Annotated in this window: 41 protein-coding genes, 1 other RNA gene and 1 pseudogene (2 of these 43 only partly in view); 17 read left to right on the forward strand and 26 right to left on the reverse strand. The window is 56.4% G+C overall.

The features are described 5' to 3' along the window. On the forward strand, positions 1-1,117 hold the 3' portion of the coding sequence (locus IF189_RS03800) for a DUF1329 domain-containing protein (RefSeq protein WP_134825434.1). It extends 257 nt beyond the left edge of the window; 1,117 of the gene's 1,374 nt are visible here — the last part of the coding sequence; its start codon lies beyond the left edge, outside the window; its stop codon occupies positions 1,115-1,117. 92 nt (positions 1,118-1,209) lie between these two features. Next, complete coding sequence (locus IF189_RS03805) at positions 1,210-1,437, forward strand: FitA-like ribbon-helix-helix domain-containing protein (protein WP_134825435.1); 228 nt, start codon at positions 1,210-1,212, stop codon at positions 1,435-1,437. Between the two features lie 109 nt (positions 1,438-1,546). On the opposite strand, the gene IF189_RS03810 is transcribed toward IF189_RS03805, so the two are convergent. The 3 genes and pseudogenes from IF189_RS03810 to IF189_RS29090 form a co-directional block, all read right to left on the reverse strand. Then, positions 1,547-1,930 (reverse strand): DUF6124 family protein, encoded by a 384-nt coding sequence (locus tag IF189_RS03810; RefSeq protein ID WP_134825436.1) that lies wholly within the window; start codon positions 1,928-1,930, stop codon positions 1,547-1,549. 467 nt (positions 1,931-2,397) lie between these two features. After that, the gene (locus IF189_RS29085) at positions 2,398-3,261 is read right to left on the reverse strand and encodes a methyl-accepting chemotaxis protein (protein ID WP_371321019.1); all 864 of its coding nucleotides are present in this window, start codon (positions 3,259-3,261) and stop codon (positions 2,398-2,400) included. Positions 3,262-3,303: 42 nt separating this feature from the next. Continuing rightward, positions 3,304-4,317: pseudogene (locus tag IF189_RS29090) on the reverse strand (methyl-accepting chemotaxis protein); the annotation flags it as partial. Positions 4,318-4,571: 254 nt separating this feature from the next. On the opposite strand from IF189_RS29090, the gene IF189_RS03820 reads away from it, so the two are divergent. Then, positions 4,572-5,243, forward strand: coding sequence for a histidine phosphatase family protein (locus tag IF189_RS03820; protein WP_192552847.1), 672 nt, complete (start codon positions 4,572-4,574; stop codon positions 5,241-5,243). Beyond that, the gene (locus IF189_RS03825) at positions 5,240-6,061 is read left to right on the forward strand and encodes a phosphatase PAP2 family protein (protein WP_192552848.1); all 822 of its coding nucleotides are present in this window, start codon (positions 5,240-5,242) and stop codon (positions 6,059-6,061) included. The genes IF189_RS03820 and IF189_RS03825 overlap by 4 nt, the downstream gene beginning before the upstream one ends. 64 nt (positions 6,062-6,125) lie before the next feature. Here IF189_RS03825 and IF189_RS03830 read toward each other — a convergent pair whose 3' ends face one another. The 4 genes from IF189_RS03830 to IF189_RS03845 all read right to left on the reverse strand — a co-directional run bounded on the left by IF189_RS03830 (position 6,126) and on the right by IF189_RS03845 (position 11,418). Further along, positions 6,126-7,562, reverse strand: a complete 1,437-nt coding sequence (locus IF189_RS03830) for an ArnT family glycosyltransferase (RefSeq protein ID WP_192552849.1) — start codon at positions 7,560-7,562, stop codon at positions 6,126-6,128. Between the two features lie 69 nt (positions 7,563-7,631). Then, entirely contained in the window at positions 7,632-8,219 is a 588-nt protein-coding gene (gene rimJ / locus IF189_RS03835) for a ribosomal protein S5-alanine N-acetyltransferase (protein WP_192552850.1), read from the reverse strand. A gap of 236 nt (positions 8,220-8,455) precedes the next feature. Continuing rightward, positions 8,456-8,821 carry a DUF6124 family protein gene (locus tag IF189_RS03840; RefSeq protein WP_192552851.1) on the reverse strand — a complete coding sequence of 122 codons (366 nt, stop codon included), beginning with the start codon at positions 8,819-8,821 and terminating at the stop codon, positions 8,456-8,458. A gap of 911 nt (positions 8,822-9,732) precedes the next feature. After that, positions 9,733-11,418, reverse strand: coding sequence for a YfjI family protein (locus IF189_RS03845; RefSeq protein WP_192552852.1), 1,686 nt, complete (start codon positions 11,416-11,418; stop codon positions 9,733-9,735). Positions 11,419-11,611: 193 nt separating this feature from the next. Between IF189_RS03845 and IF189_RS03850 the strand changes: the two genes are divergently transcribed. Beyond that, the gene (locus tag IF189_RS03850; RefSeq protein ID WP_143979032.1) at positions 11,612-11,842 is read left to right on the forward strand and encodes a helix-turn-helix transcriptional regulator; all 231 of its coding nucleotides are present in this window, start codon (positions 11,612-11,614) and stop codon (positions 11,840-11,842) included. Positions 11,843-12,214: 372 nt separating this feature from the next. Further along, positions 12,215-12,883 (forward strand): inovirus Gp2 family protein, encoded by a 669-nt coding sequence (locus tag IF189_RS03855; protein WP_143979031.1) that lies wholly within the window; start codon positions 12,215-12,217, stop codon positions 12,881-12,883. A gap of 516 nt (positions 12,884-13,399) precedes the next feature. Here IF189_RS03855 and IF189_RS03860 read toward each other — a convergent pair. Continuing rightward, entirely contained in the window at positions 13,400-16,063 is a 2,664-nt protein-coding gene (locus tag IF189_RS03860) for an ATP-binding domain-containing protein (protein ID WP_192552853.1), read from the reverse strand. Positions 16,064-16,930: 867 nt separating this feature from the next. On the opposite strand from IF189_RS03860, the gene IF189_RS03865 reads away from it, so the two are divergent. From IF189_RS03865 to IF189_RS03880, 4 genes are read left to right on the forward strand one after another with little or no spacing between them, the layout of a single operon-like run. Further along, on the forward strand, positions 16,931-19,006 hold the full coding sequence (locus IF189_RS03865) for a hypothetical protein (protein ID WP_192552854.1): 2,076 nt from the start codon (positions 16,931-16,933) through the stop codon (positions 19,004-19,006). Continuing rightward, on the forward strand, positions 19,003-20,556 hold the full coding sequence (locus IF189_RS03870) for a hypothetical protein (protein WP_192552855.1): 1,554 nt from the start codon (positions 19,003-19,005) through the stop codon (positions 20,554-20,556). The genes IF189_RS03865 and IF189_RS03870 overlap by 4 nt, the downstream gene beginning before the upstream one ends. Next, on the forward strand, positions 20,550-25,961 hold the full coding sequence (locus IF189_RS03875) for an FtsK/SpoIIIE domain-containing protein (protein WP_192552856.1): 5,412 nt from the start codon (positions 20,550-20,552) through the stop codon (positions 25,959-25,961). The genes IF189_RS03870 and IF189_RS03875 overlap by 7 nt, the downstream gene beginning before the upstream one ends. Before the next feature lie 15 nt (positions 25,962-25,976). Then, positions 25,977-28,331 (forward strand): DUF262 domain-containing protein, encoded by a 2,355-nt coding sequence (locus IF189_RS03880; RefSeq protein ID WP_192552857.1) that lies wholly within the window; start codon positions 25,977-25,979, stop codon positions 28,329-28,331. Positions 28,332-28,366: 35 nt separating this feature from the next. Here the strand turns inward: IF189_RS03880 and IF189_RS03885 are convergent, their stop codons facing one another. The 10 genes from IF189_RS03885 to IF189_RS28805 all read right to left on the reverse strand — a co-directional run bounded on the left by IF189_RS03885 (position 28,367) and on the right by IF189_RS28805 (position 38,474). Next, on the reverse strand, positions 28,367-29,341 hold the full coding sequence (locus tag IF189_RS03885; protein ID WP_192552858.1) for a hypothetical protein: 975 nt from the start codon (positions 29,339-29,341) through the stop codon (positions 28,367-28,369). A gap of 4 nt (positions 29,342-29,345) precedes the next feature. Beyond that, the gene (locus IF189_RS03890; RefSeq protein WP_024657948.1) at positions 29,346-30,188 is read right to left on the reverse strand and encodes a phosphoadenosine phosphosulfate reductase family protein; all 843 of its coding nucleotides are present in this window, start codon (positions 30,186-30,188) and stop codon (positions 29,346-29,348) included. Beyond that, positions 30,181-33,543 carry an ATP-binding protein gene (locus tag IF189_RS03895; protein WP_225739942.1) on the reverse strand — a complete coding sequence of 1,121 codons (3,363 nt, stop codon included), beginning with the start codon at positions 33,541-33,543 and terminating at the stop codon, positions 30,181-30,183. The genes IF189_RS03890 and IF189_RS03895 overlap by 8 nt, the downstream gene beginning before the upstream one ends. After that, entirely contained in the window at positions 33,503-34,426 is a 924-nt protein-coding gene (locus tag IF189_RS03900; protein ID WP_192552859.1) for a DUF4007 family protein, read from the reverse strand. Before IF189_RS03900 ends, IF189_RS03895 begins: the two co-directional genes overlap by 41 nt. 293 nt (positions 34,427-34,719) lie before the next feature. Then, a complete protein-coding gene (locus IF189_RS03905; protein WP_192552860.1) occupies positions 34,720-34,914 on the reverse strand; it encodes a hypothetical protein in 195 nt (64 codons plus the stop codon). Beyond that, complete coding sequence (locus IF189_RS28955) at positions 34,911-35,036, reverse strand: hypothetical protein (RefSeq protein ID WP_263974438.1); 126 nt, start codon at positions 35,034-35,036, stop codon at positions 34,911-34,913. Before IF189_RS28955 ends, IF189_RS03905 begins: the two co-directional genes overlap by 4 nt. Positions 35,037-35,056: 20 nt before the next feature. Beyond that, a complete protein-coding gene (locus IF189_RS03910) occupies positions 35,057-35,965 on the reverse strand; it encodes a hydrolase or metal-binding protein (protein ID WP_192552861.1) in 909 nt (302 codons plus the stop codon). Positions 35,966-36,055: 90 nt separating this feature from the next. Beyond that, entirely contained in the window at positions 36,056-37,057 is a 1,002-nt protein-coding gene (locus IF189_RS03915; RefSeq protein WP_192552862.1) for a YqaJ viral recombinase family protein, read from the reverse strand. Positions 37,058-37,136: 79 nt separating this feature from the next. Further along, positions 37,137-38,105 carry a DUF932 domain-containing protein gene (locus tag IF189_RS03920; RefSeq protein WP_192552863.1) on the reverse strand — a complete coding sequence of 323 codons (969 nt, stop codon included), beginning with the start codon at positions 38,103-38,105 and terminating at the stop codon, positions 37,137-37,139. 96 nt (positions 38,106-38,201) lie between these two features. Further along, entirely contained in the window at positions 38,202-38,474 is a 273-nt protein-coding gene (locus IF189_RS28805; RefSeq protein ID WP_225739969.1) for a hypothetical protein, read from the reverse strand. Positions 38,475-39,321: 847 nt separating this feature from the next. Between IF189_RS28805 and IF189_RS03925 the strand changes: the two genes are divergently transcribed. The 7 genes from IF189_RS03925 to IF189_RS03955 all read left to right on the forward strand — a co-directional run bounded on the left by IF189_RS03925 (position 39,322) and on the right by IF189_RS03955 (position 48,884). After that, complete coding sequence (locus IF189_RS03925; RefSeq protein WP_192552864.1) at positions 39,322-40,344, forward strand: helix-turn-helix transcriptional regulator; 1,023 nt, start codon at positions 39,322-39,324, stop codon at positions 40,342-40,344. Between the two features lie 96 nt (positions 40,345-40,440). Continuing rightward, entirely contained in the window at positions 40,441-41,451 is a 1,011-nt protein-coding gene (locus IF189_RS03930) for a dynamin family protein (RefSeq protein ID WP_225739943.1), read from the forward strand. Continuing rightward, positions 41,448-43,703 (forward strand): dynamin family protein, encoded by a 2,256-nt coding sequence (locus IF189_RS03935; RefSeq protein WP_192552865.1) that lies wholly within the window; start codon positions 41,448-41,450, stop codon positions 43,701-43,703. The genes IF189_RS03930 and IF189_RS03935 overlap by 4 nt, the downstream gene beginning before the upstream one ends. Positions 43,704-43,716: 13 nt before the next feature. Further along, the gene (locus IF189_RS03940) at positions 43,717-44,607 is read left to right on the forward strand and encodes a hypothetical protein (RefSeq protein WP_122500324.1); all 891 of its coding nucleotides are present in this window, start codon (positions 43,717-43,719) and stop codon (positions 44,605-44,607) included. Then, on the forward strand, positions 44,588-47,881 hold the full coding sequence (locus IF189_RS03945) for an ATP-binding protein (RefSeq protein WP_225739944.1): 3,294 nt from the start codon (positions 44,588-44,590) through the stop codon (positions 47,879-47,881). The genes IF189_RS03940 and IF189_RS03945 overlap by 20 nt, the downstream gene beginning before the upstream one ends. Then, on the forward strand, positions 47,878-48,465 hold the full coding sequence (locus tag IF189_RS03950) for an HNH/ENDO VII family nuclease (protein WP_057406260.1): 588 nt from the start codon (positions 47,878-47,880) through the stop codon (positions 48,463-48,465). The genes IF189_RS03945 and IF189_RS03950 overlap by 4 nt, the downstream gene beginning before the upstream one ends. An 11-nt stretch (positions 48,466-48,476) precedes the next feature. Then, positions 48,477-48,884, forward strand: a complete 408-nt coding sequence (locus IF189_RS03955) for an SMI1/KNR4 family protein (protein WP_192552866.1) — start codon at positions 48,477-48,479, stop codon at positions 48,882-48,884. A gap of 208 nt (positions 48,885-49,092) precedes the next feature. Here IF189_RS03955 and IF189_RS03960 read toward each other — a convergent pair whose 3' ends face one another. The 8 genes from IF189_RS03960 to IF189_RS03995 all read right to left on the reverse strand — a co-directional run. Further along, positions 49,093-50,349: an integrase domain-containing protein gene (locus IF189_RS03960; protein ID WP_143979014.1), complete on the reverse strand. Its 1,257-nt coding sequence runs from the start codon at positions 50,347-50,349 to the stop codon at positions 49,093-49,095. 183 nt (positions 50,350-50,532) lie between these two features. Further along, positions 50,533-50,922: a transfer-messenger RNA gene (gene ssrA, locus IF189_RS03965) on the reverse strand. A gap of 95 nt (positions 50,923-51,017) precedes the next feature. After that, entirely contained in the window at positions 51,018-51,296 is a 279-nt protein-coding gene (locus IF189_RS03970) for a hypothetical protein (protein ID WP_192552867.1), read from the reverse strand. 130 nt (positions 51,297-51,426) lie between these two features. Next, entirely contained in the window at positions 51,427-54,249 is a 2,823-nt protein-coding gene (locus IF189_RS03975; protein ID WP_192552868.1) for an FAD-binding and (Fe-S)-binding domain-containing protein, read from the reverse strand. Next, a complete protein-coding gene (locus tag IF189_RS03980; protein ID WP_192552869.1) occupies positions 54,246-54,917 on the reverse strand; it encodes a LutC/YkgG family protein in 672 nt (223 codons plus the stop codon). Before IF189_RS03980 ends, IF189_RS03975 begins: the two co-directional genes overlap by 4 nt. After that, the gene (locus IF189_RS03985) at positions 54,917-56,371 is read right to left on the reverse strand and encodes a LutB/LldF family L-lactate oxidation iron-sulfur protein (protein WP_192552870.1); all 1,455 of its coding nucleotides are present in this window, start codon (positions 56,369-56,371) and stop codon (positions 54,917-54,919) included. Before IF189_RS03985 ends, IF189_RS03980 begins: the two co-directional genes overlap by 1 nt. Then, positions 56,368-57,192, reverse strand: coding sequence for a (Fe-S)-binding protein (locus IF189_RS03990; protein WP_192552871.1), 825 nt, complete (start codon positions 57,190-57,192; stop codon positions 56,368-56,370). The genes IF189_RS03985 and IF189_RS03990 overlap by 4 nt, the downstream gene beginning before the upstream one ends. Before the next feature lie 161 nt (positions 57,193-57,353). Then, a protein-coding gene (locus IF189_RS03995) for a lactate permease LctP family transporter (RefSeq protein WP_085729534.1) crosses the window boundary here: on the reverse strand, positions 57,354-57,671 show its 3' end. The gene runs 1,377 nt beyond the window's last position; the window shows 318 of its 1,695 coding nt (coding positions 1,378-1,695); the start codon falls outside the window, past its right edge; its stop codon occupies positions 57,354-57,356.

Below are 57,671 nucleotides of genomic sequence, written 5' to 3' on the forward strand. Positions count from 1 at the left end.
CATCACCAAGGCCAACCTCGACCAATACAAAGCGCACCTCAGCCCCGGCCAGATCGCCCTGTTCAACAGCTACCCCGACACCTTCCAGATGCCGGTCTATCCCTCGCGTCGATCCGGCTCCGCACCGCAATGGCTGTATGACAACACCCTGAAAAATGCGACCTCGGCCAAGTTGCTGGAGGGCGGCAGCGGGTTCGCCGATGCCTATGGCGGCGTGCCGTTCCCGGTGCCCAAGGACGGGGTCGAAGTGCTGTGGAACCACATCACTCGCTATCGCGGTATCTACGTGGTCCGTCGTGCCTCCGAAGCACCGGTGCAGCGCAACGGCAGCTTCGCGCTGGTGACCTCGCAGCAGGAAGGCTTCTTCAACTACTACCGCCCGGGCGGCCAGTTCGCCGACCTGAAAAACATCCTGTTCTACTACCTCGCCTTCGTGAAAAGCCCGGCGCGCCTCGCTGGTGGTGCCGCACTGGTGCACGAGACGCTGGACCAACTCAAGGACCCGCGCCAGGCCTGGATCTACGACGCCGGCCAACGCCGCGTGCGCCGCGCACCGAACCTCGCCTACGACACGCCGATCGCTTCCTCCGATGGCCTGCGCACCGCAGACGACACCGACCTGTTCAACGGCTCCCCCGACCGCTTCGACTGGAAGCTCAAGGGCAAGCAGGAAATCTACATCCCCTACAACAACTACAAAGTCGGCAGCCCCGACGTGAAATACGCCCAGCTGCTCACCCCCGGCCACCTCAACCCGCAATACACCCGCTACGAGCTGCACCGCGTCTGGGTGGTCGAAGGCACACTCAAGCCGGGCGCGCGGCATGTCTATTCCAAGCGAGTGCTGTTCCTCGACGAAGACAGCTGGGGCGCCGCGCTGGTGGACCAGTACGACGGGCGAGGGGAGCTGTGGCGCGTGTCGATGGCCTACCTGAAAAACTTCTACGACCTGCCCACCACCTGGAGCGCACTGGACGTTTTCCACGACTTGCAGGCCCGTCGGTACTACGTGCAGAACCTGGATAACGAAGAAGCCTCCACCGTCGACTTCTCGCAACCGGTGCCGGAGGATTCGTACTTCATGCCGTCGGCGTTGCGGCAGCGGGGGACTCGGTAAGCTGTAATCCGTTTCTTCTCAAGAGCAGGCAGAGGTTTTCGAGTTGGTTTGTTAGTCTGCGATCACTCATTTCACGGATTGAAGGACGCCTTATGAACAGCATCACTATTCGACTCGATGAACGGACGACTGAGCAACTGCGAATCGCTGCTGCCCAAAACGGCCATTCCATGGAAGACGAAGCGCGGCAGATTCTGGAGAACGCGTTGGCTTCCGTTGATCGAGCCGGCGGGTTAGGTACTCGGATACACAATCGATTTGGGGCCATGGGTGGTGTCGAACTCGATCTGCCATCACGTTCAGAAAACCTCAGCGGCTGATAAAAACCGCTCACAAAAAAGCCCGCCGCCACACTAAAACCAGTGTGGTGGCGGGCTTTTTACAGGATGCAGAAAAATGGCGAGTGCACCGCACTCGCCACATCCCGCATCAATCAGTCGGCACGACCTTGTCCAGCGCACGGTTAACGGCCATTTCGGCGATCATCACGATCTGGGCGATGCCTTGCAGGGTCTTGCGGTGGCTGCCCTCGACCAGCGCAACATGATTGTTGAGCATGACGGTGGCGGAACCGAGGGATTCGCTGGCGTCCACCAGCAGGGATTCGGTGTCGGCTTCGGGGTGGGCCTGATAGAGGGTGTTGGGTTTGTAGGGCGCAGCCATGATGTGGGCGCTGAGTGGGCCGAGGTGATAATCGAGGGCGCGTTCGGCGGCTTCGTTGAATTTCTTTGAACCGGGGCATTCGTAGGGAGACGCCGGATCCGGGAGGGTTGTGGGTTCGGTGAGCGGTGGGTTTGGCGTTACCTTGAACATAGATGCTTACCTCTGATGAGGCTGCGCCCATTTCGCCGCTGAGCAAAAGGGAGGCAGCTGTGCGCAAGTTAGCGGCCCGGTAAGCATCACAACCCGGCGCATCCGAAGATGCCATGCGCACAGCCACCATCAAGTGCAGGCGAATGCCTGACTGGATCGGACGTGTACAACCGTGAACGCATGCCGAACCGCTAAGTTCGATCACTGGAAATCAGTGACGCAATCAAATTACGCAGCCAGTCCAAGGCGCACAAGCCGGCGGATTCTGGCGTAGCCGTAGGCAACGGCGCAAGGTTTTGTGGGCTTCGGGACGTATCACCGCGTGTCCTTAAACACCCCCTGACCAACCGTGTGTAATTGCGATTCAGAACCCGTCATCCAATTCCTGAACATGGCAATTTCAGAACAAAAAAGAAGGGCAGCTTTTCAGCTGCCCTTCTTTGTACATCGGCTTTCGTGTGCAGGATTTACACGCGGAAGTGGCTCACCATCTGCTGCAACTGCCCACCCAACCGCGCCAGTTCAACGCTGGACTTGGCCGTCTCATCACTCGCCGCCGCCGTCTGCTCCGAAACGTCGCGGACGTTGATGATGCTGCGGCTGATTTCTTCGGCCACGGCGCTTTGCTGTTCGGCGGCTGCGGCGATCTGCTGGTTCATCGACTGGATGTTCGACACCGTGCGGGTGATGTTTTCCAGGGAGTCGCCGGCCTTGCGGGTCAGGGCCACGCTGCTGTCAGTCAGGGCGCGGCTGTTGTTCATCACGGCGGAAACCTGTTGCGTGCCGTTCTGCAGGCCGGCCACCAGGCCTTCGATTTCCTCGGTGGATTTCTGGGTGCGCTGGGCCAGACCACGGACTTCGTCGGCGACCACGGCGAAACCGCGACCGGCTTCACCGGCACGGGCGGCTTCGATGGCGGCGTTGAGGGCCAGCAGGTTGGTCTGCTCGGCCACGGCCTTGATCACGTCCATGACGCTGCCGATCTTGTCGCTTTCCTGTTGCAGCACGCTCATGGCTTCGGTGGAACGCACCACTTCGCTGGCCAGACGCTCGATCTGGGCGATGGCTTCGTTCACCACCTTGTCGCCTTCGCGGGCTTCGCCGTCAGCGGCGGCTGCGGCTTGCGAGGCTTCTTCGGCGTTGCGCGCGACTTCCTGCACGGTGGCAGTCATTTCGTGCATGGCGGTGGCCACCTGATCGGTCTCGACCTTCTGGCTGTTCACGCCGGCGCTGGTCTGTTCGGTGACGGCCGACAGCTCTTCGGCGGCGCTGGCGATCTGGGTCACGCCGTCGCGGATGCCACTGATCAGGTCGCGCAGGGTCACGCCCATGCGCGCTATGCCTTGTTGCAGCACGCCGAGTTCGTCGCGGCGGGTGACGATCACGTTGTGGCTCAGGTCGCCGCTGGCGATGCGGTCGACCACGGCCATGGTTTCCTGCAGCGGACGGGTGATCTGGCGGGTGATGATGAAGGCGGCGATGACGCCCACCAACAACGCCAGCAGAGTGCTGATCAGTTGCAGGGTGCGGGCTTGAGCGCTTTCCATGTCACGACGATCGAGCTGGATCTGATACATCTGCTCGCTCAGGGTCACGATGGTGGCGCCCTGATCGGTCATTTCCTTGCGTGCCTGCACCGCTTCGCTGTTGGCGTTCTTGAACGCCTGCAGGGCGCTGCGGTAGTTGGTCAGCGCGGTTTCCAGCTGACGCAGGGTGTCTTGCTGGGTGCTGAAGAAATGCACGCTCAGCTGTTTCAGGCTGGCGATGGCCACATCCAGTTGACCGACGGCTTTCTGCTCGGTGTCGGCATTGGCGGTGGCGGTGTAGCCGCGCACTTCATAGCGCGCCAGGATGAACGCTTCCTTGGCTTCGGTGATGGCCTGGAACTGTTCGAAACGTGTATCGCTCAGCGGCATTTGCTGCACGCGGTTGCTGATCGACTCGATCAGGTTGTACGCGGTCTCGGCATTGGCGGCCATGGTGTCGCGCGCCGTGTTACCGGTGCGGTAGGCGTTGCGCATCTTGTTCAGGGACGTCTGGTACTCGGCGATGGTCGCCGCCTGCTCCTTGAGCAGCTTGACGTTCTCCGGGCTCTTGAACTTGCCGATCAGCGCTTGTTGCTGTGCAGCGAAACCGTCGAGGGTGGTCTGCACGTTTTGTGCGGCGGTTTCATCGCCGTTGGTCAGCATGTATTGCAGGCGCACCACGCGCAGCTTGGTCAGGCCGGCGTTCAGCTGGGTGATGTCGCTCATCCAGTTGCTGCGGTCAATCAGGCCGCCGAGGCTGGTCCAGCCGGTCAGGGCGAGGATGCAGGTCAGGGCCAGGACGAGACCGAAACCCAGCCCCAGTTTGAGGTTCACGCTGATGTTGCCGAACCAGCTATTCATCACAATTCCTCCAGAAAACGTTGTGCGTCTTGATCGTCGGTCAGGCTGGAAGATTGTTGTTTTTTTGAGCCAGCAAGGGTGTTAGCAGGACTGTATCGGCCGCAAATCCGAGAGCTGAAAGGATTTTGTCCGACGGAATTTGTAACAAGGGATCCCAAGACTTTTTTCACATGACTTTCACTGGCTGCCCACGGGGGCGTCTGTACCTTCGCCGGATCAAATGACAGTGATATACGCTGGCGAGGCGAATTTTTGTGGAATTGAGACTGAGTCTGTTCGGCGTCAAACGCTCAATCGACCTGAGCGGTTTGGCCCGTTTTCGGAACGCCGGGGTTGTCCTGGCGACCTTGGCGCTGGTGGTGCCATTGACCCTGTGGCTGCTTGCCCCGGCGGCGGTGCCCGATCTGGCCCACGGCAATGTGGCCGGCGCGCAGGCGTTGGCGGCCGGTTGGGCCAAGGGCGATATGATCGTGCTGGTACGTCATGTCGAGCGCTGCGATCACTCCCCGGCGCCGTGCCTGAGCGGCAATGACGGCATCACCGACCGTTCGCGCAGTGTCGCGGTCGCCGTCGGCGCGCAGTTCGAACACCTGGGCCTGAACCATGCCGACATCTACAACAGCCCGATGACCCGCACCGTGCAGACCGCCGGTTACATGTTCAACCACGCGACGACCGGCGAAGACTGGCTGATCAGCTGCAAGGGTCGCATGTTGCAGGATGCGCTCGCGCACAAGGTTCCGGGGCGAAACCTGATCCTGGTCACCCACAGCGAATGCATGGCGCAGCTGGAAAAAGACCTCAAGGTGCCGACCTCGACCCTCGGTTATGGTTCTTCGCTGTTCGTTTCCGCTGCAAACCTCGCGGCTCCGAAAATGCTTGGCTTCATCGAGGCCTCCGACTGGCGCACGGTGTCCACCCGATGAGTGCTCGCTTTTACGCCTACAACTTCGGTATCCCGCTGTTTTGTGCTGCTGTGGTGTTTCTGATGTTCGACATGACGAACATCGACATTGCCTTCAGTAATCTGCTGTTCGATCCGCTGACCAATACCTTCCCCCTCGACAAGATTCACTTCTTTGAAAAGCTGACCCACAAGTGGGCGCGGATCATCCCGAACTGGACTGCTGAAATCGCCCTGATCGGCGGGATGCTGTCGGTGGTCTGGCCGCTGGTCAATCCGCAGAAGCGCCCGGGCCTCGCCGGGTTTCTCGAGCGCAGCAAAGTGGCGCCTGTGCTGCGCTTTGCCGCTGACCATCGCCGGGACTTTCTGTTTGTGGTGGTGGCGTTCGCGGTGTGTACCGGCGTGATTCACTTCCTCAAGGCCCACACCAGCGTTTACTGCCCGATCGAGACGACGCTCTACGGCGGCAAGATGGCCCACATCGAGTGGTACAACAATTTTCAGCTGTTCCATGAAGCCGGTGACGGCCGTTGCTGGCCGGGCGGACATGCCTCCGGCGGGTTCACCATGCTGGCGTTGTATTTTGTCGCGCGGCGTTATCAGTGGCGCTTCTCCAGCGCCTTGTTGTGGGGCTCGCTGCTGCTCGGTTTCGTCTACGGCACCACACGTGTCCTGCAGGGCTGGCACTACATGTCCCACACGTTCTGGGCCGGGATCTTCGTCTGGCTGGCGTGTTTGCTGACGGCGCTGGCGTTTTATGGACGGGCTCGTCTGGAGTTGCCGGTGTTGAGCAAGCGCGAGCGACAGGTGTTCAGTGCGCAGCCTGAGGCTGCTCTCTGAAGCATTGCGATTGAAATGAAAAACCCGCCATCACCGGCGGGTTTTTTGTTGGTGCATCGCTGTATCAATAGCCTACGAAGTAGTACGCCTGGCGCCCGACCATCATGGTCTTGAGGACTTTCAGCGGGGCGGCGGGCTCGCTGTCGCCTGACATCACCGCGATGTTCGAAGGCGAGGCACTGAGGAAGTCTTTCAGCTGCGCATCGGTATCCAGGCCCTTGAGGACGCTCTGGGTGTAGAACACGCTGGCACCGCCGACCCGTTCGTTGGCCTGGAACAGCGCGACCTGATGGCCGCTGGCTTGCAGGCTCTGGATATGTTCGGTCAGTGGCAGGAACGACAATTCCTTGTCCGCCTTCGGCAGTGCCCATTGCGCGGCACCGAGGTAGCTGGCGATCACCACGGTCAGGATACCGGCCGCCAATGCCTGACGATGACGGGCGATCCATCCGACAAACCCGCTGTTACGGTCCTTCAACCGCTCGAACAGTACACCCGCATATTCCGCCGCAATCACTGCCGCTGCCGGCGTCATCGACATCAGGTACACCGTGCGCTTGCTCGACGCCAGAGTCAGCATGATGAACTGCGCAACGATCCACAGGCTGAAAAACAGCAGGTAACGATTGGCCTTCAATTGTTTGCGGAAGTGCCACAGCCCCAGGTACACCAGAATGTTCCAGGGCAGGAACGCTTCAGGCAGTTTGGCGATGTAGTAGTAGAACGGCTCATAGTGCCCGGCTTCGACGAAGGAACCGCTGAAACGTCCGACGCTGTTGGTCAGCAAGACTTCTTTGACGGCCTGGGCGCCGCTGTGCTGATAGAGCACCGCGAGCCAGATCAGCAGCGGAATCAGCCCGAGCGCGGTCAACAAACCGGGCCGCAGCCACTCGGTCAGTTTGAAGCGCTTGTCCATCAGGTTGTCGGTCAGCAGGTAAGCGAAAATCACCACCCCCGGCATCGCCAGACCGAGCACGCCTTTGCTCAGGGTGGCGATCGCGATCCCGACCACAAACAGCAACGAGTTGCCGAGGGTCGATGCTCGTTGCGCCTGGAAAAACGCCAGCAGCGCCGTGGTCACGCCGAGTGCGAGCAACGCATCTTCGCCGACCCCGCGCACGTTGCTCCAGTAACTGGCCATGGTCGCCAGCAGAATCCCCGCCGTCCACGCAATCGCTTTCGGCCGTCCGAAGCGCCGCAGCATGCCGTACAGAATCATCACGCTGAGCAGACCGGCCACCGCCGACGCCAGCCGCACCGCCCACGGCGAAACACCGAACACGCGCATGGCACCGGCGTCCAGCCACAGACTCAGTGGCGGTTTCTCCAGAAACGGTTCGCCGAACAGACGGGGCGTCACCCAGTCATCGTCCAGATGCATCTCCATGGCGATGCCGGCGACGCGGGCCTCGGTGGAACCTTGCAATTGATGGTTACCCAACGCGAAGAAAAACAGCAGGGCGGCAAGCAGGAACAGGGAAGTGACGGCACGCGACGACATAGGTTTCAGTTAACCGGAAGGGGCGAGAGGCGAGAGCATACTTCGTCAATGCTTAACAAATTGTGAAACTCACGCGAGTCGTCGCGACCAGCGCTGATCCGGCGCCTCAAACCCCGGATTGACCAGCGCCGTCAGCACATGGTCCTGCCAGCGCCCGGCAATGTTCAGATACGCCTTGGCGTAGCCTTCTTTCTCGAACCCAAGGCGCTCAAGCAGCCGCGCACTACGCTCGTTGCCGGGAATGTAGTTGGCCATGATCCGGTGCAGGTTCTGGGTCCCGAACATGTAGACGATGGCGGACTCCAGTGCCTCCTGCATCAGACCCTGACCCTGATGGGCCGCATCGATGTGATAACCCAGATAACAGGCCTGGAACGCGCCACGAATGATCCCGCTGAAATTGCAGGCGCCGATCATTTGCTGACCGTCGGGAGTCAGCAACGCCATGTGCACCGCCAACCCGGCTTCGAAGGCGCTGGCCTGGACTTCAAGGCGTCGGCGGATCTGTTCGGTGGAGAAGTAATCGGTGGTGCGGATCGGTGACCACGGAGCGAGATGGCGCTGGTTGCGTTGATAGAAATCACTTTCCAGAGGCGCTTGGTCCGGGGAGAGCACCGCGAGCGTCAGGCGTTGGCAGGGGAGGGTCAACAGCGGCATTGGGGGCTCCGGGGATCGGGGGGGATCGCCAGAATTGCGCGGTGGGCGGGAAAACACAAACGCGTGGCCAAAACCCGGGCAAAAAAAAGCCCGCAGGAGAGCGGGCGAACCGTAGTTTCTTGAATGAGCGAGCGGACTTTACAGCTTTGGCGGAAGCAGGGCAGTGAAGAAAAATTCATCTCGCTGCACCTTCGCTCGAGACGCCAAGTCGCCTGATTTCGGCTCTTTCAAGAGGGTCAGTGGCAGATAATCGGCTTCGAATCGGCCGCTTGCTGCAATGGATCAAGCTTGCTCAGGGCGCTGCTGACCAGCATCTCCGCCAACCCGGCCAACTGATGCATCGCAACGATCCGCGCCCGTTGCACCTCATCCGGTCGATGGACGAGATCATGCGCCATCATATTGAGCGCCGCGAGATTCTGGCTGGCGTGGGTCAACAGAGTGACCAGGTCGACGTCGGGACGCACGCTAAAGATCTGATCGACCGGAAGAAGCCGGGAATTGCGCCTGCGGGAAACAGTAATGGGGCGCTCGGAAGTCGAGATCGTCCTGGACTCGGTAACCGGGGAAATTTCGGATGGATCGGGGGTGTCTTTTTTCATGACCGGACTCCATGTGAGGGGTGATCCTTGCGCTTCGGCGGGGTAGTGCCGTTCACCTGTTTGTTGCGAGGGGTGGAAGGTAACCGGATGGGGTGAGGGGGGCTAGTTCATGGAAGTCGACGCGGGTTGAGGGAAATTTCCTAGGATGCTGGTAGGGGGGACGAAACAGCATTCGCATATTTTGGGGTGCAAGTTGAGAAGGGATCACCGGAAACTAATCCTTAGATGCAACAAGGCCCGAGCTTGGCGGGCCTTGTTGTTGAGAGTTGGTGGGCCGGGGTAATCTGAACAGGTAGAGTAAGTTGTTGATATTGAAATAAAATGACGGTTTTGTTTTTTGCCTGGAATGCCATTTGGAATGCCAATGACATTTGCTTGGTACCCTGGGGCGTCTTGATAGGGTGCGATTGCTATACCGCCTCTCTGCTACTTATCAGGCTTTAGCTGGTAAGTGAAGCGCTGAGGCTGAGCAGGAAGGTCGCCCTCCGAGATTGTGTCATTTTCATTTCTCGGTGACTTGCAGCGGTATCCCTTCCAGTCATACCGCTGAGGGCTGAATGGACTAGATAGACGTTTCTTCTCACGTAAATATCTTCCTCAGGGTGAACGGCTTCCGCTGAGGTCGGTGCTTTCTTTTTCCGCCGCTCGAGTCGGACCTGTTAGCCATTTATCATGGGGGCGGCTCCTATTTGATGCAAAGGCTATCTGGAGGTCAGATCCGTTTTCGCCAAGCCTCTCATTGATACATGTTATAACGTAACCTTTAGCTCTAATTTTTTAATCTCGTGCATAACCGTGACAATCGCGCGCGATTCCCCATTGCTGTGCCGGCTTGCGCATGGAGCTCCCAGTCTGTGTTCTGGTTCTCTTTAGCTCAGCGAGGGGGATGTTTTCCAGCTACAGCTTACCCGCTAATCGCGGATTTTGATGAAGTAGCTCGGCTGAGCCCCAAACCCGCTCCTTACCTCAGGCTTCCAATACTCTTGTTCGCTGAACAGAGGAAGCTCCTTGATAGTGAGCGTTTCGCCGTTCTTCAGTTCAGGTTCTCCTCTTTTGAGCAGGATCGATTCTTGGAACCGGTAGCGGCCTCCTTCCTTGGCGATATGTCCCAGCTTGGTCAGCAGTTCAATGGCTGCCTCCAAACGCTCAGTATTGGCCCGTCCCCTGAGACTACTGGGGCCGTACTGTTTTACCTGGGTTAGTGTGAAAGTGGTTCGTTGCCCTGTCATCAGATCGTTAGGTGGCGTCGATGAGAGGCGCGTGTTGGGTGAGGGGTCGTTTCTGTTCCTGTTTGTAGGTCTGTCTGCGAGAGGGCTTTCTTTGTGGGCGGTTTTCAGTAGGTAGTGTGCCAGTTGGTTCGCATCCGTCACGAGCTGCGGCTCGTTGGCCAAGTGCTCGATGAAGTGCTTTGAGCAGTTCTGAGCGAACTTCCAGCAGAACTCCAGGGTAAGGTAGTCGATCTCGATATCGCTGTCTGAGGTGCGCTCGAACGTATGTAGGATGGCCGCCAGACGGCTCGTGTTTTCCAGCAACTTGGAAGCGTGATCCTTAGCGTAGTGGTATAGGCCGTTTTCCTGCATTTGTTGTTCGAGTTGCCGACTGTACTGATACCAGAGATTTGCGGCCGGCTCCGAGAAACGTAGTACTTGGCGATCAGGCGAAACGGAGGGGGCCAAGCATTCGCGGATGCGGGCATTGAAGGCCTGTAGGCGAGGCAGTTCAGATAGTTTTTGATCGGTACGTTGGCCAGCCATTGAGCGGGGCTTGGCGACCAGGAAGCGGGCGAGAAAGCCTGTGCCGCGAGCCTCCTCCCCGCGCCTGCCCATGAAGCGCGCGATCACGCTAGGTTGTGCCATTAGTGACAAGGTGAGGCGGGCATTTTGGAGAATGAAGCCTTCTCTGGAAATGCGATCGACGATAACGCTGCTGCCATCCCAGAGAGTATTGAGTTTGTCGAGCTCACCCAAGGCCTTGCCGCTGAAAATACTGTTGGCTTCGCTAGTCAGCAGGCAGCCATTGGGCGTGTTTTCGTAAAGCATCTGCACAAGGGCCTGCGGGGTGGTGTCTTCATAAAGGAACTTGCCCGAGCGGGCGGATTGCGGTTCAGCTCTTACATGCTCAGCGACAGTCTCCAGGGCTGCGCGCGTGGCGGCGTCGTCCTCCTGGGCTGCGTATTTGCTGTACATACGCTCCAGGTGTCTCTTGCGCGTGCTCCATAGCTGCTGTTCGACCCGATGCTCCACTAAGGCGACCTCGTAGGCTCGATGCGCTACATCATTCAGGTCGTTAATCGCCTCGAAAAAATTGTTCTGTGTGGTGGTCTTGCGTTCACCGGAGTCCGCGATGGTCAGCAGCATCAGTGAGGTTGGCACTTGGTGTCCGGTTGGCATTCGTATATCGATACGTTTCTGGCAGGCGGTGGCCATGGCCCCGAAGGCGCACATCATTGCCATTTCTCGGGAAACCTGCAGCTCTCGGGCAGCCTCAGTTACAGCGGCCTCTACCAAGCTGTGCTCGCGGAAACAGGGCCAGCCGTTCTGGTAGGTAATTGGTTCACTGCCAATGGCTTCAAGTTCTTCATCATATGTTTTGATCATTTTTACCCGCTATTTCCGCTAGCCCATAGCGAAAATAGCAGACTATTTGAATTACTTCCTTATCTGGTTTTAACGAGCATGAGATGGGGCATGTATTTCCCCCAGCTCGATTGGGACGCGGATTGAATCGCGGCTCTGCGCGGTTTTTTTATACGTCCCCTGCACATCCTCTGAGCCACAGAGGAGCCTGCTCATGCGAATCATCCGTCTGAAGGAAGTCATCGACTCGACAGGTCTTGCCCGGTCGACCATCTACAAATACATCGCGGAAGGCACCTTCCCGAAACCGGTATCTCTGGGCGACCGCTGCGTCGGCTGGGTCGAGAGCGAGGTGCACGATTGGATCTTGGCAAGGATTGAGGAGCGTGATCTGACCGAGAGCTCCGCAGTGAGGTCTACAGGTCACCTGAGCATGGCCCGTTAAAAGCCAGCATAACCGCCATGACCAGTTATGGCTGGTCATGGCGATTATGCTAGGTAGGCTGAAGTCCCACGTCGGACGCCCCAGTAGGCCGAGCAAAGCGATGGTTTATTTCCGGAGTAGATACCCTGAAGAAATTCACGGAGTGGCCGTGAAAAGGCATTCCGCGATCACGGTGCAGTCGAGAGCATCATCTGCGGCACGAGTATTATGCTTTTACTAGCTATTCCCACCGGTAGGGTGCACCGCGTTGCTGATGCGGGTTGCAGGCACTGACCACTGCATATCCAGCGAGGGATCAAGAGCACTAGGAGATAACGGTTAAAAATTCCACATGATGAAGATCGGTATGAAACTCACCCAGGAGTCATACCCATGCTTCGTCATCCAGGTAACACAAACCTCCACCTGTACCGCCAACCGACCTACCGTGGTCTGTCCTTGATGGTCGGCAAGGGGCCATTTGTAGAAGAGTACCTATTTCGTCTCCTGCGTGTTATCGAGCTGGCACTGGCCCAGTATCCGAGGGTCATGGCATTCAGGGTGGACCTAAACCTGCCGAAGGATATCGATCTGTCCAACTACGCAGATACCAACAAGGTCATCAGCAGATTCATCGAGTCCTTTGGCTCCAAGATCGAACACCACCGAAGTCAGCTGCGTGAGCAAAAGAAGGACACTCGTAGTTGCAGGGTCCGTTATGCCTGGGCAAGGGAGGTTGGAATGAAGGGAAGGCCGCACTACCACCTGGTATTCCTGCTGAATCATGATGCTTATCACAGGCCGGGGCGGCTGCAATCTACGAGGCGAAATCTCGTTGCGCGCCTGCAGGAGGCTTGGGCCAGCGCTTTGCGGCTATCGGTCGATCAAGTCGGTGGGCTGGTGAATATCACCGACGATGCCACGTATAGAATCTACCGGGACGTCCCCGACGGCAAGATGGATGAGCTACCGGAGTTGTTTCTGCGGTCCAGCTACCTATGCAAGGGAGCTACGAAGTCCTACGGGGATAATCATCATGGGTTCGGAAGCAGCAGGGGCTAATTGCCCACCCGTGAGGTCTGGCTCCATTGTATCAACACGTTACGGGAGGCTGCCTGCTAGTTACGGCGCTAGTAGGTTGCGGTACTACGAGCGCTGATGGCTGATCAAAGTAAGCGTCCGCCCAACTCACCTTGCGTAAGTCAGGCCGGCATCCACTGATGCGGTAGCAACTGCCCGATTTCACTGGCCCGCTGTGTCGGCAGTCGGTGAGGGATAACATCTAGCTCGACGTCAATGGAGGACTGAAATGGCAAGCGGGACTCGACCGATGCGAAAGCAGCTATGCAGGCTGACATTGCATGGGGCGAGCTGATGATCGAGTGGATGGAGAAGCAGGAAAGCCTGGTTGAAACGTGAGAGGCAACCCAAGGATCGTGAGCCGATGGGCTGCGGCATTACGATGCGCCGGGCCCATGAGCGATGACCGTCTTGTTTTGATGCCCAGCTCCATCTCTTAAGGTTAATGCGACCTCTCAGCCCACCTGCAGGAAATGGGCTGCCAGGCTTAACCCACGATCACCACCAGTGCGTGGCTACGAATGGACGGATATTTTCCAGTCTTGCCGGCAGCTCCCCATGGCATACCATGCCCAGGTAAGTGGCGGCCCGGGTAGCCCCGACATACAAGAAGCGTTCGAACAACCTCGGGTTAGCCTCAGCGAGGCCATCGACTCCGACGAAGAACACAGCTTCAAATTCGAGGCCCTTGATGTGCTGGACGTCGAATACCCGGATGTCTGACTGATTGCCCAAAGATTGGCCGTCCGCGCATGGAGTGGCTCGCAGGCTGATCTGTTCCAGCTTCTTGGTAAGCGTATCCGCCATCGGCCGGACGTGATCTTCTGAGGTGACCAGTACCGCGATGGTCGGAATGTTCTCACCTTTGGAGCGCATCCGCGCATCGATCTCGATGATGCGATCCGCGACCCAAGTGGACGCGTCGTCTTCACTCAGGTGCTCACCTAGCACGGGCTGGACGCCTTCGTGGTTAGAGTGCTCTGGCAGGGTGCCTACAGCTTCTGTATCTCCCTGCATGAGATCGAGAAGTTTGATAGCAAAGGTGTTCAGCAGCCGACTTTGACGGTAGACAGTGTTGATTCGCCGAGGCTTGAGGCGCGGGGAAATCCACTCAAGCTGGTCAATGCGTTTCAGGCCATGTCCGGTGATTCGCTGGTTGAAGTCACCACACGCGAAGAACGATTCGGTCGACAGGTCAGTCAGGCTTTCCATACAGGCAAGCTGAAGGGTAGAGAAGTCAGTCGCTTCATCGACCAGCACTTGGTGCAGGAACTGGTCAGAAATCTTGGCTAGCTCTGTGAAGCGCGGATCATCAAGGTATCGTCTCACGAACTCCTGCCGAATGAGTTCGCGCGCTGACCGGAGCATCAGGAGCAGGATAGCGTCCAGCTCGGTCTCGTCGATGTGCGCGGGGGTGTCAGGCTTCTGGTAGTCATAGAGTTCAAGTGCGAGGCACTCTCGGCGGAACGCGCGATAGCTCGTAGGGACTTCCAGAACGTAACGTTTCCACGCATTCCTGAACCGCCGCAGAGCGTTCTGGAAGCACATTTCGCGACCCAGCGTTTTCAGCCATTCAGCTGGCGGAACCCTATCTCCGAGCCAGTCACGAATCCGGGCTGCCCGACTCGACTTCCCAAGGCTGCCGTTTCGATACAGGGTGCGCGCGTGGCTCTGCAGGAACTGCTGATACGCCTGAAACGCCCTGCGCTCCGCAGTGTGGTTAGGTGTGCTCGTGCCATCGGTGCCAGTGTCGTCGTCGAACTCTTCACCTTCTTCGATTTCATCCTCGCTTTGCCCCAGGCTTTCGAGGATGGTAGCGAGCTCCACGAAAACAGATTTATTCCTGTTGTAGAGCAGGCTACCTTGCTGCTGGATAAGCTTGTCGGTCGTCTTGCGGCTGGTTTTGAGCAGCGGCTCGATCCTCGCCTCGATTCTGTTCCAGATCGCGTATGCACCGAGCAACCCCTCGGGACTCAGTTCATCTACCGTGGTGAGCAGCTCTTCCACGACTGGATCCGAGAGGTTCGGCGCCGAATCTTTCAGGAGGCCAGCGCCCTCCCTGAGTGAGCTGAGCAGACGGTTTTGGTGATACGCCTTAAAGTCGGCAAACCATTGACGAGGATCATCACTGACCGAAAAGCTGGAGTAGCGGCGATCCTCCTTGAGAATGCAGCTACCGCTATTGCCGGTTCTCAGAATGCCAAATGTTGACCTGGCCAGATCATGCCGACGCTTGTTCCAGGTTTTGATGTGATCGTCAGACGCGGGAACATTCTCCCGGTTGAATGCCTCTTTGACGTAGTGCTTCAACAGGTCGGAGGGTGTGAACATCATCCAGCGTTGGCGGTTTGTCGATGAACCAAGCAGCCGTTGCTCTTCTGGGCTTAATGCCTGCACGTCGAGTTTCTGCCCAAGGCGTTTGATCAATGTTGTGGTTTTGCCGGTACCTGGAGGGCCGAGAATGATCAGCTGATGATCAATCGACAGCCGGAAAATTTCGTCCTGGATTTTGTCGAGAATGGCCTGGTCTCGCAAAGCCATGGCTCTGCGTATTTCATGGACTACACCCTCCCGGATTTTCTCTTCCTCAGATGCGCCGTCCAGCATCGCAAGGAATGCATTGTCGTCGACGGGCTGAACGAGCTTTCGAAGGGAAGCGATTGTCTGTGGAGTTGCACGCTGGCGGCGCCAAATGCTATCGATGGCATCCCAAACGTCGTCTCTCTTTAGAGGCTTCAGCTCCAGCTTTTCGAGAATACGATAGCCTTTCTGCTTCCCAGCAACCTCAAGCTCGACACTTTCTCCAACATCGAAGACGGCCAGGCGGCCGATAGGTGTACGGTAGCCCGCCAGCATTGTCCCTTTGACCGTGATGTTGGTCGTGCGGCAGATATAGTAGGTGACCACCTCGCCTTCGTCAGTCTCGGCAACCACACGTGAGACTGCAGGTTCGCGGACGAGACTGAGCAACGATTTGGTTGTGGCGTCACTAATAGATGCGATTTTGGCTACAGCTGCAGTGTTGGTGAACGTGTTGATCACTGCCAGGGCGTCGGACGCCTCACCGCTACGTGCCGCTAGAAGTCGCGCTGCACCATCCTCAATCTTGTGAAAGGTTTCCAGTGCCTCAGTCGCAACGTCGTGGGCATCACTGAAACTCATTGAGGCTCTCCTTGTTTCAATTGGGCATCGCCTGGCCGGCCAGGCGTGTCACAGTCCGTGTCCTGTGCTCAGGGTGGTGATGTTCTTTGGCTGAGCCAGATGCTAAATCCTGGCGGCTTGAGTTGCCAGCAGATTGCCATGATAACCAACGAATTATCGGTGAGAAGAAGGTTTGGATTTGGCGTATGAGCCATGAAAACGCGCTATGCAATCACAATCCGGTGCGCAGTGCTGAATTCAGCACGGGCCACTCCAGCCCAGCGGTTAACGTTCTGCCCTACGCGTGCTAAATCTGAATGGCATACGTGGCAAGTCCCATCCATGACGTTTCCTGGCCGACTTGAAACCTCAACATGGTTTGGCAAGTGCGGAGCGGAACGATCACCCTTTCCAAGGCTATTGATGGTCAGCAGCATGGCTGCTGATCATCGTGCGCGTGAGCCTAATGTCGTACCCGTGCTAGCAGGCGATGTCCCAGGCTGAAGAGTCCTAACCAGGCCAAGGTTGGGCCGCCGTTCAAGGAGGAGGGAAGGCCTGTTAATCCATGGGCCTGATCGCGTCCGTGCTTGACGCTAGCCGAACGCGAGGCAACGGCCTCCGTTGCGTTAACGCTACACTAGGCATCTTATTACTCCTACATGCCGACGGCCTGAGTATGTTGCCAAAAAAACCGAGCATGTCTTTACCCGTGCTTGGTCAGTAGATAAGGTAACGAACATCGCAAATGGAAGGTCGCGGTACAGCAGGGATGGTTTTCAATATGTGCTGCTGTCGCAGCCTTACAGTACACCTCCCCTCTGATCCCCGACAGTCTTTGATTGATTTTGATGGTACCTGTCAAGACTGGTACCAGAGGGGGTTTGGTGCATGAATGAGTTGGTTGAGGCCTTGCTGGCCGCCGTTCCCTCCGATGGCTCCAGTATTGGAAACCAGTCGTTGCTAGAGCACCTCAGGATTCAGTTTCCACAGCTAAGAGATGAGTTTTATTGGCAGACGCGTGACGCCCTGATAGGACAGGGGGTGTTGCAGGCCGGTAAAGGTCGTGGCGGCTCTGTACGGCGTACTGACATTGAGGTTCCACCGGCAAGTGATTGGGTTCAATTCCTACGTAGCTATGGGCCGTCATCGAGCAATCTGGCGATGTTCGACGAGTACGTTTCGAGGGCGTTGGCACAGGCAGGAGTAAAGCCGATTAGCCTGTCGACACCTCTATTAGAGGACATGGTGGGGCACATTGAATCCAAGGCGCCAGGATCTATTTTGATAGCTGGAACAGCTGGTGATGGTAAGACGTACCATTGCCGTGCCCTGTGGGAGCGCATTGGGGGGGACCCCAAGGCTTGGGCCGCCAAGGGCAACGTGAAAGAGTTACATCTGGCGGATGGTCGCTTGGCTGTCTTTATCAAGGATCTTTCCGAGCTCAATGGCGACGAGAGCGATCTGCCATTGCGGCGACTGGAAAGATCGGTGCTAGAAGGCGATGATTCTGAGGTAGTGATTCTTGCCGCAAACCATGGCCAAATTCTTGATCGTCTACGTGATCTAGGCCGTCGCCAGGAGCGTGATCACCCACTTCGCAAGCCGCTGCAAGAGCGCTTCTTACAGGCCGGGCCAGCTCCTGAGCGCCTGGCTGTGTTCGATCTTAGTCGCTCGACTAGCCGCAAAACGTTAGATGAGGTGGCTATGGCTGTGGCGGGGCATCCCGAGTGGGACAACTGCAAACGCTGTGCACTTCAGGCCGACGGTAAAGTTTGTCCCATCGACGAGAATCGCCGCAGGCTTTTGGGTGAGGCGGATGGTGGACAGCTCTCTCGTCGCTTGGGCGATTTGGTTGAAATCGCCAGGCACAATGGGCTGCATCTACCTATACGCGACTTACTTGCGCTTTGTTCAAATATGATCCTCGGTTGCTCCGATGCCAAGCAGGCCAAGGACAACCTGCTGACCTGTGCCGATGTCGCGAAGATTCAGGAAGGAGGCACTCTTGGGGCGGCTAGTGTCTATGCCAACGCCTTCGGAGCCAATCTCCTTAAGCGAAGGACCTCTGACCGCCCCATCTTCAAGGCGATGTCCAGCTTTGGCGTGGGCGATGAGTCCACCAATGCTGCTGATGGGTTGCTGGTTTATGGGAAGGACGATTTGCGGCTGCAAGCCGACTTCGAGCGTTTGGTCGCGATCGATCCCATCTATGGGGCCACGACTGCCTTCCGCGCTGCCCAAAATTCCTATTTGGAAGGGTATGAGGGGGCACGCTTGGAAGGAGAGGCGGCCGAGTTCCTTACGATGCTTCAAGACCAGCGACGCAGGCTCTTCTTCACACTTCCGGATGGGGAAAGAGGTTATCCGCATTGGTCGATGACAGCATTCTGCTTTGCTGGGGACTACTTGGAAATCATCGAAGCGCTCAAGGCGCAGAAGCCCGTTAGCGAGATAGTCCGCGGGCGCCTTGCTAAGGGCCTTAACCGCGTATTAACAGGTCTCCTTCTCGAAAACGAAGATCGCATCTTCATCGCTAGTTCGGGCGGTTTCACTCAAAGCCGAGTCAGCGTGCTTTGTGACCACGAGACGTTCTCCCGCAGGCAGGGCGGCGTAGGTATGGCGATCAAGCTTGTCGAGGATACGGGCCGCCCTCGACTCGACGTTTCGCTCGCTGCGGGCCCGGGCCATTCGGTTGCTTTCGACTTGACCCCTATCCGTCATGAGTTTCTCTCGCGTGTGGCTGAGGGGGCTTTGCCAGCGAGCTTCTCCAATGAGTGCCTCGAAGATCTGCTGGCTTTCAAGGCGAAGCTCTTACGGAAGGCAGAGATCGTCAAGAAAGCCAGCGTAGCAGGAGATGATGATGAAGTAGGTAGTGAGACCGCCATGCTGACACTCAACTTCATCGATATTGAGCCAGGTGGTCGCGGCTTTTCACGTCCTGTGACGGTGAGGATCTCGGAATGAGTGGAATAATCAAGAGGCCTGAGATTAAAAGCGTCGATTTTTGCGTCGACGAGAACATTTGGGGTCATCGCCTTTATGACGAGCAGCTTCCTCACCTGACTGTTCTAGAGTTCTTGGGCGTACTCGGCTCGAATTTGGATCAGCCGCTCAGGCCTCACCAGGATCAGGGCGGCTCAGTCATGTTCAAGCCGCAGCGGCAAGTCCGTTTGCGTGGGTTACTGTTCAACAACCCATACGTCGAATCGATTGCGGAGAGCGCCGCGTCTGATGAGGAGAAGTGGAAGCAGTGGTTTGAGCGCTTTAGACAGGGAGCCACAGGTAATGGTGATGAAGACATGACCTATCTGCGCCGCTCATTCACTAGCTTTGATGACTTCGCAAAGGCTATCGAACTGCTGCGTTCCTCGTCATTCGAGTCTCGCAGTAACAAGCGTTGGAGTTCCAAGTTCGTCTTTCCTTTCGGCCCAGACGCTCTTTATGAGGACTTGGCGATCAATGCAAAAGGAAATATGAGCAACGATCGTCGCTTCTTTGCTCGTACAGGCGAGCTGCTCTATCTCATGCTCACACGGGCTAAGCGTGGAGCGGAGCTCGGTGACAGCCTTGCCAAGCGCCTATTCGATAGCGAAGCAACGATGAATCGTTTGGTTAGGGCTCTGCAAGGTACGCCGCAGGGTGTCGAAGAGCCCCGGCTTTCGGGTTATCTACCCGAAATTGCCAATAATCGTTTCGATCAAATCTGCGACGACTGGTTGTCGATCTTGGACAGGGATATGCCGATCTATGATGCATTGGAGCATTTGATCGCGATCACTGGCCTGAACATGCTGCTCTATTTCTTGGAACGAGCTAAGCGGGTTGCTGGTGATGACGATCCGGTCGAGATTATCTGCGAAATCGTCTCCAAGGAGCGAACGAAGGTGCGAGCGCTTTCTGGCGATAGCTATCAATTCAATCAAGGGCTGCCAGCAAAGGCGGTGCGGGCTCATGTTGAGTCGATCCGGTTGAATGTTGAATGGGCTGCAGCTGAATCTGCAGAGTTTCCGGATGCTGAGCGTGTAAAACTCATGCGTGAGTGCTTCCAGTGGCCGCCGACTGATGGTGGCGACGACGAGGACTCCACCGATAAGAGTCCAGATGAGTTGGTTACCAAACTGGCTGATAATGCTTTGGCACGCCATCAGCAGCATGTCGGCAAAATTCATGCGTCATGGTCGCGTGCTATCGGGCTCAGCTCACGCAGACTATCGAGACGCACCCGCTATGCGCCGAACGATAGATTACTCAAGTCGATTGTGGTTTCCATCGTGGAAGACAGGATGCAGTTCGATGAGTTTCTCGCCGAAGCCAAGTGCCGATATGGCCTGGTAATTGGTGACGCAGAGGGTGCGCGCTTAGTCAGCGCCAAGTTAGTAGACCAAGAAGAACTCAGCGAGAACCGAAACAATCTTGAGGCCCGTCTCGTCAGCTTGGGCTTGGTTCGCAGGCTTTCTGACTCCTGCTCATTTGTAGAAAACCCGTTTGCGTTTCAGGGAGAAGCGGCATGCTGACTGATCGCATTATTGGGCGTGTCGGCGCGAATATTCTCGCCCAACGCATATCTAATCCTGGCCAGTCTGGTGATTTGGCTGCGCTCTTCAGGCTAGACAAGCTTTCATCCAGTCAGATCGGGGCAGTCGCACGAGCCATCCTTGCCAATCCGGACCTGCTTGCCCGGGTAGAACTCATGATCCCGGAGGCCTTGGTAGAAGGCCAAGGCCTACCGTCTGACATTCTGATTCCACATAACGCAGGCTATGTGCGCAATAACGCTTTGACCGCCAAAGCGGCGATCCTGACTGCCAATGGCAACGAGCACAACCTCGCGGACACATTGGGTCATGTCATGGCCATTGGCGCCAAGGAGATGCGGGCTGACCCTGATCCGTGGGTCGAGGCCACGCTTCATTCGGGCGGTATTGCACCAGTCCTCGACGACCGATTGGTGTTCCATTCAGCCCTAGCCGGATTGTTAGCATCCTCGGAACTTTCGTTAGTGCAGCTTGGCGAGTTTTGTTCTGCAATTGTCGAGGCTATCGCCACGCACGGGCTGCCCATCCGTGATGCTGTTGGTTACGCCTTGCCATGCGCGGGACTCCCCAGAGACAGCGCCTTCTTCTCGAATGCCAAAACTTTCTCAGCATCGCGTAAACCATGGCACAAGGCTTTCACCAAACTCTTTGCTCAGCGTGCGCCGCTGCTTAAAAAACTCCGCCAGAATGGCCAGCCTCTTGACTCGGAGGAGATTACTGAGCGAGTCGAGGCTAATACTGCAGAAATTTCGGAGGGGGCCCGCCAAGCCCTTGATGCATTCGTCGCAGCTCCTGCTGGAGATCATGAGGCATCCGATGCCCTCGCCCAATTCGAGTGGGAAAGCGATGGCGTTTATCTTGCCTTTGACAAACCGAAAGAAAAGCAACTTGGCTTAGCAGAGTCCACGATCCGTTTCTTCGATCATGAGTGTGATCAGGAGGACTCACTCGATGCCGAGGGTCGCAAGCTATTGGAGGACTTGAAGGGGCGTGAGCGTCGCTCTGACTTCACGGAGGAGGACGAAGAATTTTTCGTTAAGCAGCGAAGGCTCTTGGAGCAAGACAGCAAACTTTGCTCGCGCTGGGAAAAAGCTCTCTATGGCAAGCCCATTGACTGCAATGACTTCTTCGAAGGCTTCGCTCGAGTGGTTAATAGCTTGCATGCCGGCCTGCGTGATTCGGAAGGAGAGCGGATCCTACGTTTCACTGTGACCAAAGGCCGTAAGGAGTGGCGCGAGCGATTCAACTACGACGCCGGCAGCTACTTCTCGGCTATGTACCGCGGCTTAAAGGAGCTCATGGGCTCAAAGGTAGAGTGGAAGGTCGAGCGGTTGGGCAATGCAAACTTACCCGATCCCCTCTTCGACTATGAGGCGTTCTTCGCTAAGGAGAAGGAGCTTCGCAATGATAAGAAGAGCAAGGTTCGTCCGAACCCGTCGCTATCGCGCCTAGCCCTGCAGATCAAGTTTGACGTTGCCTTGATCCAGATCGCTAAGGACAAAGAGGCAGTGTTAGCTAAAACACAGCTCCTTTGGAGCTACAGGCCCACGTCAATTGGCTTGTCGATGGTCGCAGACATGGGCCGCCTCTTGGAGAAGGGCGCGGTAGGTTGTACCGAAGTCCCCCGCAAGTTAGTAAGCAAGAAGGGTGGGGTACAAAACGTCTCGTTGCTCGACACCGGGACGCTGGAGGCGACTTACTCGACTGATGCGGGGTCGCTGGTTTCTTCGGTCAGCAAGCTCCAAAGCCTGCGCCATGTGATTAAGACCCGGATCAAAGAGCTCGCCGAGCAGGGTAGGCTGACGGCTCATCAGCAGAGCGAGGTAAAGGTATCGTGGGATAAGTTCGAGGAGGATTACATCAAGGCGATGGAGGACTTCGTCACGACTGGGCTACATGGCGATGCCGTTATGCGTCAAGCGGAGTCTTACGCCGAACTTTTGAATACCTTGATGGTAAATGCTCGTGGTGATGTGTGTCGCTCGCGGCTGGTCGCTGAAATACTATCGGTCGGGACGGTGCGTGTTGCCGGCGAAAACCCAGCAGTTATCATCCCGCCTTGGCATCCAGAACGAATGAAGGCTCTTGCGGTAAAGACGCGACGCGTTGCCGGTTTCGCTACACACTTGCTCTCCAGCGCTAGCATTCTCTATGGTGACCGCGAGATTTTTATGCGGGAACTTACCGACGAGATCGCTCATCCGTTCTATCCAGAGATTGCGGTTCTCAATCGGGGCGGCGCTTTGACGCTTGTCTCGGAGAGCAGCACGGTTAACGGTTATAGTCTTTTGGAATCACCGACGCGTGGCGCTGAGGAAGCCATGACCGATGTCGATCCAACGGCTGCAGCCAAACAGGCGCGCGAGCTCTTGGAGCGTTATGTTGGGCTGCAGCCCCACGAGGCAAGCAACCTTAGCGTTGTGCTTTATAACGCAGATGCAGCTGAGTTGCCGCTGGCCACAGTGCGCGAGCTCTCCTCTATACAAGAGGATGGCAAGCTCCAATGCAGCGTTTCGGTACGCCACTCAGATCAAGGAAAGCTGCGGCGAGTCTATGGCGAGCTGGTCAACAAGGCTGGTGATGATCCCGATCTGCCAGTAGTCAGCGAAACCAGCGAAAACTTCATCTCGAAGCTGCGTATTTCTGTAATGCCCCTCTCGGCGACTCCAAGAGAGAGTGCGCTGGGTTTTAAGGCTTTCGATGTGGCTTTCCTGCATGACGTGGTCGCGCGCGAGGCCCAAACAGAATGGCTCCCAGTGCAGTGGACCAACGATCGGCCGAACTTGGATCATGCGCCTTCCCGCTGGTCTTACCGGAGCGTGTCAGGTGAGAACGAGCTGAAGTCGACCACATTCCTAGTTTGCCCATGGCAAACGGCATCAGGTTGGGCGTACGTGTCGGCTGTCGCCGCAGTTTGCCGGCAGACGGACGCTATGCCAGGGGAGCGATTACTGCCTGCGCGCCGCATTTCCCTTCAAAGCCCAGCTCTGGCTGAAATAATCAGGGACGCTCACGAGTTGGCCGAATGGGTAGCCACCTACGACGAGCTTCTCGACAAGCGCCAGCTTCAGCACAACAACATTACGGTGGTGCGCTACCGTAGAGGCTCGACTAATGGCCGCAATATGATTGTTAGCTCGACCTCGGAGCTTCGGTTGTTGAGCGTGTTGGTTCGTAGACGCTTGGATGAGTTGAATCTCCAGCTCGGATCCGACGAGATTCAAATCGCTGTCGACAAGGCGAAGCGCGACGCACTTTCAGTCTCCGGAGATATCGTACTGCGTGCAGCCAAGCGAGGTGTATCTGCAGGAGAGATGCTAGGCCTTGTGCTAAGTCGTTACTTGCTTGCAGAGGAGTTCCAAGCCTCAGCGAATGGTAGGCAGGTATTGACCGCCTATTTCCTACTCGACGATTACGCAAGCTGGCTATCTCAACCTGAAAGCCGTATCGCGGATATTTTGGCGCTCAACGTTGAGGAGTACGAGGAGACTGTTCGCGTCGTCATTTCAATTGTTGAGGCAAAATATGTTGGAGCCGATGGGGTGGCTCAGGCGCGACGAGGCTCCAAGGATCAACTATTAGCAACATTAGGCATGTTCCGTGAGGCGCTCTTCGGTGATCCTGGTCGCCTTGATCGGGATATTTGGTTGGCCCGCTTGGCCGATATGCTTATAGATGCGGACATCCCGCCCGGTATGACGGATTTGATGGAGCGTGCTCGCGCCAAGTTGCGAGATGGCGATGTAGAGATTTCCCTGCGTGGGTACTCGCACGTTTACGTTCACACCTCGGACGCAGGTTCCGCCTCGGCGTCTGAGCAGGAGCTTCTTGATGAGACAGGGGGCGTTATGGCTTGGCAGGAGGTTTTCGATCGGCCGGACTTGCGAAAACTCGCCGAAGCTTATGCTAAAGGCTCTGGAGGTCACGAGGTTCGATCAGGTATTGGGGCCCAGCAGCCTTGGGAAGGGCACTGTTTTAAATTGCCCGCCCCGCGAGTGCCATGGTTGGCTGCAATAGGTCAGCTATCAAGTGGGCAGATTGATACGTTTGCTGAAGAAGCCGCTTCGTTAGGTAACGACGCCGAGATGGCTGCGCCGAGTTGTCCAGTGGTTGCGCCTTCAGTACTGACAGAGGAGCCGGTTCTTGCATCCGTAGCTATTGCAGATTCAACTTCAGATCAGCTTTCTGTTACGAGCTCCAGCTTCGGGGGCGGGTTCTCTGATCTGGTCGCGTCAAAGTTCTCCGGTGGTGCGCAAGCCGATGTCGAACGGGAGGAATGGGCTCAAGAGGTCACAAAGAGGCTTAAATCTGCGCTTAATAGCTACGGTCTCCAGGCGGCTGTTCTAGGCACTCGCCTGACTCCAAACGGCTGCCTAGTTCGTTTGGCAGGTTCTGATCGCTTGCGTGTCGAAGATATCGAGAATAAACGAACACAACTCCTTACTACTCACGCCATCAACCTAGTAACTGTCCAACCTAAGCCAGGCGAGATCGTGGTTACGGTCGCTGGCGCAAAGAGGCAGGCTGTGTCCCTTTGGGAGCTCTGGTCGCGTCGAGACCTCAATAGAAATGTTGCGGGTATCAACACCTCATTTCTACTGGGGCTCCAGGAGATTAATGGCGCGTTGCTGTATCTGAATCTGGGCGCTGAGTTTGGTGGGCTTTCATCGCATGAACCGCACTCATTGGTGGCTGGAGGTACGGGCAGCGGCAAATCGGTGCTCATCCAGGCCCTTATATTAGATATCGCTGCGACCAATCCTAAGGAGCTAGCCCAAATCATCTTGATTGATCCTAAGATGGGGGTTGACTACGCGCCATTGGCCGACTTGCCGCACATGCGGGATGAAATCGTAACCACCAAGGAGAAAGCATCCGAGGTTCTTGACGCTCTGGTTGAGGAGATGGAGGACCGCTACCGCGCTTTTGCGAAAGCCAGAGCTCGCGATTTACCGACCTATAACTCGAAAGTATCGACCGAAGAGCGACTGCCAATGGTCTTCCTGATCCACGACGAATTTGCAGACTGGATGCTCGACGATGCTTATAAATCCGCAGTCGGTACGGCAGTTCAGAGGCTGGGCGTAAAGGCACGTGCGGCAGGTATTCATTTGATCTTCGCGGCACAGCGTCCAGACAAGGATGTGATGCCGATGCAGCTGCGAGAAAATTTGGGCAATCGGCTGATCTTGAAGGTCTCCAGCGAGGCCACATCCAAGATTGCGCTCGACCGGCCGGGAGCTGAATTGTTGCTGGGCCGAGGGCATCTGGCCGCCAAGCTCAACGGCGAGCAGGGCCTTGTTTTCGCGCAGGCTCCTTTTTTGTCAGATCAAGATATCGAGGCGGCTGTGGCCGCAATCCGAGCTGATAACTCAAGCCAGTAACTTAGGAATTTATTTGTGGCGCAACCTTTCAAACACGATGCAGCTAGCCTTTACGACTTCTTCTCCCAGGGAGGGCGCGGCTTTTACGTTCCTTACTATCAGCGCAACTACTCATGGGACGAGGAGAACGCTACGAAGCTCATTGAAGACATTTTCTCGAGCATCAAACGCACATTGACAAAGCCCGAAAATAGCATCTTTCTGGGGACGGTCATTCTTCATGAAGAGAAGAATGTGCAGACAGGCATCCACTCCGACACTCCAAATTTGTTGACTAAGGTGGCTAACGTTGTCGATGGTCAGCAACGCATCACCTCGATCTCTATTCTCGCTTGCGCTATCGAAGAACAGATCAATCAGATGGTGCCTAAGCTCAAGGCGCTTGCAGGTTCCGCGCCGGAGTTCACTACGCTGGCCACCGAGTTGACTGATGAGCTTCCGAACATTCGCCCGTTTTACGCAGTTGAAATCACGAAGACCGGTGCGCAGCCGAAGTTGAAGCCGAAGATTATTAGAGCAGGCGACATCTCCTCGAATCCGGTTTCGGATCAATGGACTCTCTGCGGAGACATCAACCATTACTATCGGTCCAATACCTCGAGTTTCCTCTCGAGTTTCATCGCAGGTATAGCTATCGATTCGATCTCGACAGACGAGCGGGTACGATCGGTATCGGAGGTTTTTCGACAGAAAATCAGCGAAGAGATCAAGGCGGCGGACGCATCGCTTGCAACTGGGTTGTTTTCGGCGAATTGTGTCACCGATGGAAGTCTGTCCAACTTTATGGCTTATCCCCCTATCTGGGCGAATATCCACACCCTTCCGCCAGATGAGCAATCTCTCTACTACGGTGGGATGTTGTTATTGGCAGTCTGTTCGTTCCTGAAGAATTCATGCCATCTGGTTGTGATCGAGTGTTTGGATCTTGGCTTGGCTTTCGACATGTTCCAGTCGCTGAATGCTACAGGTACTCCGCTGACCGCATTCGAAGTGTTCAAACCGCAGATTGTTAAAGCCTGGGACGCAGGTTACGCCACAGTTATCAAGCCGCAGGTAGATCGCATCGAGAGGGTGTTTGAGACCGAGAGCAATTCGTCAGACAAAGAGGAGCTGACCGACAAGGTTATCGTGTCCTCAGCCTTGGTATTTAATGGGATGGAGCGAAGCCGGCGCTTTAGTGAAGAGCGTGACTGGCTGACCGACACACTTGAAGGGTCTCTTGCCGCAGGCGTGCCGACGCAGAAGTCGGTCGATTTCATAACATCTATCGCGGATCAGGCAGAGTACTTCCTAACCTTCGTTAAGCCGCGGAGGTCTCCAAAAAACTCTGCCACATTCGGCTTGTGTAACCACTTGTTGACCATGGGGCTATCGCCACAGCAGGCTGACCGTGCTGCACTTTGTGTGTTCTATCTCAAAGACGCCGGTCATCAGTTCGCGCACGCTGTGCTGAGCGTCTTTTATTCCAAGCTGCTGCGCGCGCAGGCCAGTGCAGCCGCTAAGGTAGTTGCTGCGACTGAGTTCGTAACGGTGTGCGAGGCAACGGCTGCTTTCTTCACGCTCTACATGGGGGCGCAGCAGGGACGCTTCCCTGACTCAGATTACCGAGCCTTGTTCCAGTCGACCGCAGGGAACATCTCGTTCGCAAATGGCGCATCGAATCAGACGGCCGCTTTCGTTAAAGCAGGGTTCAGGCAGGCATTGGGAAATCAGAAGGTCTATGACGCAGCGGACCCAGTCGCAGCTCGTAAAATCTGGGTGGACCTGGCTAAAGAGAACGCCTGGTATTCTCGAAAGGCGGTTTGCCGGTTTGCGCTGTTTGTTTCAGCTCATGACGCTGCACCAGACCTTACGGCCGCTAACGAGGGGCTCTTCACCAATGGGATGCCGAACTCCGCCGATTTGATTAATTGTCGAGTCTGGCATTCTAGCGAATATGAGGTTATCGAGCACGTTGCTACTCGCGAGCGGCCATCGTTGATCAAGTTCCCTGCACACTTCTTTGCCACGATTTATCCTGGCAACTATTCTATCGTCGATAAAATCGGCAACCTGACCCTCCTCTCTGGGCCGGTAAATTCGTCAATCTATTCCGAGTGGCCCGACAAGGCATTCTATTACTGGAATCTCACAACACCAGGATCGACGGCAGCAGGCACCACAGGAGTCTCTCTCGCTGCCTCACTCGGAATTGGCAGCGTACCTCCAGCCCTTTCGTCTTTGGTCGGTGCTTCGAACTACCTCTCACACTTAGCTCCTCTTGCGTTGAGAGGACAGCATGGCCTCCATTGGGATGACGCTTTCATTGCGACGCGCTCCGAGCACTTGTGTCAGCGTGTGTTCGACAAGCTTGACGCCTGGTTGCGTTAAACCATCCCGGGGTTGCGCAGCACTCGGCTCGACCGCTAGTCATCATCGTCTTCATCGCGCTCGTAGTCGTAAAGGTCTTTGTGAAGAGCGAACTCGCTCTTCACATGAAGATCTTGGACGTATTCGAGCGTGCAGTTAGCTATAAAGCGATCGAACTCTTTGGCATAGGCATCTCGGATGGAGTTGTAGTCATAGGATTCAAATCCTTGGGCGAACCATCTGAGGATGATCTGTATGTAGAGTGCTGAAACTCTGCATGCATGTTTTAGCATCAACACCAGCTCTTCGCTGTCCTCGTAGCCACCATAGTCCGCAGGAGGTCCCAAGGGGAAAGTGCCATGCGCGACATGATTTCGAAGGTTGCGCACTAGCTGCAGCGCATAGGTCAATCGGCTTTCGGCTCCCAAGTCGAGCCCGTGAACGGCAGCATTGTGCTCGGCTTTGTATCGAACGAAGAGCTCGATGAAATTGCCGCAGTGATGTTGGAAGTCCTTTGGCGCAGCTGATACCCCTTTGCTATCAAAGAGATCATCCAGAAGTGCGACTGTCCGCAGGCTGCTCGCCCTTTTGAGCTGTCTTTTGGCTACGCCCTTGCGGACTGACAAGGGGCCATATAAGTGATCAATGAAGCGATAGGCCTCTTCCAAGCCATTGCAGACGAACATGAAGCGCGTGAGCCCGGTGGCATGAGTCGTGTAATGCTTCGCGTGGGCATCGATGTTGTCGCCCACGGTTTCGCAGTAAAGGCCGGCGTCCGGTGATTCGAACTTCCAAGTGTCGACTTCGACTTTCTCGAGCTGAGCGGCTAGCCTGAGCCAGTCTCCGATCGTCTCCGTTTTGATCGTTGCTGTTCCATGCTCGCTCACGTAAGACGACGTATTTCCAAGGTAGTCAGCAGCCAAGCCCACTTCGATCAAGTGTTCAGCAAGCCCCCTAGTCTCTGCGCAAATTGGACAGGGTTGTTGGATGTTGGGTTTCGGATCGTCTGAGTTCATCTGGCCGTTTGCCATGGATTTACTTGTGACAGATGAGGCAGGAGCTATTGCCTTCGTCGTCTCCGTAAACGTCATCGATGTCCTCCGGGAAACTTTTTACTGGGCGGAGTGGGTTTATAGGGATATTTTTACGAAGGCGCGCACGGCGAACTTCATATTCGGCTTTTATCTCAATAATCCGAGCGGGCTTTTCTAGATCCCAAAGCGACTCTCCCTTAGACCAAGTGAAAGGAGAGCCATGCTCCAATGCATCTTTCTCAAGTTCCTTGGCTTTTTCGTAGTCCTCGGGGTGACGCTCTTTGAGGCGAACCCATTCGATCTTCTGTTGGAAGAAACAGAATGTGCAGCCACTGCGAGAGCGCCATTCGTAGTACTTTGGATAACCCAATCCCGAGGACTCGAGAATATCGACGACACTAGCTTTGTCGACGCCCGCCTCACGGAAGGGAAATTTCACAAGCATGTTTTCGGCTTTTGCTGAGTACCCCTCGCGGTACTCCTCATCAGCCCGGATCGCTACATAGGAGAAAACTTTATCTCCTGCTGCCAGCCATGGTTTGACCCACTGTTCAAACGGTGCCAGTTTGAGCTGACGCGTACACCAGCGAGTCTGTGCGCTGGGGAGGAAATGGTTGTATTCACGCAGCCAAAAGCGGAAGTCCCGACGGGGATTAAGTCGCTCTATGGGCTTGCCTAAATAGCCTTCGAGTCGTCCCAGGAACTCGTAGACCTCGGGAAGCTCCTCGCCGGTATCCGTAAAGAAGTAGTCGATATCCAGCTCGGGATGGTGATCACGCATCCACACTGCCAAAGCTGCACTATCTTTTCCTCCGGATAAACCCAGTACGTGTCGCTCAGTCATCCATCTGTTCCTCTTCGATAACCAGATTCATTCCGACTTTGGCCAAGATGGCAAGTAAGATGTCAGTATCAAGACCTTGATCCTCCAGCATTTTGGCTATTTCACTGGCCTTTTCTTCTACTGTTTTACGGTGACGTTCTGAAATAGAAAAGGATCTAGAAATCGTCGTTGTTTCCGCTCCTACGCCAATGACAACTGCGATTGCTTCACTTTGTGCTGGACGATCTTTGACAGCGACGAAGGCCTCAGCCTCGCGGAAACGTCTTGCGAATTGGACGAGTTCGAGCACCGCAGCGTCGATATGGCGGTCAACCCAGTCGCGTGGTGGTTTATCGGCGGCTAGGCTCAGAATACCTTCCAAGACGGAGCGGCTGCCATCGTAAGACGCTAGTCTTGTCGAGAATGCATCGAGCCTGAAGTTGCCTGAAACGCCTGCTACGGCCCGTGCTCTTTCACGGAGTGATTCCAAGTTGTCGAGAGGCGCATCGAGCGCTTTAAGCATCTTGGCTTCTACTTCGGATAGCATCATTGCATAAGCTGTTGCGATTTCTTTCAGGGGCGCGCGCAGAGCATTCACGTAGGCTTTGCCATCGGCTACCTCCAGCAGCGTTGGTAAGTCGACGAACAGAACTTTGTGCGGGTCGCTGGCCTTTAGCAGCATGTCACGAATTGCTTTGGCAGTTTCACCCAGCCGCTGTGTGCGCCGAGACCACTCTGGCAAATTAAAAATTAACGCCACAAGGCCACGCGCCGCCTCTAGAGGATCAGCAGCTCCTCCTATTTCCCCAACTTCCTCGAGGAGATGAGAGATGCCATCTAAAATTCGGCTCTTATCCTCATCAATCGCGATCCAGCGGAGCGTAAAGCGGGTCGGATCTTGGAGGCACTCGTCGATGTCAGCATCGCTGAGTCGAGAGATGAACATGCCTTCCTTGTATACGGCGATGTTGGCTTTGTGCACCAACAAGAATGCTGTCAGAAAAACTGGCAGTATGCCCCGCTTCATGCCGTACGGCGGCATGCTCCAATGGTCATAGATGGTGCTAACGCTTACGCGGGCGCTGGTATCGGCAAAGAGTTGCTGAGTGAACGCCCAGAACTCGGAAAAGCCTTTGGGTGAGGCCTCGCATGGCTCGCAGACGCGCCAAGCCTCTCCCTCTTTACGGTATAGATGTGATGCCACGAGCAGTGTTTCGAAAAGGCCGCGCTCGGCAGGGAAGCCTTCAATACCTAACCGCTCTTGGCCTTCGGCGTTGATCATTGCGTGTAACAGATCACGGCGGGCTTTAACGCTATTGCTCGACACACTATCGCGATTAACTAGCTCGCTCCACACTCGAGGACAATGCTCATAGAGGTCGTCGGCGAGGTCTGAAGCAATAGGTGATAGCTTTGCACCAGGCTCAATAACCTGGTCGTTACCATCATGCCATTTGCACAGTGAGGCAGCAGCTTGAAGTTGGTCCTCAAGGTCGGAGCGAGTAGCGGCCAAGCGGGCGAATACTTCGCGGCGGGCGACAGGGTCTCCTCCGAGCTCGTGGCGTTCCTTTACCTGCTCTAATGCAACCAATTCGGTCGATAGTTCCGCGATGCGGGCATGATTATCCGGGATGCCTACTAGCACCGGCCAAGGTTCTTCGTAAGCACAGGCCTGAGCTCGCTTTCGAGCCTCACGAAGAGGCATGTCTCGGCCGGGAAGCGCAAGGATGAACTGGCCGAACTCTCCCCGCTGGGGTTTGTAAGTACTTGCAATCTTTTCCGCTTGCTCGATGCTTCGCAGAGAAATTTCCATCCAGCGCATTGAGCCCGTTTCGTGGTAGTGCCGCTTGGCGACCACTGGGTGCATTCCCATAAGCTGGGATAATTTGGCGTAGTCAATGCCAGGAGATGACGCTACAGCTTGGGCAATAGCTGCATCGATATCGAAGTCGCTACCTTCGAAAACTGACCAAGCTCCGGTATAGCTCTTGAACAGAGCCACTTTGAGCGAGGCCAGTTTCTTCAGTGCGGCCTCGATCTCATCCTGTGGCACGCTGTGGAAAAGGGTCGACAAGACTGGTAAGTCGGCGGCAAGCCCTGAACCAGTGCGGAAGAGGTCGATGACGGCGATGTTTTTAATCAGAGACACCTGCAGCAAGTCACCAGATTTGGCCTCAGCGCGCTCCACAGCTTCTACAGCTTGGGACCAGCGGTGCCCATCTGCAGAAGCTAGGATGGCAGGCTCTAGGTTCGCACGCAGATATTCCCAATAGTCGCTAGGGCGATACCAGTTCGATTGGTTCAGCGGAGTCGATTGTAGGTAGGCGCGAAACCCATAAGGCTCGACTGAAGATAGGAAGCCAAAGGTGCTCCGCTCATTTTGACCGAACTGCCGCTTCGATATTGGACCCAACAATGCAGCCATGGTTGGATGCAGCGGCCAGCAGCGTTCTAAAGCAACAGCGAAATCATTGCCGACGGCTGGGCGACGTGACCTGACGGCATCGGCAATAGAATCAGAGGCCCCCCGTATCCACTCGGGTCGCCGCTTTGCATCAATTGCACGGCCGATAAGCTCGACAACCTCGTCGCTTGCCGCCACGAAAGGGAGGTCAAGGTAACGGCCTTGAACCTTGCCCCAGTCGTCACGAGTGTCGATACCAAGACGGTTGGCGTACTGTGCGAAAGATTGATGCAGCACTCCAATCACAACCAGTCTGCCTTCAGCGCGGGCAGATGCTTCTGCGAGCTCTTGGAAGAAGTAGACATCGTCGCCCACGCCTAAGGCCGAAGCTTCAAGGAACTTGCCCATCTCATCAATGAACACCAAGACACCATCGTTCGGGCGGTCTTTGGCTTCGGCGATCAGTTCATTGATGACGTGCTGTGCATTGGGTTTGTTGCGACCTTCAAAACCCTTGTCCTGAGCCTTGCGAAGGGCTAAGTCCAGTTCTTTGACGACACTACCGCGCCGGCCAACCACTGGGATTACGAGCCACCCGTCTTGAACTGGAAAAGCACTGTCAAAGTTTGGCTTCGAGTCCAAATTTAGTGTAGATCGGGCTTTTGCGCGAAGGCTCTTATCAGTATGGAGGGCGCTCGCCAAAGCTACGGCCAGAGATGATTTTCCGCCGCCGAAGGGGCCTGTCCAAGTGAAGCTGCGCTGATTGGTTGCGGCAAGCTGCCTACTCATGCCCTCTACCACAGTCGCTGCGGTCGAATGGAAGATATACCCGTCGAGTGCGTCGGATCGGCCAATGTCCGCATCAATACGGATTGATCTTTGGTACTGGTGAGAAATCTGGACGATGTCGGCGAGCACTGCCTCTCTTACCTCAGTCATATGCGCGCCTAACCATGTCTTGTCGATCGTCATCAGAGAGGTTTTTTTTGTGGACTTGGCGAAGGCCAGCGGAGTCGGACCACGCTAACTTGCCTCCGGTCAGATCGGCCAAAGAGATTAAGCGCTGGGCTATCGACTCTTCGTCGAGCTTAAAGACTCGACCTGGAGAGCCTTCTGCATATGCGATGGTCTCGAAAGCTAGCGAACTTTGGCTGTCTGCAGTTCTGCGCCAAAAATCCATGAGGGCATAAGTGAAGACACCATCATGAAGCGCAGCCTTGGGGCCGCGTCGGAATGCATATTGCCCCTTGTGTACTTCTTGCAGCAGCCCCAATTCCCCGAGTAAAGGCTCGGCAAAATCCTCTGGAGAACCGGTTGCTGCCCGTGGCGCGTAGCTACGTAGACAGGTCTCCAAGTCGCGCGAAATAGTTGCTGAAGAAAGGCGGTGCTTGGGATCTAGGCTTCGGGCATACAGGGCCAAAGGCTCTTCGAGTTCTTGGCGTGTAAAGGTTGGAGCTGTCACGTGATTGAAGAGCCAATACCATGTGGTCGAGCGGTGGTGCCGCCCGGCGAGGCGCCAATGTACGAGCCATGCTGTAGACGGGTTCTCCGCATAGGGGTCGAGACCTCCATTTCGCAGTATCTCCATTGCCAGGCTTTTTACGCGGAACGCATCGCCTTCTTCGGCCATGATCCCGCATGACAATGCCCAATGCCGAATCGATGAAACCATGTTTTTACCAACACCGAAGGCTGCGATTGCAGACTCATCGGTGAAGGTTGATTTGGTAATCAGTCCGTCATTGCTCGCTTGATCGAACGCTTTCTTAAGCCACATTTGGCGAAGAGGAAACGTTTCATGTCCGGAGAGGTGCACGGATGCTATTCGGTTAGGTTTGGTGTTTGTATTCTTCATGATTTCAAGCTTACCGCGAACTGGTGGATTACTCCAGTTCGAGACTCTACGAGTTTTAGCTGTATGTGTATACAGTTATTTGGCGTTCATCCGCAACCGATCCTGAGCTCTCGGTGAGGTGCCGGATCGGCTGAACGCGTCGCCCCCCTTTGGAGGGGTTGCTAAGGCAAGGGTATGTCGTCTCATGATCTGAAGTTAGGCCTGGAGTTTTGAGATTGTGTGCTTGGATGACCAAAAAAGAACGCGTTTAATGAGTGAGCAGCCTTGAGGCTGCCCGCTCATTGACTGATAGCTCAACGACTTCGTTTCTGTTTGAGGTGCTGCAAGGTGATGAAAATAAAGGACGCAAGCAATATCGCCACTAGCACAACAGGCACGCGTAGCAGCATCAGCAGCATAAGCATCACCGCTAGGCAACCAGCCAGGACTCCGACAAAGGCGAACACAGCAGCGAGAAGCTTGAGTACCTCTAACAGCAAAGGTTTCATAAGTGCCCCCGCACGGCCATCGGCACGCAATCCTCGTTCCCGATCACGATGTGGTCGCGTGTCCTGACATCTACCAGGTAGGTGCCGGTGGCTTCTCCGGCTTTTAGCTTATGCAGTTTCATCTATTGCTCCTTGGGCCGGTTTAGGTAGTAACGGATTGCGCCTGGCATTGGGTTGCAAGCTTTTCAGCTAGGTCTGGTTTGCTTGAATGCTGCGGTGGAGGTTTGGACGGGTGTTGATCGGCATTGGCTTCAACTGAAAAGAACTCTTCAATCACGGCGCTACTGTCTTCCTCGTTGTCCTCGAACGCACCGTTACCAAAGCAGCGTCGTGCTGCCTCATCCAGCGCAATCTGATTGAAGCCAGCAGTCTGCCGTTGTGCGTCCAGTTCGTTGGCAGTCAGCAGCGCCTCGGCCATATCCATGCCGGTGCGTACGGTGAGATCGACGTAGAAGATTGGCGTGCCATGGCTCTGCCGAGTTGACTTGCCGCGCAGACGCAGCTCCAGCGGCAGGCAGGCTAGTCGGTTACCCGACATAGCCTGGAAGTAATGCAGGCGTGCGGCCAAGGTGCGGATGCTGTTAAAGCCAGTGGTGCGGAACACAAAGCTTCCGAGCGGATCGTCATCGCCGATCAGTACATTCAGCCGGCCGTAGGGTTTGCAGGCACCGCCTTTGGCCAGCGGGCAGGCATCAGGCGATGGGCAGGGCAACGATTGCATGCCGTCTCGGGTGACACGCTTGCAGGTCTCGCCATTGCCCACGCACAGCGGCCGCCCGGATTGCCGGTCGAACAGCGTGTAGTCGGCGCGAAAATTCAGTTCAGGTTCGTTGAACAGCAGGCGTACCGGGATGCTGCGTAGCTTGTACTCCTGGCTTTTGCGCAGCTCATCGTTGAACGGGTGCAGCAGCCAGCCGTCCTTGCCTTGCACCTGTGAAGTGATGGTGAACTGGTCATCTTTCTCCGGCAGGCGTTTGCCGTTCTTCTCGATGACTTTGCCTATGGAAATTCGCCCGAGTACCGGCGGGGTGATAGCCAGACCTTTGAGCATGGTGGTTCTCCTACAAACGAGAAAAGGCCAGCCACGCAGCGTTAACTGTATGGGCTGGCGAAAGGGAGGAAATGGTTAGGCGTGATTGGATTAGCCGACCAGAAAGCGCCTGCTGCCTTCCTTGAGCTTGGTGTAGCGAACCCGCAGGTAGGGTTTGTCCTTCAGCATGCGTTCAACATCGAGCACGTTGCTGTCTTTGGATTTCTTCCAGCTGATAAAGCCGTGGCTGAACTCCGCGCGGGTGGCATCTCCCATGGCCTGTTGCAGCAACTGCTTTAGTTGGGCTTCGCGCGTTTCCTTTTCGCTGATGGATTGGCGCACAGCTTTGAGCTCTAGGTAGGCCGCTGCCAAACCAGCGCGGCCACTGAAATCAGCGGTCTGGCCGTTGTCATTCGGATGGAGCTCACGCAGTGCCATTTCAGCCGAGGCTGAACCATCAGCAGGCGGTGGTGTGTCTGTCTCGACGTAGTGCCAGAACTTACGCTCCAGCTCGATCAGGCGGGCAATCATCAGCTCGTCCCGTTCGATGCGGTGGATCTCTAGGGTCTGGCCGCCCAGCAATACAGCGACATCCGCAGCTTGCTTGCCGGTGACTGCAAGCTGGTGCATTACCTGAAGTTGCACATACTCGGGCACGCCTTCTTTCCAGAGGCGTGCGCCGTTTATGCCGGCTGTCTTGCATTCGAGGATCTGCACATCGTCAGCACCGATTACCTCTCGGTCGATGTTGGCCAGCATCCAGGACAACTCAGGGTTTGGATGCTGCAGTACGGCGTTGATGCGCCGTACGCGTTTGCTGGTGCGCTTGCTGTAATGCCAAGCCACGATCGGCTCCAGCACATTGCCCCAGTACATCGGGCTTTCCTCATCCTGCGGATCGGCCTTAGGCAAGGTGGTGTCGCGACCTGTTTTCTCCAGCCACAGCTCTAGCTGCGACTTGTAGGGATTTAGGCCTACTGCAGCGCCAGCATCCGAGCTGCCGATGCCCTGTTTACGCACCATCAGCCAATCTTCACGAGGCAGTTCCTTGGTACTGATTAAACGCAGCACCGGGCGCGGCTTGCTGGCGCGGCTCAACGAAGTAGCTTTCATAGCGTTCACCTTGTGGAAATAGAAACGCCCGATCAGCAACCAGGCTGATCGGGCGTTATGGAGTGGAGAAGGTAAGCGGTTAGGTCACCAGTTGCAGAGCGGTGTCCAGGGCGCGTTGCTTGATCTGCGCACCTTGGCCGAACCAGGCCGAGTCCATGCGGTATTCGTTGCTGCGGGCGCGGCGCTCGTGATCGACAAACTCGGTCACTGCATTGAGCAGGCCCCATGCAGTGCCACGTGCCGAGTCGAGCTGACTGCCCCGACCACGACCCTCGTACAGTTCCTGAACCTTGCGCAGAGCGCGTTCGTTGGGCAGTACCTCCGGCAGTGCGCCGGTTGGACTCGTCTCACACAACACGGACATGAAGAACCCCAACGCCTCATGCCACTGCACCTTACGCTCAGACAAGGCCCGCATGCGGTACATAAACTCATCCCACTGCGAGACGGCGATGCCGAGCTGCTTCTTCACTGCTTTCGGATCGAAGCGGGTGTTGTGCGGCACCTTGATCGCGCGGCTGTTGCCGTCTAGGGCGATGGTCAGGGTGTTGTTGCACACCACTCGCACGGTGGTTGGTGTTGCTGTGGTGGCCAGGGTGCCGTCGCAGGATGTAGCCAGTAGCAAGTAGCCGTTGACCTGATCGTTACCCTTGAGCGCTGCGCCTTGCCCGGTACGCGCCAGCGCCCAGAATTTTCGACCACCCTTGAGCACGCCGGCGGTTTCCAGCTCATAGCCGGAAACCTCGGTAAGGTCACGATAAAACTCCAACACTTCCCGAGGCTGCACGGTGTGATAGCGCTGGGAGACCACCGACAGCGGTGCCTTGGTGTCCGAACGGAAGAGTACCTTCTGCTCGGAGAAGGAATGGATCGCGCCCAGGTGGCCGACGGTCTCTGATTTGAAAAGTACGGGGCTTTCCTGGATCGCCCAGTCCATGCCGGCTTCGCGTTGCCAGACTTCGATGGGTTGTTTCTGGGTGAGTTGATTACCTAGGCCATGCCACGGTGCAGCGCCAGCGTAGGCCATAGTTTCGACGAGATGGGCCATGGTTGAGATTCCTTTGGGTGCAGGCCGGCATAAAGCGCCGCGCCCAGCGCAGCACCGTCCGGACGATATGGATAGAAAAGGTGTGGTCCTGCCAGATCAGGCCGGAAGGTTAAAGCGGTGACCGCAGAGCAAGCAGAGGTTGTGGGCTAGGACGTGGCGATCAAGCGACTCACCCAGTTGGGCGCCGAGAGCGCAGCCGCCGACACCGCCGGCCAGTCCGCCGAGGATGGCACCTGACACTGAGCCGAGAGTTATGCCGACGGGCCCGGCAATAGCGCCGATTAGCGCACCAGCCTGACCACCTGCTAGAGCTGCGCTGACGCCACGCGCGGCACCACCTACTGTGCCGATGGCCGCGCCGACTTTCATAGCGTGATGGAAAGAAGCAACTTTTGGGGAGTGACAGCGAGGACACTGCAATGACATGGGATGAACCCTCCTGGTAGTGGTGTCATTGCTGTTATGTAGAGTTGAGATTTTTTTGAATCGAATCAATACGCCTTTGGGCGCGTGTTTTGGTCGCTATGGCAGCGAACGCATCCAGCCGCCTGTATTGGACCGCAATTATGATGAGTTGTGTCTGCTAAGCGAGGCGACACACATTGTCGTACCTACCAGTCAAGCTAGCGCCATTCGACAGCCGTAGGACATCGCTATGCCAATTTCCCCGCGCCCGTTCACCCTTGTCTGTGCTCACTGTTCTTGGAGAAAAACGGTTCTGCCTCACAACGATTTGGCATCGCTCGGCCCAGCTGCGTTCATCCTTTGTCCTGAGTGTCATACCCCTTCGTTGGAGGGGCTGGAGGCCAATCGACATGAGATCCTCAGAACCCGCCTGGAACAATTCCTAAGCCTCAACGATTGACGTTCAAAGTCGCGACACCTTTTGTCGCTCTGCCCCGGTAAATGGTCAAAAAGACCTAGGAGGTTACGATTATGAAAAACCTGTTTGCCGTCATAGGACTTTGTGTGGTGCTAAAGAAAAGCTATGAACTGTATCGCGAGTACAGCGAACTGAAGCGCGAAAGGAACGCGCGCCAGTCTTCTCCCTCCTGAATTAAGGGTAGAACCTCAAGTTCCGCACACCACTGCCGAAAGGCTTATGCCTTATGTCGATTACAATTGATGGCAAAACGCTACTTTAATCAGTAGCATCGACGCCAAATTGACGGCAGCCTCCTGGCTATCAGTTGACCCGCAGAACAAGGTAGTCATCATGTCCCAAGCGAAGGATACGCTGCTCAGGCTATTCGCATTACTGCGCCTGATCCCCACAGAACCGCAGCGAATTGCAGCTCCGACCCTGCTTGAAAAGCTTCGCGATAGAGGGTTTTCCGTAACACTTCGCTCGGTTCAGCGTGATTTGAACCGGTTGTCGACGCCTTTTTCGTTGCAATGCGACGAGAGCGAGATCCCGTTTCGTTGGAGCTTCACGCGGGATGCGCCGCTCAGATTGGAGGATATGGATGCCTCCACCGCACTGGCCTTGTATCTGTCGGAGAGCCATCTGACTACTTTGTTGCCGCAGACTGTTCTGGACCAGCTCGGTCCACAATTTCGACGCGCACGTAACTTCCTGGGTGATCTGGGCCACAACGGATTGGCCGATTGGGCGCGACGAGTTCGGGCGATTCCCAATGGGAAAACCTTGCTGCCTGCTGCGATCGATCCCGACGTCTGGGGGCAAGTGTCTACCGTTTTGCTGGAGCGCCGGCAACTGCTAGTGACTTATCAGAGTCGGAGCAAGGGCGAACTCAAACAGTTTCGCCTTCATCCGGCAGGCCTGGTATCGCGGCATGCCATCAGCTACTTGCTGGCTTCCGTAGATGGCTACGGCGACCTGCGCCAGTTTGCCCTGCACCGTATTCAGCATGTTCGTGTACTCGATGAGCCGTCCGTTTTGCATGCGGCCTTTGATGTGGACGATTACATCGCGACCGGCATATTCAGCCATCGTCAAACCGGCATAGAGGTAGAGCTGATCGCGGATGTTCATCCGCAGATTGCTTTCCTGCTTGGAGAGACTCCGCTGAGTCATGAGCAGACCTTGAGCGATATCCCCTCGCATACCTGGAAGCGTTTACGCGCCCAGGTGCCGCTGGATCGTGAAACGCTGTGGTGGATCTTTGGCCTGAACGACAACATCCGCGTGCATGGGCCACAGGCGTGGGTCGATGAGATAGGGGCCAGGTTGCACGGTATGCAAAACCTCTACACATCAGTTGACCACGCGACATGAACTGTCGCATGGCCATGGAAGACTGCGGCCGTTTGATTGCCAATGGATTAACGCTTGTCAGGTGCTCAAGGCGCCGGGCGAAAGGGACAGAAACTGATGACGCGCTCCACCGTTACGCCCCTCAAATCCCGAAAAGTCGGAAGCTCGGTGTCTGCTGGCAACGCCACCTTCGATGTATTGGTGTTGGCCACAATGAGCGCAGGCAAAACGTCGTTTATCAACGCATTGATTGGCCAGGAACTGCTGCATACCGCCAATGAGGCCACCACTGCCTGTGTGACCCGTATAGAGCATCGTCAGGGCGCGCGGCGATTCAGTGGTGCCTGCTATTGCTACAACGACACCGAATTGGCCTCCCAGCCTTCGCCGTCAGTAGCGCTGCTGCAGGACTGGAACGCCAATGTCGAGGTCAAGCGCATCAGCCTGGCGGGAACCTTCAACGTGGTGCCGCGCCCGGCACCCGGTTTGGTGCTTCACGACACGCCAGGGCCAAATAACAGCCAGGATGAAAACCATGCCCGGTTGACGCTGGAGGCAATCCGCAACGTGTCGTTTAAGGCGCTTTGCTACGTGCTCAACGCTAGTCAACTGGGGACTCGTGACGATCGGTTGCTACTCGAACAGTTGCGCGAAGAACTCGCCGCCAAGCCTGCTCAGCCTATCTATTTCATCCTCAACAAAGTGGATTTGCTCGATCCGGAGAAGGGCGAAAGCATTGAGGGCTATGTGCACAACGCTCAGCGTTATTTGCGCGATATCGGTTTTGAACAGCCGATCATCATTCCGACAATGGCCAGTGCAGCGCTGTACGCGCGCAAGGCCCTGAGTGCCGAAACACTCACGCGTGCGCAGCGCTCTAAGTTGCGCCAAGTGCTCGATGACCTGGATGTCAACAAGTGCGCATTGCTCAATGCCACAGTCGCACCAGACCTGATCAAGCGTCGCGTCGGCAAGGCGCTCTATAACCTCGAACGCAAACTGCAGGCCAAGGAATCCGATACCCGAGCCTACGATAAAAACCGATTGCAGCAACTGGTCACCATCAGTGGGCTTAAAACCGTTGAAGCCCTTATCCATCATCAGCGCCGATTAGATGAGCAACCATGAATACTATTGAAATTATCCATAACCCTTTCATCGTCGAGACTCAGTTCCTGATCAGTGGCCAACCGCCGGCCGAAGGCTGCAAGCTGTCGAGCTATAAAGAATCGCGGCTGCAAGTGTGGATTGAGAAGCTGTTTGATGAGTTGAGCCAGTTGTTCAATGGTGACAATAACTTTGAGGTCACTTTCAGAGGCGTCGAGTCGGATTATCTGGACGTGGTTGACGCCGCAAAAGTGGCGATGGGCAAAGGCATGCAGGTCACCCTACAGTTTATCGAAGCGGACCCGGCCGAAGAGCGCCTGACCCGTATTCGTGAGCTGATGGAGGAGGCCAAGCTCCATCCTGAATTTGAGCATTTCATTCGCGAGAATGCCGATGTCAGCCAGTCCTTTGAAGAAGCGTTCAATAAGGATTTTGACGTGTATGTGGTGGCGACTATGTCCTCGGGCAAGTCGACGCTAATCAACGCCATGCTTGGCCAGGACCTGTTACCGGCGGCCAACGAAGCCACTACCGCAACCATTGCGCGGATCACCGACAACGCATTAATGGGTCAACGCTTCGCAGCCCAGCGCGTGACGAATGATCACCGCGTTGCGGAAAACAGCGACAACGTAAGCCTGGAAGTGCTCCAGGCATGGAACAACCTGCCCGATACGATGCGCATCGATATCGAAGGCAAAATTCACGCGATTCAAGACCGTGACAGCGTACGCCTGGTATTGACCGACACGCCGGGCCCGAACAACAGCCAGGATGCAAAGCATCAGCTCAAAACGATGAGTTTCATTCAGGACTCTCAGCGCAACCCGCTGATTCTGTATGTGCTCAATGCCAGCCAATTGGGCACCAACGACGACAAAAACCTATTGGGGCTGGTCGCCGAAACCATGCGCAAGGGCGGAAAGCAGAGCAAGGATCGGTTCATTTTTGTCATCAACAAGATGGATGTGTTCGACCCTGAGAAAGGCGAGGACCTGCCATCCGTGCTGGCCCGCGTCAAAAACTACCTGGTTGAAAACGGTATTTTCAATCCGCTGATCTACCCGGTATCGGCCAACCTGACGCGGCTGCTGCGCAAGCCTCAGCACTTGCATTCACGCAAGGAACGCGGTGAGTTGAACTCCATGATGGACATGTTTGGCGAAGAGCCGAGCATGAACCTGCTGCAATACATGCCGATTACCGAGCGGGTCAAACGTAGCCTGCAAGAAAAGAAACTTCCCGAGATCGTGCTGAGCAGCGGATTGCCGGCGGTGGAGGCGATGATTGACGAGTACATCGACAAGTACAATTTTCCACATCGGGTCAAGCGCGCCTATGACGCGATGATCAAGGCCATTGCAGTCGGACTTAACGAAACCCAACTGATCGAGCAACTGGATCAGGACGAAAAGACGCTGGCTCATATCAATGAAGAGATCCTGGCGCTGGAGCTTCGGCAGGAGCAGGGGTTCGATACGCAGGCCTACAAGGACAAAATAGCGCGTGAAGGCAAGGTGTTGCCACGGGCCACCGAAGATGAACTCGCGACCTTGGAAAATGCTTCGGGTAAGTATCTCCGGTCGGTCAGTGAGCGGTTTATCGGGGAGGTTGAGCCGCGGATCGCTGAAATGCGGGTCAAGGAGGTTGAAGAGGAACTCCAGTTCCAGTACCGGAAACTCATCAATGCCTACGAGGCCGTATTTATCTCGAGCCAACAAGTCATCCGTGATGATCTCCAGGCGGAGTATCAGCGTTATATCGTGGATCTGTTCAAGGACTGCCAGCATTTGAAGTTGCCGATTTTGGACAGCCTTCAAAAAGCCGCGGGTGATATCTCCTTCAATCTCACCATCAAGAGTGATGAGGTGCAAACCAAGCGGGTTGTGATTGACCGTTACGAAGTCAGCGACAGCAGTTGGTACAACCCTTTTTCATGGGGCTCTACCCGTACGGTTTACAAATATGGCGAAGAGAAGTCGGTTGACCTGTCCAAGCTCTGGAATCCCCGCAGCACCCGTATAAATACTGAGTTTGCTCGACTGGTCGTGGCCGCTCGCACAGAAATCGACAATGGCAAGACCGTCCTGATTGATCAGTTCATGGCCTTCATGGGGCGTGAGTTCGAAACCAAGTTCAATGAATTGATCGACTCGCTCAAAGAAAAAATGACCGATCGCGACGTTCGTAAACAAGCCCTTGAAGAGGCTCGTGAGTTGCAAGCGTGGATCAACCAATTCAAAGAAAAACTCGACGAAACCCTAGCGGTTTGACCTCGGAGCTTCTATGACGACTAACACCGCAATGATTGGAAAAGTCCGTGAGCAGTTCTTGGCGGCGCTCGATGACACACAGGTCGGCACTGAACTGTTGCAACAGATGGTGGATGCAGCGCGACAGCGCCCAGGAGTGATGGACGCTCACGAGGTGGATCGCATCACTCGCGCTATCGATGTGGATCCGGTGAGTTGGAACCCGGACTATTTCAGCCGGCAAAAGTTTTTCGCCGCCCGCAATTTCTCCGCGGAGCGGCTGGAGCATTTAATTCAGGTTCGCGATGTGTTTCGTCAAAGAAACGAAAAGGGGTTCACACCCACAGATTCCGTTTCACCAGCGAGAAAAACACCGATGAACAATGCCTCCCTTGACTACCAGCCTTCCAGCAACCTCAAGCAGTTTGTCGACGAAGGCGACTTGCTGACGATCCGAACGGCGTTGCATCTGGAACTCAATGATCGTCGTCTGGATGGCGCCGATTTGCATGCTGCACTTGTGTGGATCAAAGGCAAAGTCCCCGGAATTTTCGAGACCTATGCAGAGGGGGCTTTTGCGCGCGAACCTGTTGCAGATCAGAAACAATGGACCGAGGATTACTACGACCTCCAGGTAACATACCTGAAAACTAACTTTTCAGAACAGCGATTTGTGCATTTGATCGAAGTTCGCGATCTGTTGCGCAATAGTGCTGTCGAGGGCTTTGCTTCGACTAAGGCGGCAGCGCCAAAACAAACTACCGGTGCATATTCCGCTCCTGCGGTGGCTCAAGCATCACCTCGCAGCTCCCGCCAGGCTATTCCCGACACCGCACCGGATCGCAACCCCGCCTTCAGGACCGCACTGCTAATTGGCGGTGCGATTGCCGCGGTGGTCGTGTTCCTTGTGGCATTGGTTCGGTGAGCGTATGACAACTTCTATACTGACCCGAACCGCACTGCAGGACATACGTGAAAACGCTGGCCTGACCCTTGAGGCAGGGCGCGCACTGATCAATCGCAGTTACCTGTCGGAACTGGAACGTTATCCGGTCCATGCCTTCGCGGAGAAGGGGCTGCGGTTCAATGCGGCCAGTGATGCGCGGATTTTCCGCGTCGAGCGCATCGTCCAAGACAACAAACAATCCGTGCTTGAAAGCACGACGGCCGCTTACACCGCACTGGGTGCTGCGGGTTACTCGGTTTTCTTGATATTGCGTTCTAACGGTATTGAAACCGACCTATATATCGGTACCCGGGGGGAGCCCGGCAAAACTCTCGGGCACAGTTCCGGCGAGTTGCTGCGGGAGACTTTCAAGGGACACTTCTCGGGCAGCTCATTAGTGCCGCTGCAGCAACAAGAGGCTGACGTCTTGCTGGGGGCGGTCCAGGCCGAAAAGGCTAACCCTTCGGCGAGTATCACGGCGGTCACAGGTGTTCCTGCGTTGTCGACGGAGAACCGCGAGCACTTCATGCAAGGGCTCGAGCGCTTTATCGATGCGGCTGAGCGCCGTGTGTATCATGCGATAATCCTTGCGGAGCCGGTTTCGTCACAAAACCTTGACCTAATTCGTGCCGGTTATGAGCAAGTGGCCACACACCTTTCGCCCTTGCTCAAGCAACAATTATCGTTCGGCGAGCAGGACAGCGATTCCGTTGGGCTGAGCATCAGCCAGGGCTTAAGTGACTCCCTTGGGCACAGCCTTGGGCTGACCGAGACCAAGGGTACTTCGACAACGCTGGGTACATCTACCACTGACACCACCGGTACCAGCGAATCGTTTAGTGCGCAGACCCTGACCTCGAAAACGGTCGCTATCGGTGCCAATGTGCTCGGTATGGTGGGTGGTGCGACATTGGGGCCATTCGGCGCGATGCTCGGTAGTCAGATCGGCTCGGCCGCTGCAGCGCTGCTCAACGAACAACGCACCACCGGCATCAGTCAGTCGACGTCCACAGGTCGCAATGAAAGCCACGGCACGTCCTTCAGTGAGGCCGCGTCGAAGACCACCTCGACCACACACACCACCAGCACCACCGACACTCATTCGTTGAACAAAACCCTGGGCTCTAATCGGCAGATTTCGATTGAGACCGTGGACAAGACCATCGAGCAGTTGCTCAGCAAAATCGATCACCACCTCGAGCGTATCGACGAAGCCAAGACATACGGCGGCTGGAACTCGGCGGCGTATTTCATCGGTGACAGCACTGCGTCGTCCGAATCGTTGGCGAGTATCTTTCTTGGGCTGGTACGCGGCAGCAAGTCCAGCCATGAAGACTTCGCCCTGACCACCTGGAAATCTGCCAACAAGTCCGCTGTGCTGGACTGGCTCACCGCGTTCAGCCATCCGCAATTGAAGCCGGGGTTTTCGAAAAAGATCCCGATCAGTTACCTCACGCCCGCCACGCTGGTGTCTGGTAAGGAGATGGCGATCCAATTGAGCCTGCCCCGACGCTCCACCTCCACGGTGGCCGTGCTGGAAACCCAGGCGTTCGGGCGCAAGGTGCAGCGCCTGGATGGTCACAGCAGTGAGCCAGGCAAGGGCAAGACACTGACCTTGGGCAACATCCGCCACTTGTGGGAAAACCTGCCGCAAAAGATCGAGTTGAGCCTCGATCAATTGGCCAGCCATGTGTTTGTCAGTGGTTCGACCGGTGCCGGTAAAAGCAACACGCTGTATGAAATGCTCAGCCAAATTAGCGCCGCCGGCGTGCCATTCCTGGTGATTGAGCCGGCCAAGGGCGAGTACAAACACGTCTTTGGTCATCGCGATGACGTCAATGTATTCGGCACGCATCCGGCCCACTTTGAATTGTTGCGCATCAACCCGTTCCGCTTCCCGTTGGCCATTCATGTGCTGGAGCACGTTGATCGGCTGGTGGAAATCTTCAACGTCTGCTGGCCGATGTATGCCGCAATGCCTGCCGTACTCAAAGAGGCAATCCTGCAGGCGTATCAGCAATGTGGTTGGGACTTGGACGCGTCGACCAACCGTTACAGCGATGCATTGTTTCCGACGTTCAGTGACCTGCTCAGTACCCTGCAAAGCGTGATCGAGGCCTCCGCGTACTCCCAGGAGCTCAAAGGTAACTACATCGGTTCGCTGTCTACGCGGATCAAATCCCTGACCAATGGCTTGAATGGGCAGATTTTTACCGCTAACGAAATCGACAGCGCAGTGCTGTTTGATCAGAGCGCAATCGTGGACCTGAGCCGCGTCGGCTCGTCCGAGACCAAGGCCCTGATCATGGGGATCCTGGTGATGCGCCTGAGTGAGCACCGAATGGCCTGTGGTGGCATGAACCAGCCGCTGCGCCACGTCACAGTCCTTGAGGAAGCGCACAACATCCTCAAGCGCAGCCCGTCCGAAGGCGGTGCTGAAGGGGCAAATGTGGTCGGCAAGTCAGTGGAGATGCTGACCAATGCCATCGCCGAAATGCGCACCTATGGTGAAGGTTTCATCATTGCCGACCAGTCGCCCCATGCGGTGGATATCGCCGCGATTCGCAACACCAACACCAAAATAATCATGCGCCTGCCGGATGAAATGGACCGTCGTTTAATCGGCAAATCGGTGGCGTTGCGTGATGACCAGCTTGAAGAAATCGCCAAGTTACCCAAAGGCGTCGCCATCGTTTATCAAAATGACTGGCTGGAGCCGGTGCTGTGTCAGGTGAAGAAATTCGCCGGGTCTGAAACCCCTTATGTGTATACCGCCAATGACAAGCGCGCCGTGCGTAGCCAGGATTTCAACCTGCAGGTACTCAACCTGCTGCTGAGCAACCGTATCCGCACGCCAGTCGCCTTGGATTTAGCGTTGCTGGAAAATGGCTTGTGTGAATTGCCGTTGCTGGCTCGCAGCAAAATTGCGCTGTTCGAGGCGCTCAGTGCCCACAAAGAAGAGAAGCCGTCGGCGCTGTGCAAGCCCGAGGCATTTGCCTACGCCGCACAATTGGTGGTCGATGTGCTCGGTTGCCGGCAGCAGGTTCAGCAGATCATTCAAACGGCGACCGATTACGGGCAACTCAGCAATCAACTGGACCAGCTGCTCCACGAGCGAGCGACAGCCTTGAGCACTGAGCTGGCCCTGGCGACCCAGCAATGCTTGATGAAGGATTACAGCCTCCAGCACGAGAGCCATATCGATATTTATTCTGCATGGCGTGCGCGCCTCGAAACAGGGAGCGTTCTGTGAACTTTGAAAATTTCTTTGCTGGAAAAACCGAGGTTCCGTCCAACCTGGCGTTACTGGCGCGCGAAATGCCGGACCGCTGCCTGATCGTTGTCGAGCTTGATCGACCTATCGTGCTCACCCAGGAAACCCGCCTGGAGCTACCGCAAATGTCGCCGGAAACCCGTGAGCGGCTTGAACTGCTGGGCGTTCCAAAAGAGGTTCTGGATGCTATCGGTAGTGAAGCCGAAGCGAAAATCTATGAAGGCGCGAATCTTGAACCGGCCGAGGTCAATGGCAAGGATGCACTGATTCGTACCGACATCGATTACGATCAAAAAGATTATATGGGTACCACCAACCTGGACCGGATGAAGTCGGGAAGGGCTCCACTGGATGCCAACGGAAAGCCGATCGAGTTACATCACATCGGCCAGAAACAGGACTCGCCATTGGCAGAATTGACCAGCGCTGAGCACCGTGGCAACGGAAACGATAACGTGCTGCACAACAAACAGAAGGAGTCCGAGATCAATCGCGAGGACTTCGATAAAGAGCGAAAAGACTACTGGAAGGCGCGAGCCGAACAGATTGAGAATCAGCGCTGAGGGCGAATCTTATGAAAAAACTTGAACAACTCGTTGATCTCCATCAGGCCAACACCCGGCCAGTAGATACCGCCAGCATCCAGAATCTTGAGGAGAAACTGGGATTCGCACTGTCTGACGAATACAAGCGCTACCTGTCGGCTTTTGGAGTCATTGTCTTTGACGCCTACGAAACTTATGGCCTAGGCGTGCCTGACGACTATTACCTGAATGTCTTTGCCGCATTCTCGGACCTGGGCCGTGACCCGACCTACCCGAAAAATACTGTGCCACTGCTGGAGATTGGTGATGGTCAATACTACCTGTACGACAACCAGGCACGAAACCTTCTAGTTTGGGCTACACCGAATGGCGGCATTGTGCGTGTCTTGGAAGACGGGCTGGAAGCCTTTTTGATCAAGCATGTCTTCGCAGGCTAGTTGAACGCAGTTTGCAGACATAGACGTTACTCTTTTTCGTACGGCTATGTGCTGCAAGTTCTATTCGATGAACAGTGTCTTTAGATGGCTGTATCGCTTGAGTCGGCTGCTTGGCACCCTGAGAGGTGGGGGAGCAAGCTCGATGCACAATCCAGGCAGACGACGGTCATGGTCTGGTGATTACTTATCACCTGTTGGAGCTACTTCGTTAGCGTATTGAGACGACCTTCGTGTCTCGGTTGCTCTGGATGGCCGAGATCGAAAGATTGCCGGTAGCTGCTTCTTGGATGTGTTCGCTCCACCACTTCATCATTGGACGCCTGCGCTCGATGTAGTCCGCTCGGTTATAGGCGCTGCGGACCTCGTCTTTATCGACGTGTGCAAGCGCTACCTCAATCAACTCAGGATCCCAGCCGTGTTCGTTGAGAGTAGTGCTGGCCATTGATCGCATGCCATGGCTCACCAACCGACCTTCGAAGCCCATGCGCTTTAGCGCCATGTTGGCGGTCTGGCTGTTGCAATGGGTCCGAGGGTCCCGGTCTGCAGGAAATACATACTCTCGGTGTCCGCTGTAGGGTTTGATTGCCTCCAGCAGTCCCAATGCTTGATCTGTGAGCGGCACGATATGTACGCGGCGTTTCTTCATGCGCTCAGCAGGAATCGTCCAGATCTTCTTCTCGAAGTCGATGTCGACCCAGCGCGTGGTTGCAGCCTCCGCTGGGCGAGTCATGGTATTGAGCTGCCATTCAATCAGACAGCGCGTAGTTCTTTTTATGCTGGCATTAGCAATTGCCACCATGAGCTCTTTCAGCTCATCTGGAGCAAGTGCCGCCATGTTTTTCTTTTTCGGCTTCTTGAAGACGGAGCGAATCCCGCTGAGTGGGTTCGCGTGTATCAGTCCTGAGTTGACCCCGTAAGTCATGATCTCATTGAGTCGCTGTGACAGCCGTTTAACGGTTTCAAGGCTACCTTTGGTTTCGAGTGGTCGAAGAAGGTTGATGACTTGTGGTGCGCTGATTGCTGAAATCTGTGTGGTGGCCAAGTCTGGAAAAACGTGCAGCGTCAACGAACGCCAGATGTCCTCGGCATAAGCTGGTGTCACCGCATCCTTCTTCAGTTCATACCAGGACGTCGCGACATTCTGGAATGTGTGCTCGGTTTCAGCTTGCTTTGCTTGCAGCACTGCATCCCGTTGTTCTTTGGGGTCGAGGCCTTGGGCAAGTATTTCCCGAGCTGCAATGGAGCCTTTTCGTGCCAGCGCTAGCGAGACTTCAGGGAAGGTACCGAGGCCCATGTTGATTCGCTTCTTCGTCACGGGGTGTCGATAGTTGAAGTTCCATAGCTTTGAGCCATTACTTCTCACTCGCATTTGAAGTCCGCCGCCGTCGAACAGGACGTAGTCCTTTTCAGCAGGCTTGGCAGATTTGATTTTGAGTTCAGAGAGGCGAACCGCTTGTGCGCACATTGGCATTCCAGGGTGGGGTTGGCATTCCAAAAATTAGCACTGTTGGGCTTGGAATGCCAATTGGAATGCCATAAAGGGTAGCTGCTCTTGGACGTTCGTGGACGCTGATGGCGCTGAAACCCGCGTATTCACTGGATTGCAGGCACAAAAAAAGACGTCCGTGGACGTCTTTAGATGTTGAAGTGGTGGAGCCGGGGGGATTTGAACCCCCGTCCGCCAGTACTCCGCTGTCGGTACTACATGCGTAGCCGTGTCTATTAAGTTAACCCTCAGCGACCCGACGGGCAGGGTGCTTTGGGCGAGTTGTGTAAGTTTTAGCCGCTTCGTCCACAACGTACTGCACGGCGATTCTGTTCTATATGACAATCATTTCGGGTTTACAGACATCCCCTGATGATTGCTGGGCCCGAAGGCACCAGGAGTGCATGTCAGCTGCAATTAAGCAGCGAGAGCAGCACCGTATTGGTCGTCATTGGCAACTATAAGAAGTTGCAACAGTGGATTTACGACTTCTGTTACCAAGTCGGCATGCACCTAGAGTTTCGCAACCGGCGTCGAATCCTAAACGGCCCCGAACTCATTGCCCGGTACATCTGTTCGAGCAACAAGCACGCGCAGTGTACGCCAAACGGCCCGCCAGGCCAACCCGAAGGTTGGCCTGGCCTGGATCAATTGTTGGTGCCGCTGGATTTGCGCAGTTCCAGAATGGTTTGCGAGGTTTCCGCGACGCAGTCATCGATCTTGCCCTGGGCCTTGAGCGCTTGAGCCTTTTGCACGCTGGTTTCAGCACGCTGGCTCAGTTCGGGCGACGATGACAGCTGCCCCTTGGCATTGTTGATGGTCTGGATGTTGGCATCGCACAGGTCGGCAGGCTTGTCTGCAGCAAAGGACGTGGAAGCCATCATCGAGGCAGTAACGAACAGACCTAACAGTACAGAACGTTTCATATGAATCTCCTTGAACTGAGGGATCCCGACTTCGCTGGCCGTCAGGACGGGCAACCGAATGGAGGAAAAGCCCCGATTGTTCGGGGCCTGTTCTGTGGACTGCGGTCGTTCGCAGGGGTTCTATTTTTCTTCAGGTGGCGGTTTCACGGGGTTTGGCCCGGGTTACTCGATCCACCAGATAGACCAGTCCGTGGTAGTCGATTCCGCCGTGTTGCGTCAGACCGATCTCACAGGTGCGGCTGGTGGAAATCCCTTCACTGCAATGCTGCACCGCATCCTTGAGGGTGCGCAGCGAGTGGCCGTTGAGTTCCGGCGTGGTGAAGCCCTTGTCGCCGGCAAAGCCGCAGCAATGAATGCCTTCCGGGATGACCACGTTCTTGCTGCACTTGCGCGCCAGATCGATCAACGCCTGGCTTTCCCCCAGGTGCTGAGTGCTGCACGTCACATGAACGGCAATCGGTGCTTCCTGCGGAGTGAAATCCAGACGATCCATCAGATGCGTACGGATAAAACGCACAGGGTCATACAGATCCAGGCGAACATTTCCCACATCCTGCACCAGTCGCAAGGTGCAGGGGCTGGTGTCGCAATAGATCGGATCGAGCCCGCCACGGCTGGCGTGCAACAAGGCGCCGATCAGTTCCTGACGCTTGTGCTCGGCCTGTTCGGCGTAGCCTTTGGAGGCGAACGGCTGGCCGCAGCAGAGGTTGTCCAGATTGTCCGGGAACACCACCTGATAACCGGCCTTTTCCAGCAGGGCACGGGTTTTGTCGTACAGCGACATTTGTTCCTTGTCACTCGCCGCCGGTCCCATCACCCGCGATACGCAGGCTGCCAGATACACCACGCGCGGGCGTTCGTCCGAGACGGTCGGACTGAGGCGAATGGCTTTTTCCGGCTGCGGCATGGCGTTGGTCCACTGCGGCACCTGGCCTTTGGACAGGCGCGTCAGTGTTGCCGACAGCTTCGCCAGACGCGGCGCTCCCAGCAGCATCCGCGCACCATTGGCCACGTGCAGGGTGAAGCGCGCCCCTTGCAGGGTGGTGGCGAAATTTCCTTCGATCCAGTTGGCAGCTTTCGTATGCGTGGCGTTGCGGGCGCGGAGCTTTTTCACCAGCTCACCGGTGTTGATGCCTACAGGACAACGTTGCGCACACAAACCGGTCGCGGCGCAGGTGTCGATGCCTTGGTACTCGTAGGCTTTTTCCAGTTCGGTGGTGTCGATCCCGGCGCGTTTTCGCGCCTGAATGTCGCGCCAGATCACGATGCGCTGGCGTGGGCTCAGGGTCAGGCCTTTCGATGGGCAAACCGGCTCGCAGAAACCGCACTCGATGCACTTGTCCACAATCTCGTCGGCCGCCGGCAGCGGCTTCAGGTGCTTGAGGTGGATCTGCGGATCTTCGCTGAGCACCACGTCCGGATTGAGAATGCCTTGAGGGTCGAGCAGTCGCTTAAGCTGCCACATCAATTGATAGGCATCACTGCCCCATTCCAGCTCGACGAAGGGTGCCATGTTGCGTCCGGTGCCGTGTTCCGCCTTCAGCGAACCACCGAACTCCACGGCCACCAGTTGCGCCACGTCGTCCATGAACGCCTGATAGCGAGCGACTTCTTCCGGGCTGTTGAAGCCTTGGGTGAAGACGAAGTGCAGATTGCCTTCCAGCGCATGTCCGAAAAGGATCGCTTCGTCGTAGGCGTGTTTATCGAACAGCTCGATCAGACGGTTCACACCGATTGCCAGTTGTTCTACCGGGAAGGTGACGTCTTCGATGATCACCGTGGTGCCGGTCTTGCGTACGGCGCCGACGGCGGGGAAGGTGTCCTTGCGGATCGCCCAGAGGCGGGCGTTCTCGAGCGGGTCTTCGGTGAAATCGACCTGTTTTTCCACCGGGAAATCGCTGAGCGACGCCATGATCTGCGCCAGTTGTTCCTGCAGCAATGTGGAAGAGGCGGCGCGGGATTCGATCAACAGCGCGCAGGCGTTGTTCGACAGGTGCTGTACGAAATCCGGCATACCGGCTTTGTCCTGCACCGAGCGCAGACTGCGGCGGTCGAGCAGTTCCACGGCGGACACCGGTTGGCTTTTCAGTACGGTGACGGCGTTGCAGCAGGTTTCCACGTCGGGGAACACGATCAGCGCCGAGGCCTTGTTCGGGTGGTCGATCACTGTGTCGTACGTTATCGCGCTGATGAAGCCGAGTGTGCCTTCGGAGCCGACCAGCAAGTGACTCAAGATATCCACAGGCTCATCGAAATCCACCAGGGCATTGAGCGACAGGCCGGTGGTATTTTTCAGACGGTATTTGTGGCGGATTCGTGCGGCCAGTTCGGCATTGGCGCGGGTCTCGCGGCCCAGTGTCGCCAAGCGTTCCAGCAATTCACCGTGGCTCGTTCGAAACGCTGCGACACTGGCAGCGTCCTCGGTGTCGAGTCGGGTTCCGTCGGCCAAAACCAGACGAATCCCGGCCAGCGTGTGATAGGTATTTTGTGCAGTGCCGCAGCACATGCCGCTGGCGTTGTTGGCGACGATGCCGCCGATCTTGCAGGCGTTGATCGACGCCGGATCCGGACCGATCTTGCGCCCGAATGGCGCGAGCCACGCGTTGGCCTGGGCGCCGATCACGCCCGGTTGCAGGCGGATTTGCGTGCCCTGGCCTCGGATCTCACGGGCATTCCAGTTATCCCCAAGCACAATCAGCACCGAATCGCTGATCGCCTGGCCGGACAGGCTGGTGCCGGCGGCGCGGAAGGTCACCGGCACCTGATCGCGCTGGGCCAGTTTCAGCAGCGCCACCACTTCATCTTCGGATTCGACGCGGATCACCAGTTGCGGAATCAGCCGGTAGAAACTGGCATCGGTGCCGAAGGCCAGTGTCGACAAAGGATCATCGAAACGGCGTTCGGCCGGAATCAGTTGTTGCGTGTCGCGCAGGAAAGTCGCCGGTAAGGTCATTGGTCCTCCAGGATCAACACCACCAGGTCTTTCGGGCCGTGGGCGCCGTAGGCCAGCACTTGTTCGATGTCGGCGGTTTTCGACGGGCCGGACACCAGCAACGCGTTGGTCGGCATGCCTTGGGCCCACTCGAATTCCTGCTGCACCTGATAGAAGTTGTCGCGGATCTGACTGGCCTTGAGCAGGGCGAAATGCACCGGCGGCACCAGGCTCATCAGCCGTGGTTCTTCACGGGTCGGCCAGAGAATCAGGCTGCCGGTGGCGGCAATGGCACCGAGTGTGCCGGTGAGGCTGGCCGGGGTGTGGTTGAACAGCTCGGCTTTCCAGTCTTCCATCGGCCGGGCGTAGGATTTCAGCGTCGGCAGATCAGGATTATTCGCCCAGTGTTGTGTGATGCGCTGCCCGTGAGGTGTAGTCGGTGCGATCAGCAGGCTCGGCAACTGACGGTCGCGCAGCAATTGCGCCAGCAGCGCCGGCCACGTATCAGCGGACGTCAGATGGATTTCGGTGTGCACCGCTTCCATCAGTTTGCGCAGTTGCGGGATCCGTTGTTCGGCGCTGTAGGTGTAAGGCTGCGTCACCAGATCGACATCGAAGTTGTCGGCAATCGGTGTGGTGCCGGTCAGACTTTTACGCAACTTGCCGAGGATGTTTTGCTTGGCGCTCATCAACGGTCTCCTTGTTTGGCCAGATGCTCGCGAGCCATGTCATGCAGTGAGCGGGCGGCGGGTTTTGGAGCGCTGTGGTTTTGCGTCCACGGGCCGACGTTGTTTGGCGCCAGGGCGCGCAGACGCGTGGCGAAAAACGCAAACAGTCGATACAAAGTCGGCGAGCTGTTGAGTTTCGCCCAGGCGTTCCAGATAAAGCGTTCCTTGCGCGAATACTTGCTGCCCTGACCGCGCATCACTTGATGAGGACTGTCGGGAGCTTTGACGTTCTCTTCGCGTAGGCGGCGCAGCAGTGCGGGGATAGGAATTTTTACCGGACACACTTCACCGCAGGCGCCGCACAATGAAGAGGCGCTCGGGTGATCCGGGACTTTCGCCAGGCCGACCATGTGCGGAGTGATGATTTTGCCGATCGGGCCGGGATAAACCTCGCCGTAGGTATGGCCACCGACACGGGTGTAGACCGGGCAATGATTCATGCAGGCGCCGCAGCGGATGCAGTTCAGGGTCTGGCGCAGTTCGCTGTCGGCAAACGCCTGGCTGCGACCGTTGTCGAGCAATACCAGATGCACTTCCTGCGGGCCGTCGAGTTCGTGTTCCTTGCGCGGGCCGGAGATCATGTTGACGTAGGTGGTGATCGGAATGCCCAGCGCCGAGCGGGTCAGCAATGACAGCAGCGGCACCACGTCGCGCAGGTTTTCCACAACCTTTTCGATGCCGGTGACGGCGATGTGCACCGGCGGGACCGTGGTGGTCATGCGCCCGTTGCCTTCGTTTTCCACCAGCAGCAGGGTGCCGGTTTCGGCCACGGCGAAGTTGACACCGGAAACGCCGATGTCCGCTTCGAAGAATTTCTGCCGCAGGACCCTGCGACCGATCTGAATGAGTTGGTCAACGTCCTTGGTGTATTCCACGCCAAGTTTGTCGTGGAACAAGGACGCGACCTGACCGGCATTCTTGTGGATTGCCGGCATGATTATGTGAGAAGGCTTCTCGTGGTCGAGCTGGACGATGTACTCCCCCATGTCGGACTCCAGACATTCAATGTCCCGAGCCTCGAGGAAATGGTTCATCTCCATCTCTTCGCTGACCATCGATTTGCCCTTGATCACTTGCCGCGCCTCGTGAGCGCGGATGATCGAAAGGACGATGCCATTGGCCTCGTCCACCGTTTCCGCCCAGTGCACTTTCACACCGTTGCGGGTCAGGTTCTGTTCCAGTTGCTCGAGCAGGTCGGGCAACTTGGAGAGCGCGCGGGCACGGATCGCATTGCCCAGTTCACGCAGGTGTTCTCTTTCGTGGGCATCGCTGAAAGCCGCTGCCCGCTTGGTCATCAGTGAATCCATCGCGGTGCGGAAGTTGTTCCGCAACTGCTTGTCGCCCAGGGCGTTGTGCGCCCGGGTGCGGAAATCTTCTTCTACGGCAACCGTAGGAATAATCGTGGAGGTGCTCATCGCGCACCTCCGGTTCGTTGCCAGAGGAAGCTCGCCAGGTGTTGCCCGCGCAGCGCTTCCTGCTGTTTTTCCAGCGAGCCGTTGATGTTCATCAAGCAGCCGCAATCGGCACTGAGTACCTGATGCGCGCCGGATTCCTTCAACGCCCGGGTCTTGTCAGCCACCATCGCGCCGGAAATGTCTGGCATACGGACGCTGAATGTTCCACCGAAGCCACAGCATTCGCTTTCGTGATCGTGGTTGACCCGTTCCACGTTGCTCAACTGCGCCAACAACTCGCGGCCGTGCAGGTGGGTGTTCATTTCCCGCCGCGCCGAACACGAAGTGTGCAGCGCCACTTTGACCGGCTTACCGCTGTCCTTGAGCTGCACCTTGCAGACGAACAGCAGGAACTCGGCCAGTTCATAGGTGCGGGCCGCGAGGGCCTGAACCTGTTTCAGCGTTTCCGGCTCGTCCTTGAACAAGTCGGCGTAATGCTCGCGCAGCATTCCCGCGCACGAACCCGACGGCACCACCACCGGGTAGTCCCCGGCAAACAGCGCCAGTTGCGAGCGCGCCACCGTCCGCGCCTGCTCGGTGTAACCCGAGGTGTAGGCCGGTTGTCCGCAGCAACTCTGCCCTTGCGGGTAGTCGACCCGAATGCCTTCGCGCTCCAGCAAGTGGATCGCGTCCATCCCGGCTTCCGGGTAGAACAGGTCGACCACGCAGGTGCCGAACAGGTAGACCCGCGACGGTTTCTCGCTCGGGTATTGCCGGGGCTCGGGCAGTGGCGGTGCGACGCGAGTGGCGTTGGGCACTGCGTTGTAAAAAAGCTCGCTCATCAGGCGTGTCTCCGGGTGGGCCCGGTTATCCGTCTGTGAGGCTGCCGAATATAGAGCGTGTTGCTTTCAGCAGCCTTACAGACCGGGTCGTGAATTGCTGACGCCGGAATCACGAACCGGCGTCGGTTATTTCCATGCTTCTTGTAGTCTTCTTGTCGTTATCAGTGCACCAGCATGCCGGTGAACCAGTAGGCCTGAGCCAGAGTGATCAGGCCGACAATCGTTGCAAAGAATAGGCTGTGCTTGAGGGTGAAGCGGAACAGATCGGATTCCTTGCCCACCAGCCCGGTCGCGGCGCAGGCCACGGCAATCGACTGCGGCGAAATCATTTTGCCGGTCACGCCGCCGCTGGTATTGGCCGCCACCAGCAAGGTGTCGTTGACCCCGATCTGGTGCGCGGTGGTCGCTTGCAGCGAACTGAACAACGCGTTGGACGAGGTATCGGAACCGGTGAGGAACACGCCCAGCCAACCGAGGAA

It is taken from the genome of Pseudomonas sp. IzPS59 (genome assembly GCF_014863505.1).
Taxonomy (GTDB): Bacteria; Pseudomonadota; Gammaproteobacteria; order Pseudomonadales; family Pseudomonadaceae; genus Aquipseudomonas; species Aquipseudomonas kribbensis.

Bases quoted from the DNA above. Each gene is read 5' to 3' on its own strand.
- IF189_RS03805 (WP_134825435.1), top strand. From the start codon at position 1,210: ATGAACAGCATCACTATTCGACTCGATGAACGGACGACTGAGCAACTG.
- IF189_RS03810 (WP_134825436.1), bottom strand. From the start codon at position 1,930: ATGTTCAAGGTAACGCCAAACCCACCGCTCACCGAACCCACAACCCTC.
- IF189_RS29085 (WP_371321019.1), bottom strand. From the start codon at position 3,261: ATGGGCGTGACCCTGCGCGACCTGATCAGTGGCATCCGCGACGGCGTG.
- IF189_RS03825 (WP_192552848.1), top strand. From the start codon at position 5,240: ATGAGTGCTCGCTTTTACGCCTACAACTTCGGTATCCCGCTGTTTTGT.
- IF189_RS03830 (WP_192552849.1), bottom strand. From the start codon at position 7,562: ATGTCGTCGCGTGCCGTCACTTCCCTGTTCCTGCTTGCCGCCCTGCTG.
- rimJ (WP_192552850.1), bottom strand. From the start codon at position 8,219: ATGCCGCTGTTGACCCTCCCCTGCCAACGCCTGACGCTCGCGGTGCTC.
- IF189_RS03840 (WP_192552851.1), bottom strand. From the start codon at position 8,821: ATGAAAAAAGACACCCCCGATCCATCCGAAATTTCCCCGGTTACCGAG.
- IF189_RS03845 (WP_192552852.1), bottom strand. From the start codon at position 11,418: ATGATCAAAACATATGATGAAGAACTTGAAGCCATTGGCAGTGAACCA.
- IF189_RS03850 (WP_143979032.1), top strand. From the start codon at position 11,612: ATGCGAATCATCCGTCTGAAGGAAGTCATCGACTCGACAGGTCTTGCC.
- IF189_RS03855 (WP_143979031.1), top strand. From the start codon at position 12,215: ATGCTTCGTCATCCAGGTAACACAAACCTCCACCTGTACCGCCAACCG.
- IF189_RS03860 (WP_192552853.1), bottom strand. From the start codon at position 16,063: ATGAGTTTCAGTGATGCCCACGACGTTGCGACTGAGGCACTGGAAACC.
- IF189_RS03865 (WP_192552854.1), top strand. From the start codon at position 16,931: ATGAATGAGTTGGTTGAGGCCTTGCTGGCCGCCGTTCCCTCCGATGGC.
- IF189_RS03870 (WP_192552855.1), top strand. From the start codon at position 19,003: ATGAGTGGAATAATCAAGAGGCCTGAGATTAAAAGCGTCGATTTTTGC.
- IF189_RS03875 (WP_192552856.1), top strand. From the start codon at position 20,550: ATGCTGACTGATCGCATTATTGGGCGTGTCGGCGCGAATATTCTCGCC.
- IF189_RS03885 (WP_192552858.1), bottom strand. From the start codon at position 29,341: ATGGCAAACGGCCAGATGAACTCAGACGATCCGAAACCCAACATCCAA.
- IF189_RS03890 (WP_024657948.1), bottom strand. From the start codon at position 30,188: ATGACTGAGCGACACGTACTGGGTTTATCCGGAGGAAAAGATAGTGCA.
- IF189_RS03895 (WP_225739942.1), bottom strand. From the start codon at position 33,543: ATGACGATCGACAAGACATGGTTAGGCGCGCATATGACTGAGGTAAGA.
- IF189_RS03900 (WP_192552859.1), bottom strand. From the start codon at position 34,426: ATGAAGAATACAAACACCAAACCTAACCGAATAGCATCCGTGCACCTC.
- IF189_RS03905 (WP_192552860.1), bottom strand. From the start codon at position 34,914: ATGAAACCTTTGCTGTTAGAGGTACTCAAGCTTCTCGCTGCTGTGTTC.
- IF189_RS28955 (WP_263974438.1), bottom strand. From the start codon at position 35,036: ATGAAACTGCATAAGCTAAAAGCCGGAGAAGCCACCGGCACCTACCTG.
- IF189_RS03910 (WP_192552861.1), bottom strand. From the start codon at position 35,965: ATGCTCAAAGGTCTGGCTATCACCCCGCCGGTACTCGGGCGAATTTCC.
- IF189_RS03915 (WP_192552862.1), bottom strand. From the start codon at position 37,057: ATGAAAGCTACTTCGTTGAGCCGCGCCAGCAAGCCGCGCCCGGTGCTG.
- IF189_RS03920 (WP_192552863.1), bottom strand. From the start codon at position 38,105: ATGGCCCATCTCGTCGAAACTATGGCCTACGCTGGCGCTGCACCGTGG.
- IF189_RS28805 (WP_225739969.1), bottom strand. From the start codon at position 38,474: ATGAAAGTCGGCGCGGCCATCGGCACAGTAGGTGGTGCCGCGCGTGGC.
- IF189_RS03925 (WP_192552864.1), top strand. From the start codon at position 39,322: ATGTCCCAAGCGAAGGATACGCTGCTCAGGCTATTCGCATTACTGCGC.
- IF189_RS03930 (WP_225739943.1), top strand. From the start codon at position 40,441: ATGACGCGCTCCACCGTTACGCCCCTCAAATCCCGAAAAGTCGGAAGC.
- IF189_RS03935 (WP_192552865.1), top strand. From the start codon at position 41,448: ATGAATACTATTGAAATTATCCATAACCCTTTCATCGTCGAGACTCAG.
- IF189_RS03940 (WP_122500324.1), top strand. From the start codon at position 43,717: ATGACGACTAACACCGCAATGATTGGAAAAGTCCGTGAGCAGTTCTTG.
- IF189_RS03955 (WP_192552866.1), top strand. From the start codon at position 48,477: ATGAAAAAACTTGAACAACTCGTTGATCTCCATCAGGCCAACACCCGG.
- IF189_RS03960 (WP_143979014.1), bottom strand. From the start codon at position 50,349: ATGTGCGCACAAGCGGTTCGCCTCTCTGAACTCAAAATCAAATCTGCC.
- IF189_RS03970 (WP_192552867.1), bottom strand. From the start codon at position 51,296: ATGAAACGTTCTGTACTGTTAGGTCTGTTCGTTACTGCCTCGATGATG.
- IF189_RS03975 (WP_192552868.1), bottom strand. From the start codon at position 54,249: ATGACCTTACCGGCGACTTTCCTGCGCGACACGCAACAACTGATTCCG.
- IF189_RS03980 (WP_192552869.1), bottom strand. From the start codon at position 54,917: ATGAGCGCCAAGCAAAACATCCTCGGCAAGTTGCGTAAAAGTCTGACC.
- IF189_RS03985 (WP_192552870.1), bottom strand. From the start codon at position 56,371: ATGAGCACCTCCACGATTATTCCTACGGTTGCCGTAGAAGAAGATTTC.
- IF189_RS03990 (WP_192552871.1), bottom strand. From the start codon at position 57,192: ATGAGCGAGCTTTTTTACAACGCAGTGCCCAACGCCACTCGCGTCGCA.